The following is a 55252-nucleotide window of genomic DNA, read 5'->3' on the forward strand; positions in this document are numbered from 1 at the left end:
TCAAGATGCAGACCGTGCGCAGCGGCGTGGAAGTCGGTGACAGCCACGTGCAGGTGACCGAAGGCCTGAAGGGCGGCGAGCGGGTTGTCAGCGAGGGCCAGTTCCGGCTCAAGCCGGGCGCCAAGGTCAATGCGCTGAAGCCGGGCGAGACCCCGGCCGCGCCAACCGAAGCCGAACTGAAGGCGGCACAGCAGCAGAACGGCGGCGGCCGCCGCGGCGGTGGCCCGCGCTGAGCGCGGCGATCGCCTGAGTTACCGGCGACGGCACTTCTGCCGGCGCTGTCATGACGTTCCAGCAAGGATCCGCCCGTGGGCTTTTCGACCCTCTTCATCCGCCGCCCGATCGCCACCTCGCTGCTGATGGCGGGCCTGCTGCTGCTCGGCATCCTCGGCTACCGCCAGTTGCCGGTATCGGCGCTTCCGGAAATCGATGCCCCCAGCCTGGTGGTCACCACGCAGTATCCCGGTGCCAACGCCACCACCATGGCATCACTGGTGACCACGCCGCTGGAACGGCAGTTCGGGCAGATCTCCGGACTGGAGCTGATGACCTCCGACTCGTCGGCCGGACTGTCCACGATCATCCTGCAGTTCTCGATGGAACGGGACATCGACATCGCCGCGCAGGACGTGCAGGCGGCCATCCGCCAGGCCACCCTGCCCTCCTCGCTGCCCTACCAGCCGGTCTACAACCGGGTCAATCCGGCCGATGCGGCCATCGTCACCCTGAAGCTGACCTCCGATACGCGCCCGCTCCGCGAGGTCAACAACTACGCCGATTCCATCCTCGCCCAGCGCCTGTCGCAGGTGCAGGGCGTGGGGCTGGTGTCGATCGCCGGCAACGTGCGCCCCGCCGTGCGCATCCAGGTCAATCCGGCGCAGCTGTCCAACATGGGCCTGACCCTGGAAGACCTGCGCAGCGCGCTGACCCAGGCCAACGTCAGTGCGCCGAAAGGCTCGCTGAACGGCAAGACCCAGTCCTACAGCATCGGCACCAACGACCAGCTGACCAGTGCCGCCGAATACCGGGACACCATCATCAGCTACCGCAACGGCGCGCCGGTGCGCCTGTCCGACGTCGCCAACGTGGTGGACGGTGTGGAGAACGATCAGCTTGCCGCGTGGGCCGACGGCAAGCCGGCGGTGCTGCTGGAAGTGCGCCGCCAGCCCGGCGCCAACATCGTGCAGACCGTGGAGCGCGTGCGCGCGCTGCTGCCGCAGCTGCAGGGCGTGCTGCCCGCCGACGTGCACCTGGAGATCTTCTCCGACCGGACCGAAACCATCCGCGCCTCCGTGCATGAAGTGCAGTTCACCCTGATCCTGACCATCGGACTGGTGGTCGCGGTGATCTTCCTGTTCCTGCGCCGCCTGTGGGCCACCATCATTCCGTCGGTGGCGGTACCGCTGTCGCTGGCCGGCACCTTCGCGGTGATGGCCTTCGCCGGCATGTCGCTGGACAATCTTTCGCTGATGGCGCTGGTGGTGGCCACCGGCTTCGTGGTCGACGATGCGATCGTGATGATCGAGAACATCGTCCGTTACATCGAACAGGGCAAGAGCGGCAAGGAAGCAGCGGAGATCGGCGCCCGCCAGATCGGCTTCACCGTGCTGTCGCTGACCGTTTCGCTGGTGGCGGTGTTCCTGCCGCTGCTGCTGATGCCCGGTGTCACCGGCCGGCTGTTCCATGAATTCGCCTGGGTGCTGAGCATCGCGGTCACGCTGTCGATGCTGATCTCGCTGACCCTGACCCCGATGATGTGCGCCTACCTGCTCAAGCCGGATGAACTGCCGGAAGGCGAAGACGCGCATGAGCGCTCGGCGGCGGCCGGCAGGCAGAACCTGTGGAGCCGCACCGTCGGGCTGTACGAGCGCAGCCTGGACTGGGTGCTGGCCCACCAGCCGATCACCCTGGCGGTGGCCGGCGCTGCGCTGGTGCTGACCGTGGTGCTGTACCTGCTGATCCCCAAGGGCCTGCTGCCCGACCAGGACACCGGCATGATCACCGCCGTGGTCCAGGCCGACCAGAACGTCGCCTTCCCGCAGATGGAACAGCGCACCAAGGCCGTGGCCGAGGCACTGAGCAAGGATCCGGACGTGACCGGCGTGTCGGCGTTCATCGGCGCCGGCAGCATGAACCCGACGCTCAACCAGGGCCAGCTGTCGATCGTGCTGAAAGAGCGCGGCGAGCGCGACGGCATGGACGCGATCCTGCCGCGTCTGCAGGACGCCGTGCGTGACATCCCCGGCATCGCGCTGTACCTCAAGCCGGTGCAGGATGTCACCCTGGATACGCGCGTGGCGGCCACCGATTACCAGTTCGTGCTGTCCGACGTGCAGGCCGATGAAGTGGCCACCCATGCCACGCGCATGACCGAAGCGCTGCGCAAGCGCCCGGAGCTGGCCGACGTGGACAACAACCTGTCCACCCAGGGCCGCGCGTTGGAGCTGAACATCGACCGCGACAAGGCCAGCGTGCTCGGCGTGCCGATGCAGACCATCGACGACACGCTCTACGATGCGTTCGGCCAGCGGCAGATCTCCACCATCTTCACCGAACTCAACCAGTATCGCGTAGTCCTGGAAGTCGCGCCGGAGTTCCGCACCAGCACTGCCTTGATGGAGCAGCTGGCGGTGGCCTCCAACGGCACCGGCGCACTGACCGGTACCAACGCCACCAGCTTCGGCCAGGTGACCTCGTCCAACTCGTCCACGGCCACCGGCATCGGCAACCAGAACACCGGCATCACCGTGGGCGGCGGCGGCATCATCCCGTTGTCCGCGCTGGCCGACAGCAAGGTGACCAGCGCCCCGCTGGTGGTCAGCCACCAGCAGCAGCTGCCGGCGGTGACGATCTCCTTCAACGTGGCCCCGGGCTACTCGCTGTCCGCCGCGGTGAAGGCCATCGAAGAGACCCAGGCCGAGCTGCAGCTGCCCTCGCAGGTGCATGCACAGTTCATCGGCAAGGCCGCCGAGTTCACCGGCAGCCAGACCGACGTGGTGTGGCTGCTGCTGGCCTCGCTGGTGGTGATCTACATCGTGCTGGGCGTGCTGTATGAAAGCTACATCCACCCGATCACCATCATTTCCACCCTGCCGCCGGCCGGCGTCGGCGCGCTGCTGGCGCTGATGCTCAGCGGCCTGAGCCTTTCGGTGGACGGCATCGTCGGCATCGTGCTGCTGATCGGCATCGTCAAGAAGAACGGCATCATGATGGTCGACTTCGCCATCGAAGCACGGCGCACCGGCGCCAACGCGCACGAGGCGATCCGCCGTGCCTGCCTGCTGCGCTTCCGCCCGATCATGATGACCACCGCCGCGGCGATGCTGGGTGCGTTGCCGCTGGCGCTGGGTACCGGCATCGGCTCGGAACTGCGCCGCCCGCTGGGCATCGCCATCGTTGGCGGCCTGCTGCTGTCGCAGCTGGTGACGCTGTACACCACGCCGGTGATCTACCTGTACATGGAGCGGTTCTCCGAATGGCTGGCGCGACGCCGCGAACAGCGTGCGGCACGTCGCGGCGGAGGTCCGGCACAGGGACCGCAGGTGCAGGAGCCGCAGGCGTGAGCACGACCGACGTGCTGGGGGGAGCGTGGCATTGAACATCTCCGGCCCCTTCATCCGCCGCCCCATCGGCACCGCGCTGCTGGCGATCGGCCTGTTCATCATCGGCCTGATCTGCTACCTGAAACTGGGCGTCTCGGCGCTGCCGAACATCCAGATTCCGGTGATCTTCGTGCATGCCAACCAGTCCGGCGCCGATGCGTCGACCATGGCCTCCACGGTCACCGCGCCGCTGGAACGCCACCTGGGCCAGCTGCCGGGGATCGACCGCATGCGCTCGTCGAGCTCGGAAGGCAGCTCGCTGGTGTTCATGATCTTCCAGAGCGATGTCGACATCGATTCGGCCGCGCTGGACGTGCAGACGGCGATCAATTCGGCCCAGGCCGACCTGCCGTCCGGGCTGGGGTCGCCGATGTTCTCCAAGGCCAACCCCAACGATGACCCGGTCATCGCCATCGCGCTGACCTCTGAAACGCAGTCGGCCGACGACCTGTACAACGTCGCCGATTCACTGCTGGCCCAGCGCATCCGCCAGATCACCGGGGTGTCGTCGGTGGATATCGCCGGCGCCTCGACGCCGGCGGTGCGCGTGGACGTCAACCTGCGGCTGATGAATGCCCTGGGGCTGACCGCCGATGACCTGCGCAATGCGGTACGCGCGGCCAACGTCACCTCGCCCACCGGCTTCCTCAGCGATGGCAACACCACCACCGCGATCATCGCCAACGATTCGGTGGCACGCGCGGCGGACTTCGCCAACCTGATCATCAAAACCGGCGCGGACGGGCGCATCATCCGCCTGCAGGACATCGCCAACGTCTACGACGGCCAGCAGGATGCCTACCAGGCGGCGTGGTTCAACCACAAACCCGCGGTGGTGATGTATGTGTTCACCCGTGCCGGCGCGAACATCGTGGAGACCGTGGACCGGGTCAAGGAGCAGATCCCCACGCTGCGCGATTACCTGCAGCCGGGCACCACGCTGACCCCGTATTTCGACCGCACCCCGACCATCCGCGGCTCACTGCATGAAGTGCAGATCACGCTGCTGATCGCCCTGGCGATGGTGGTCCTGACCATGGCGCTGTTCCTGCGGCGGCTGGCGCCCACGCTGATCGCCGCCGTCACCGTACCGCTGTCGCTGGCCGGTGCGGCGCTGGTGATGTACGCGCTTGGCTTCACCCTGAACAACCTGAGCCTGCTGGCGCTGGTGATCGCCATCGGCTTCGTGGTCGACGATGCGATCGTGGTGATCGAAAACATCATGCGCCACCTGGACGAGGGCATGCCGCGCATGCAGGCGGCCTTCACCGGTGCGCGCGAGATCGGCTTCACCATCGTCTCGATCACCGCCTCGCTGGTGGCGGTGTTCATCCCGCTGCTGTTCGCCAAGGGGATGATGGGCGCGTTCTTCCGTGAGTTCACCGTCACCCTGGTGGCGGCCATCGTGGTGTCGATGATCATCTCGCTCACGCTGACCCCGGCGCTGTGCAGCCGCTTCCTGGACCCGCACGCCGATGCCGGCAAGCCGACCCGCTTCGGCCGTTGGCTGGACGCCGGGCACGACGGCATGCTGCGCGTGTATACCCGCCTGCTGGATTTCTCGCTGCGGCATGCGCTGCTGCTGTCGTTGACCCCGCTGATCCTGATCGGGGTGACCATCTTCCTGTTCGGCGCAGTCAAGAAGGGCGCATTCCCGCCGCAGGACACCGGCCTGATCTGGGGCCGTGCCAACTCCAGTGCGACGGTGTCCTTCGAAGACATGGTCAACCGCCAGCGCCGCATCACCGACATGCTGATGGCCGACCCGGCGGTGAAGACCGTCGGTGTGCGCCTGGGCAGTGGCCGACAAGGGTCCAGCGCGCAGTTCAACATCGAACTGAAAGCGCGCAAGGACGGCCGCCGCGAAACCACCGCGCAGGCGTTGTCGCGGCTGAGCGCCAAGGCCGACCGCTACCCCGACCTGCAGCTGCGCCTGCGCGCCATCCAGGACCTGCCCAGCAACGATGGCGGCGGCTCCAGCCAGGGCGCGCAGTACCGCGTATCCCTGCAGGGCAACGACCTGGCACAGCTGCAGGAGTGGTTGCCCAAGCTGCAGGCAGTGCTGAAGAAGAACCCGAAGCTGGCCGACGTGGGCACCGATGTCGACGATGCCGGACTGCGCCAGAACATCGTCATCGACCGCGCCAAGGCCGCACGCCTGGGGATCTCGATCGGCGCCATCGACGGTGCCCTGTACGGCGCGTTCGGCCAACGCCAGATCTCCACCATCTACTCGGACATCAACCAGTACAGCGTAGTGGTCAACGCGCTGCCCGAGCAGACCGCAACACCGGGTGCACTGGACCAGGTGTACGTGCGGGCGGGCAATGGCGAGATGGTGCCGCTCACCGCGGTGGCCGAGCAGGTCCCCGGGCTGGCGCCTTCGCAGATCACGCACGAAAACCAGTACACCACGATGGAGCTGAGCTACAACCTGGCACCCGGTACCAGCATGGGCGAGGCCAAGGCGATCATCGACAGCACCGTGGCCGGCATGCGCATGCCCGGCGACATCCGTTTGGCTGAAGGCGGTGGATTCGGTTTTGATTCGGACCCGATGGAAATGCTGGTGCTGGTGATGGCCGCGATCATGACCGTGTACCTGGTGCTGGGCATGCTGTACGAAAGCCTGATCCACCCGGTGACCATCCTGTCCACCCTGCCCGCTGCGGGCGTCGGTGCGCTGCTGGCGCTGTACGGCACCAACACCGAACTGTCGGTGATATCGATGATCGCGCTGGTGCTGCTGATCGGCATCGTCAAGAAGAACGCGATCATGATGATCGACTTCGCGGTGGTGGCCCAGCGCGAGCACGGCAAGAGTGCGCTGGAAGCCGCGCGCGAAGCCAGCATCGTGCGCTTCCGCCCGATCATGATGACCAGCATGGTGGCGATCCTCGCCGCGGTGCCGCTGGCGATCGGCATCGGTGAGGGCTCCGAACTGCGCCGCCCGCTGGGCATCGCGATGATTGGCGGCCTGCTGTTTTCGCAGAGCCTGACCCTGCTCAGCACCCCGGCGCTGTACGTGATCTTCTCCTGCCTGGCCCAGCACTGGCGCAGTTGGCGCAACCGCCGCCGCGAGAAGAAACAGCTCAGGCGCGCCGCCCGCGCCTGAGTTGCCAAAAAAGGGGACGGAGGGGATTAAGTCGCTTTCAGCTCGTAAAGGGCCATGAACGACTTAATCCCCTCCGTCCCCTTTTTGCTGAGATGCGCGCCAGCGTTACTCCCAGAGGTCCGGATCGGCAAGGTTGACGTAGCCGCCCGGGTAGCCGGGCCGTCCGCCGCTTACGATGCCACGCAGGACGAACGCACCGCTTTGCGGATCGCGGGTGAACAGGGGCCCGCCGCTGTCCCCCGCCCTGGAGCCCTTGCCGGGACTGCCGGCGCAGAGCCGGGGAAATTCACCCTGTTGCTTGCTGTGATGCTCATAGGGCACGTCGCACAGCTCCGGGGCGACAATCGGCAACTCGACGCTGTGCAAGCGGTCCGGAATGACCTCATTCTCGGTGAAACCCCAACCCGCCAGTGTCGCGACCAGACCGGCCGGCGGCGTCACGCCCACCGGGGGCAGACGTGCCGTGGCGGCGCCCTCGCGTGCGGCGTGCAGCCGGATGAACACAACATCCCGTCGCGGATGCGCCACCATGCTGAAGCCGGCGCCTTCTACCGCCTGGTCGGCAGGCTGCGAGCGGTCGGTGCGATCAAACACCAGTCGCCACTCCACACCCTCGTGGGGGAGACCGGTCTGCGGATTGAAGAAGCAGTGAGCCGCGCTGACGACCAGGTCGTCGGCGATCATCGACGCACCACAGCCATGCAGCCAAGCCTGAGAACCCAGGCTTCTGGCTTCTATATCGACAAGGAAAGGCAGTTCACCATCCGGCACCGGACGGCCTCCGTCGACAAACGGGATCATCGTACCCGCCGCGGACGGTCCTGCCACGACGAGCAGGGCAGCGGCGAGTACCATCTTCAGGCAACCTGCTTGGACGTGCATGGATTCATCCTCCTGTTGAGCCCCTGAGGGTACGTGGTTGCCAAGCGGCCAATGGCGGCGGACACGGCAGCGGACGGCGCAGGCGCACTTGATTTTCAACGTCAGTCGAGTCCTCGCACCGGAGCGGGAGGTGGTGGCGTCTCCGCTTGGAACGCGGCACTGACGCATTGACCGGATCATCAAGCCCCTCCGTCCCCTTTTTTCACACAGGTGCCGCAATAATGGGGACTGATGCTGTGAACGAGCCCGCATGTCTGCCCGCGAATCCCGTCTTAGCCGCCTGTGGGCGCACGAGAAGGCCAGTTATGGCCTGCGTGTTTTCATTGCCCTGAGTACGGCGATGGCCGTGTGCTGGCACTTCGACGCGCTGCCCGCACTGCCCGGCGTGTTCCTCGGCATCATCGCCAGCGCCATCGCCGAAACCGATGACAACGCCTGGGGTCGTACCAAGGCCGTAGTGCTTTCACTGCTGTGCTTCTGCATCGCCGCCGCTGCGGTGGTGTGGCTGTTCCCGCTGCCGTGGGTGTTCATCAGCGCGCTGGCGTTGTCCACCTTCTGCCTGACCCTGCTTGGCGGACTGGGTGAGCGCTACGCCTCCATTGCCCAGGCCACCGTGACCCTGGCCATCTACACCATGATCGGGCTGGAACAGCATGGCGCCGGTGACTGGCGTACGGCGCTGGACGCAGTCAGCCACCTGCTGGCAGGCGCGACCTGGTACGGCCTGCTGTCGATCCTGTGGACCGCGTTGTTCGCCAACCGCCCGGTGCGCGAACGGGTGGCCCGGCTGTATGTCGAACTGGGCCGCTACCTGCAGTTGAAGGCCACCCTGTTCGAACCGGTGCGCGAGGCCGACCTGCAACGCAGGCAGCTGGCGCTTGCCGAACAGAACCGCCGCGTGGTCGAGGCGCTGAACATCGCCAAGACCGCCATCCTGGCCCGCTTCGGCCGCTCTGGACGGCCGGCGGTGAACTCCGGGTTGTACCTGCGCCTGTATTACACCGCGCAGGATTTCCACGAGCGCGCCAGCTCCTCGCACTATCCGTACGGGGCGCTGGTGGATGCATTCTTCCACAGCGACGTGCTGTACCGCTGCCAGCGCCTGCTGGACCTGCAGGGCCAGGCGTGCGCCCGCCTGGGCGAGGCGATCCGCGTGCGTCGCCCCTTCGCATACGGCGACAGCAACCAGCAGGCGGCACGCGATCTGGTCGATTCGCTGGCCTTCCTGCGCGCGCAGGATCGTCCGCAGTGGCGCCGCCTGCTGGCCTCGCTGGACCTGCTGGTGCACAACCTGCAGAGCATCGGCCGCCGCCTGCTGGACGCCGAGAATTCGGACGCCACGCTGGACAACGTCGACACCCGGCTGCGCGACAACAATCCGCACACGCTGCGCGAGATGGCCACGCGCCTGCGGCAGCAGCTGACCCCGGGCTCGGTGCTGTTCCGCCATGGCCTGCGCATGGCCATCGCACTGGTCGTGGGCTTCGCCGCGATCTCGCTGTTCAATTTCCAGAACGGTTCGTGGGTCCTGCTGACCATCGTGTTCGTGTGCCGACCGAACTTCGGCGCTACCCGGCAACGGCTTGCGCAGCGGATCGCCGGCACGCTGGGTGGGCTGGTGCTGACCTGGGCGTTGCTGCAGCTGTTCCAGGACCTGCACAGCCAGTTGCTGATCGCGCTGCTGTCTGCGCTGCTGTTCTTCTTTACCCGTACCGACCGCTACCTGGTGGCCTCCGGCGCGATCACGGTGATGGCGCTGACCTGCTTCAACCTGATCGGCGATGGCTTCCTGCTGATCGTGCCGCGCATGGTGGACACCGTGCTCGGCTGTGCGATCGCCGCCGCTGCGGCCTTCCTGATCCTGCCGGACTGGCAGGGACGCCAGCTCAACAAGGTGCTGGCGCGCGTACTGGACAGTGCCGCGCGCTACCTGGAAGCGGTGCTGGGCCAGTACCGCAGCGGCATGCGCGATGACCTTGCCTACCGCATCGCCCGGCGTGACATGCACAACGCGGACGCAGCACTGTCCACGGCGTTGTCGAACATGCTGCGCGAGCCGGGCCATGTCCGCCGCAACCTCGATGCGAGCTTCCGCTTCCTGGCGTTGTCCAACACGCTACTGGGCCATCTGTCCGCACTGGGCGCGCATCGCGACCAGGTCGACAGCTTCGCCCAGGATCCGCTGGCGTTGTCCGCCGGCGAACGCGTGCAGCAGTCACTGAAGCAGCTGGCCACCGCGTTGGCCGAACGCCAGCCGATCGTAGAGGATGACGGCGAGGGTGACCGCGGCATTGCAGCGCAACTGGAGCAGTTTGAGGATGCGATGCCCCCGAAGCTGCAGTTGATCCGCACGCAGGTGGCGCTGGCATTGCGGTTGCTGCCGAAGCTGCGCAGGGCGGCCGATGAGGCGGTGCAGGGGCCGGTGCGGGAGCGGACTGCGAACGGGTGAGCCCCCCTCGCGGGTGGCTGGTTCAGAGCTGCAGCTGGTTGGGGCCGGGCGGTTGGGATCTGCAGGACACGCCGCAAGTACGTCCATGTAGGCTGCATCGCCGCATCCATGCGGCTCAGCGTCCTGCAGACCCCACCCGCCCGACCCCCTGACAGGTTCCGGTGGCCGCCACCCGCGTAGAAAAAAAGAAAAAAAGCGGTAGCGCCGAAGGCAGCGGCAGGAGCCGCTGCCAACGTCGCCTGCGACGGCCCGCAGGGTGCCCCGGTCAGGACGACCGGCATACCCATGGTCGGCGGAATCCATCAGACCCCATTCCCGCACCATCCGCCGACCATGGGTCGGCGCTACCAAGGGACCACCATGGACCTGTCGAAGGCGGGGCGGGGTGGGTTGGCGGGAACGCTCATCCGCATGGATGCGGATGGCGAGCCTCCATGGACGGATTCACGGCGATTCCCGCAAACCCACCCCGCCCCGCCAACAAGCAGCCCCGCAGCTTCTGACGTTGAACTTGACGTTGACCTTGCCTGAAGCCTGCCGCAGGCAAACACCCTCACCCGCGCGAATGCTAGGCTTCGCCGGTCCGAAGGGAGTTTCCATGTCAGGCCACAGCCAGTTCGCCCTGCTCCGCCAACGCCGCTTCCTGCCGTTCTTCATCGTGCAGTCGCTCGGCGCGTTCAATGACAACGTGTACCGCCAGGCCATCATCGGCCTGCTGTTCTACCTCGGTGTCTCCGATGAAGAACGCACGCTGTATACCAACCTGGCACCGGCCATCTTCATCCTTCCGTATTTCCTGTTCTCCGCACTGGCCGGGCAGATCGCCGACAAGCTGGAGAAATCGCGGCTGATCGTGATCACCACCACCATGGAGATCGTGATCATGACGCTGGCCGCAGCCGGCTTCCTCACCCAGAACATGACGCTACTGCTGATCGCGCTGTTCTGCACCGGACTGCAATCCACCCTCTTCGGCCCGGTGAAGTACTCGGTGCTGCCGTCGGTGCTCAGGCCGGAAGAGCTGACCGGCGGCAACGGCTTGGTGGAGATGGGCACCTCGATGTCCATCCTGACCGGCATGATCGTCGGTGGCCTGATCTTCACCCTGGCCGGCAGCCAGGGACCCACCGTCGCGGCCACCGCGGTGATCGCGCTGGCCGTGCTCGGCAATGTCTGCGCGCGGATGATCCCCAAGGTCGACGCCGGCGCGCCGGACCTGAAGATCAACTGGAATCCCCTGCCCGAATCGCTGGCCGTGCTGCGCATGGCGAAGAAACAGAAGGCGGTGCGCAACGCGATTCTCGGCGTCTCCTGGTTTTGGTTCGTCGGCACCATCCTGACGTCGCAGCTGCCGACCTATGCCATCACCAACCTGGGCGGCGAGCCCACGCTGTACATCTTCGCGCTGGCCCTGTTTTCGATCGGCACCGGCGTGGGTTCGCTGCTGTGCGAAAAGCTGTCCGGCCGCACGGTGGAAATCGGCCTGGTGCCGCTGGGTGCCTTCGGCATGACCGCCTTCCTGCTCGACCTGTACTTCGCCCGCGCCGGTGAAGCCACCGCGCAGGGGTTGTCCGTGACGGCCTTCGTGCAGCATGCCGGAAGCCTGCGCATCATCCTCGACCTGCTCGGCATCGGCCTGTTCACCGGCTTCTTCGTGGTACCGCTGTTCGCCTTGATACAGAGCCGCACGCCGAAGTCGGAGATGTCGCGCGTGTTCGCCGCATTGAACATCCAGAACTCCGGTTTCATCGTGGCCGCCGCAGGGATCGGGCTGGCTGCGCACGCGGCCGGGGTGACCATCCCGCAGCTGTTCCTGGGCCTGGCCATCGCCAACGCGCTCGTGGCGATCTATATCTTCACCATCGTGCCCGAGTTCCTGATGCGCTTCCTCAGCTGGCTGATGGTGCGCACGCTGTACCGCCTGCGCCCGCACGGCATCGAGGCCAACGTGCCCGATGAAGGCGCAGCGCTGATCGTCTGCAACCACGTCAGTTACCTGGACGCGCTGATCCTGTCGGCCAGCATCCCGCGTCCGGTGCGCTTCGTCATGTACTACCGCATCTTCAACATCCCGGTGATGAGCTGGATCTTCCGCACCGCCAAGACCATCCCGATCGCCGGTGCCAAGGAGGACCGTGCGTTGATGCTGCGCGCCTTCGATGAGATCGACGCGGCGCTGGCCGAGGGCGAGCTGGTATGCATCTTCCCGGAGGGCGCGCTGACCCGCGACGGGCAGATGGGCGCCTTCAAGAGCGGCGTGGAAAAGATCCTGGAACGGCGCCCGGTACCGGTGGTGCCGATGGCCCTGCGCGGCATGTGGAGCAGCATGTGGAGCCGGCGCGACAGCCGTCTCGGCCGCATGCGCGTGCCGCGCCGTTTCCGCGCCACCATCGACGTGGTGGCCGCGCCGCCGGTGGAGGGCAGCACCGCTACCGCCGAGTTGCTGGAAGCACGGGTGCGCACCTTGCGCGGCGAGCACGCCTGAGCTGACGAGTCCGTTTGGCGAGCCTGTAAGCGTTTCCAGCATTCGTGCCGAAACCGCATACAGATGACGCATGTTGCTGTAGATTACCCAGCCACAGGGGGGCGCACCGGCACGCCACGCAATCGCCGGCCACCAAGGAATGGAGTCTCGTACTTGAATCACCCACCGCCAATCGGCACCTCGTCGGTCTACATCCCCAACCATCTGGTCTGGGCGATCCTGTCGACGTTGTTCTGCTGCCTGCCGCTGGGTGTGGTGTCGATCGTCTATGCCGCCCAGGTTGATGGCCGCCGCGCTGCCGGTGACCTGGTGGGTGCGCACGAGGCATCGCGCAAGGCGGGGTGGTGGGCAGTGGCTTCGGCTGCTGCGCTGCCGGTCCTGTTGCTGTTGTGGTTCGGGCTGTTCGGCGGCATTGCCGCGCTGGGCGCGCTCTCCGGTAACTGAGTCACCACCATCCACCCGCAAGGAGCTTATGCAATGAATGCCACCACCCCGCAGATCCCGAACCACCTCGTGTGGGCCATCCTGAGCACGCTGTTCTGCTGCCTGCCGCTGGGCATCGTGTCGATCGTCTTCGCCGCGCAGGTCAACGGCAAGGTCGCTGCCGGCGATATCGCCGGCGCCCGCGAGGCCTCGGACAAAGCCAAGAAGTTCGCCATGTGGGCGGCAATCGCCGGCGTCGTGGTCATCGTGCTGTACGCGATCTTCGTCGTTGCCCTGGGTGGCATGGGCGCGCTGAGCAACAGCGGCTACTGAGTTGCCTGACGGGACCCGGCATCGCGCCGGGTCCCGTTTTTCCGCCATGCCCGTGCCCACCCTCCCGCCTTCGCTGCAACGCTGGTTGCCCTTGGCAACCGTGGCCACGCTCGCCGTGGGCGCCACGCTGGTCCTGCACAACGTCGATCCCTACGCCGCGGGCAATCCGCTGCCCTCCTGCCCGTTGTATGCGCTGACCGGGCTCTATTGCCCTGGCTGCGGCAGTACGCGCTGCCTTTATTCCCTCGTGCATTTCGACCTGCCCGGCGCGATGGCGATGAACCCGTTGCTGGTGCTCAGCCTTCCGTTGCTGCTGCTGATGCTGCTCAATGGCGCCGGCGTCCGTCCGCGCCTGTTCGACCCGCTGATGCGCGTATTGGCCAAGCCGATGTTCTGGTTGATCGTGCTGGTGGGCTATGCAGTGCTGCGCAACCTGCCGTGGGCGCCGTTCACCGGGTTGGCACCGGGCTGATTCCCCCGGTGGGTGACGACCGTTGGTCGTCACGCCTTTGCCGCCGCGCTACGTCACCCAGCCGGCAATCACCAGCAGCGCCAGCACCGCCAGCCACAGCAGCAGCATGCGCCAGACCAGGCTCATCGCATCGCGCAGTTCCGGCAGGCGCTGCCATACCGGCAGCAGGCCGGCTTCGGTGTAGTCGTGTGCTTCTTCGCGCAGTTCGGCATTCACGCTGGCCCGCGCCACCGCACCGAGGAAGCCGATGTCATGCCGCCAGCGTTCGCCATGGGCCTGCCGCCATGCCTTCCATGCGGCATCGAAATTGCCCACCAGCGCCATCGACAACGCCATCAACTGGGCCACTGGCCATTCCAGCCACCCCAGTACCCGCTGCGAAGCGAGCAGCGTTTCCGGCGCCACCCGCGCGCGCATCGGACTGATCGACATCAGGGCCAGCAGGCGGTAACCCAGCGCACCGGCCGGCCCCAGCAGCAGGAACCAGAACAGCACCGCGAACCAGCGCCGCAGCGCGTTGTAGACGGTGGCATCGACCAGCGAAGGCAGGTCATCACGCAGGCTGCCACCGGCCGCCTGCAGGGTGTGCAGGGCAGCGTGGCGCAGCGCCGGTTCGTCGGCGTCGATGACCGCTTCGACATCGCGGTCCAGGTCACGCGGACCCCAGCACCACGCCAGCACGGCAATGCCCAGCAACAGCGATGGCAGGCCGAACAGCGTGCCGCGCAGCAACCACGCCAGCAGCCCGAGCAGCAGCACCGGCGGCAGCACCGCCAGGACGACCCCGAGCGGACCGCGCCCGGACGGGCCGGCGTGCAAGTCCAGCCATCCCAGCCAGCGTCGGAAGCCATCGAATCGGCGCAGCGTTGCGGCAGCCGCTGGCGCAACATGGCCAAGGGCCAGGGCGACCAGCACGGCGACCAGCGTGGTGAACATCAGGCGCTCCCAGGCTGCTGCCGGTACCAGTGTTCGATCAGGCTGCGGGAGATGGAGATCGGCGGCGACAGTCGGATGCCTTCGCCGTCGTCGTGCACGTCGCGCGCGATCGCCGCGCCCACTTCTTCGGCGGTGAACCAGCGCGCGTCTTCCAGCTCACCGTCCACTTCCGGTTCGCCATCGTCGGCCTGGGCGCTGAAACCGACCATCAGGGCACCGGGGAACGGCCACGGCTGGGTGCCGAGGTACTGGCAGGCGCGGACGCGTACCTTGCTCTCCTCGAACACTTCGCGCACCACGGTCTGCTCGAGCATTTCGCCAGGTTCGACAAAGCCGGCCAGCACCGAATAACGCCGCGGGGCCCAGCTGGCCTGGCGGCCCAGCAGCAGGCGCCCGCGGTTTTCCACCGCCACGATCACCGCCGGATCCACGCGCGGGTAATGTTCCACCGCGCACTGCTGGCAGCGGCCGACGAAGCCGCCGCGTTCGAAGCGCACATCGCCGCCGCACACCCCGCAGAAACGGTTGCGCGAATGCCAGTACGACATTCCACGTGCGTAGCTGAAGGCGCTGGCATCGGCCACCGACCAGGACAGCGCGGCCTGGCGCAGGTCCATGCGCCCGGGCGCGGCCACGTCAAGCACGGAGGCTTCGACGGAGAACCACGCCTGATCGCCGCGCAGGCCGAGGAACACCGCGGTGCCGGGACCTCCACCGATATCGGCGCCGGTCAACGGCAATGGCTGGTCATCGGCGCCGGTGAACGCGGTGCCGTCGCGGTCCAGCACCAGCAGGCGGGCATCCGGCCACAGACGCGCAAGGGCATCGGCGTCGGCACGCAGGGCATCGGCGCGCTCGAGCGGCTCACCAACGAAGGAAAAACCGGACAGCGGCGAAAGAGGGGTAGACATGCGGCAAGCCTGCCCGGATGGACGGTTGCTGGCAAGCCTCGGCAGCACGCGAAGTGCTGCCGGAAGCCGTTTACATGCTGAAACTGCTACCGCAGCCGCAGGTCGTCTTGGCGTTCGGATTGCGGATCACGAACTGCGCACCGGTCAGGCTCTCGGTGTAATCCACCTCAGCGCCCATCAGATACTGCAGGCTCAACGGATCCACCAGCAGGGTGACCCCGCTGGTCTGCACGGCCAGATCGTCCTCGGCGCGGTTCTCGTCGAATTCGAAGCCGTACTGGAAGCCGGAACAGCCACCGCCCTCGATGTAGACGCGCAGCGCCAGTTCGGCATTGCCTTCATCCTGGATCAGCTCGCGCACCTTCGCCGCAGCGGACTCGGTGAAGTTCAACGGGCGGTCAAGGGACTGGTAGCCCGGCGCCGCTTCGGCGGTACCGGGTAGTGAAATCAGCGTGCTCATGCGGTCAGCATGGGGCCGCCCGCACCGGCTTTCAAGCCATGGCCTCGGCCAGCTTGCGGCGCGCGGCGGTATCGCCCTTGCCGGTGCCCGCCTCGTCGGCAGCACCTTCCGGCGGCGGAAGCGCGGCCATCGGAGCGCTGGCGTGGATCAACCGCCCATTCAGCTGCGCGCCGGCGGCCATTTCGACCACCTGGTAATGAACATTGCCGTTCACCCGCGCGCTAGGGGTAAGTTCAACCCGCTCGCTGGCGTGCACGTCGCCGTCCATGCGGCCACTGATGACCACCACCTGGGCGCGGATCTCGCCTTCCACCACGCCATTGTCGGCCAGGGTGATGTTGGCGTTGCTTGCACCTTCCTGGGCAATGACCTTGCCGTGGATACGGCCTTCGACGTACAGGCCACCGCTGAATTCGACGTCGCCGCGGATCACCACCTGGCTGCCGATCAATGCATCGACCACCAGCTGTCCGTCACGGCTGGACTTGCTGCTTCCAAACATCTGCCTACTCCCCGTTCGCGGCCGGTGCCCCGGCCTGTTTCCAGTCAAATACCTGCGTGGAACCCCCCGTCCCACTTCCCAGTGTCACCTTAACCCGCTGCGGGGTGAAGTCCGCCGGCAGGATCACGCTGCCGCCCAGCTGCTGGAAGTACCGGAAAGAATACTCCTGCCCCGGCACGTTGCTGCGCTGGTGCAGCTCATCCCAGCTGACCGTGGCCAGCCGGCCGTTCTTCACCCCTTCCACGGTGAAGCGCATCTGCCCTTGGCTGATGGCGCCGCGGTTGAGGTTCTGGGTCAGCACCACGCTGTACTGCCAGGTACCCGCCGTTTCAGGGCGGAACTCAATGGAATGGGTGTTGAGGCCCTTGCGCTGGCTGGTGGCGCCGACCAGCCGTTCATAGAACGCGACATCGGCACGCAGACCGGCGATCTCCTCATCACGCTCGGCCAGCGAGGCCTGCACCTCGTTGTTGGCTGCCCGGCTGATGCGGTCGGAGGCTTCCAGCGTGGCCTGCTTCTGGCGCAGTTCGACCAGCTGCTGCTGCAGGCTTTCGGCGCGCTGCTGCGCGCCTTCCAGGGTATCGCCTACTTCACCGCCCGGACGACCCAGCCAGAAGCCGAGCAGGCCGGCCAGCAGCAGCGCGATTATGGCGCCGGCAGCCAGCACCCAGAGACGGCGACGGTCATGCGGCCCCGCGGCCTGGCCGGGCATGCGGATCTGGACGCGCGAAGGCGGACGGTTGTTCATGGCAGGTCTCCGGAGCATCGGTCAGTGCGATGCAGGCTCGGCCTCGGCGGATCAGTCGGGCCATTGTAATTCAGGACGCAGGTGACACCGGCGGCCGTCCATGAGCGCAGCTGTGGCGTTCAGCCTCTCCATCGCCGATAGTGCAGCCTTCGAACGTGCCGTTCGTGCTGGCCGGCTACCCGCGGCAGGCATGTCCACCTCGCTGACCGGAGCCTTCGCCATGACCGACGCCCACCTGTTCGTGATCGGCATCCTGCTGGCCTGGCTGGCCGGCATCCGTGTCTACCTCACCGTGTTCGGCGTGGGTCTGGCCGGGCTGCTGGGCTGGGTCGACCTGCCACCGGCCCTGCAGGCCACCGAATCGTGGTGGGTGCTGGGCACCTCGGCGGTGCTGGCCGTCGCCGAATTCTTCGCCGACAAGATCCCCGGCGTGGATTCGGCATGGGACCTGCTGCAGACCCTGGCCCGCGTGCCGGCCGGCGCGTTCCTCGCCGCCGCTACCTTGTCGCCTGACGGGGACCTCGGCACCGGCACGCTGCTGGCCGGTGCGGGCGTCGCGCTGGCCAGCCACGGACTGAAATCCGGCACCCGCGCACTGCTCAATACCTCGCCCGAACCGGCCAGCAACTGGGTTGCCTCGGCGGCCGAAGATACCGTGGTGGTCGGCGGGCTTGCGTTGGCACTGGCCCATCCTTGGCTTGCGCTGGGCGTGGTGCTGGCCTGCAGCCTGGCCGGCGCGTTGACTGTCTGGCTGGTATGGCGCGCGCTCTGGAGAGGAATGCGCTGGCTGGCCGGTAACGATCGCGACGCGCCCCGCACCGGGCCTGCCGCATAATCCCCCTACTCCCCCTGCCGGCGACTCCGTGAACGATACCCACCCGCCACGCAACGCGCGTGCAGAAACCCCGCCCGCCGATCATTGGCAGCGTTGGGCCAGCGTGCCTTCGCAGGCGCCGTCCAGCGCTGCGACGACGGCTGCGGCAGACGACAATGTCATCGCGCTGCCCGGTGCGACCCCACCGCCGCTGCACACCGCCGCGGATGCACAGGACGATCTACCAACCGGCTTCCTCCCCAGCGACGCGCCGTATCGCATCCTGGTGGTGGAAGACGACCGGGCGCAGGCCCTGTTCGCACAGAGCGTGCTGCATGGCGCCGGCATGGAAGCGATCGTGGTGGGCGATGCGGAGAGCGTGCAGCCGGCCCTGAAGGAGCATGCGCCGGACCTGATCCTGATGGACCTGCACCTGCCCGGCCTGGATGGCATGCGGCTCACTGCGATGATCCGCCAGTTGCCCGGCCTGCAGATGCTGCCGATCGTGTTCCTCAGCGGTGATCCCGATCCGGAACGCCAGTTCGAAGTCCTCGACAGCGGCGCCGATGATTACCTGAGCAAGCCGATCCGCCCGCGCCACCTGATCGCGGCGGTCTCCAACCGCATCCGTCGCGCACGTGCGCAGGCGGCAGCGCAGACCGGTGACCGCGGCGGTCCGCTGCTCAACAACCCGGAAACCGGGCTGCCGACCCGCCACCACCTGCTGCAGCAGCTGTCTGCCGCGCTCGGCCACCGCGACCGCGGCGGTCTGTTCTTCATTGAAATCGCCAGCGCGCTGGGCCTGCGCGAGCGCTATGGCTATGCCGCCTTCGAGCGCCTGATGGTGCAGGCTGGGCAACGGTTGGCCGAAGCCGCACAGCCGCACCTGCTGGCGCGCCTGAACGACAACAGTTTCCTTGCCCTGGCACGCGGCGTCGACGAAGAGCAGCTGGACGCCACCGCGCAGTCGCTGCGCGAACAGTTGTCCAGCCGTGCCTTCGTGATCCGCGACGATGAATCGGTGCACCTGCGCGGGGTGATCGGTTTCGCGGCGCTGTCGCCGGGCTTCCCGGACGTCGGCAGCGCGCTGGAGGCGATCGAGCGCACCACGCTGCAGGCACGCCTGCTGACCGCCGGTGTAGCCGGGTTCGTGCCGCACGAAGAAACCAGCAGCGATGAACACCTGGCGATGCTGGACGGCCAGCTGGAACTGGCTTACCAGCCGATCGTCGCCGTGGCCGGTGGCGGCAACGCGCAGTACCAGGTCCTGCTGCGGCTGCGCCAGGCCGATGGCAGCGTGCTGACCGCCGGCCAGGTCATACCTGCCGCCGAGGCGGCTGGCCGCATCGCCGACCTCGATCAGCAGGTGATCGACCATGCGCTGGGCCTGCTCGACCATTACCGCCATGCCACTCCGCCACTGCATCTGTTCGTATCGCAGTCGCTGCGCACGCTGGCGCGCGATGCGTTCGCCGACTGGCTGATCGAATCGCTGCAGCAGCGGCAATTGGACGGCAGTGCACTGGTGGTCGACGTGCGCCTGCCCGATGCACTGATCCACACCGTCACCCTGCAGCAGTTCTGCACGCGGGTCAGTGCCTTGGGCGTGCGCTTCTGCCTGAGCCAGTTCGAACCCGGGCCGGAGGCCAATGCCCTGCTGACCCAGCTGCCGCTGTCGTTCGTGCGCATGGCAGGACGTTTCTCCAGCAGCCACGCCAACCCGCAGACGCGCGATGAAATGCGCGCTGCGATCGACGTGGCGCACCGCGCCAACCTGCTCATCATCGGCCAGCAGATCGAAGATCCCCAAGCCGCGGCGGCGATGTGGGTAGGCGGCGTGGATTTCATCCAGGGCAACATGGTGCAGTCGGCCGGCAGCGACCTGGATTTCGACTTCCTCAACGCGGTGCTCTGACCCGGTGACCCACGGACGGGGCCGATGGATCTATCGGGCCGGGCTGGCAGCGGCGGCCATCAGCGTTGGCTGCCTGCTGGCCGTAACCCTGCGCTGGAACGGCCCCTGGCCGTGGCTGGGGCTGGTAGCGGCCTGCGTGGCGCTGCTGCTGTGGCCGCTGGCGGCGCAGCAGCACGGTGCGCACGGGGCAGCCCCGGCCGAGGCCGAGCAGCGCCTGCGCCAGCTGCAGCAGGAACTGGAGCGCCTGCAACGGCTGCACGAGCAGCAGGGACAGCTGGAGCAGCAGTTGCTGCTGGCCAAGCAGGCCGCCGAAGCAGCGGTGCTGGCCAAGGGTGAGTTCCTGGCCACGATGAGCCATGAAATCCGCACGCCGCTCAACGGCATCATCCCGATGCTCGACCTGATCGGGCGCGGCAGCCTGGAGCCGGAGCAGCGGCAGATGCTGGGCACCGCGGTCACCAGCTCGCAGCAGTTGCTGCGCATCGTCGATGACATCCTCGATCACTCGCGGTTGGAAGCCAATGCACTGGTGTTGGAGACCACCACCTTCAACCTGCGCGAACTGCTGGAAGGCGTGGTGCAGCTGATGCAGCGTGCGGCCGAGGCCAAGGGCCTGCGCATCGTGCTGGAGCTGGACCCTGCCGTGCGCTTGTCGGTTCGCGGCGATCCGGTGCGGCTGCGCCAGGTACTCGGCAACCTGCTGGCCAACGCGATCAAGTTCACCGCCCGCGGCCAGGTCACGCTGAAGGTGCGCCGGCTGGGCGAGACCGCGTTCCGGCACGAACTGCGTCTGGAGGTCGTCGACACCGGCATCGGCATCGACCAGGAACAGCAGTCGCGCCTGTTCCAGTCCTTCAGCCAGGCCGACGCGTCCACCACGCGCATGTACGGTGGCACCGGCCTGGGGCTGGCGATCTGCCGCCGCATCATCGAGCTGATGCAGGGCCAGATCGGCGTGCATTCGGCGCCCGGCCAAGGCGCCACGTTCTGGTTCGAGATCCCGCTGTTGAAGGCGCTGGGAGACACCCGCAGCGGGCACGGCCCGGAACTGGGCAACCTGCTGCTGCTCAGCGACGACCCCTTGCTGCAGCAGCGCGTGCAGCGCGTCGGCGCGCAGCATGGCCTGCAGGTGCAGGCCGTGCAGACGCTGGCGCTGGCACTGGAGGCCGTCCGCGCGACGACCCGTGCACTGGCCTGGCTGGTGGTCGATGGACGCCTGCTGCGCAACGGCGATGCGTCCGTGCAGCGGGCGCTCGCAGAACGCGGTACGGAAGCACCCCAGGTGCTGTGGCTGCACCTGGGCAACGCACCCGCACGCAACGGCCAGCACTGGGTGGATGAACTGCAGGCCGACGCGGCGCTGCACGCGGTGCTGGTGCCGGCTGCAACGCGCTCGGCGCGGCCTGCGGCGCTGCTTGGCGATGCAACGCTGCCTCCCTCCCTTGCCACTACGCCGGACCGCCTGGACCTGCGGGTGCTGCTGGTGGAAGACAACATGGTCAACCTGATGGTGGCCGAGCGCGTGCTGGAAGTGATGGGCTGCACGGTGCGCACCGCGCACGATGGCGAACAGGCGCTGGGTGAACTGCACGCAGGGGGTATCGACGTGGTGCTGATGGACTGCCAGATGCCGGTGCTGGATGGCTACGCCGCCACCCGCCAATGGCGCGCGCAGGAAGCAACATCCACCCGCCCCCGGATGCCGATCATCGCCATGACCGCCAATGCCATGGCCGGTGACCGTGAGCGCTGCCTGCAGGCCGGCATGGATGACTATCTGTCCAAACCGGTTGAACTTTCGGCGTTGCGAAGCATGCTGAAGCGCTGGACCCTGGGCGCGCAGGACATTGGCAGCACCGAAGCGCAGCACCAGCTGGTGGCAGCGGACGAGGATGCGGAAGCTTCGCAGGCCGCACTGGACCCGACCGTGCTGGATGAACTGCACGAGGTGATCGGGGCGAGCACGCAGGCGATCATCGACGCGTTCCTGCATGACACACCGATCGCGGTGCAGCAGCTGCAGGTGGCGGCGCAGGAAGACGATCAGGAAAAGCTGCGCGCACTGGCGCACAGCCTTAAGTCATCCAGTGCGAATGTCGGCGCGATGGCCTTGTCCTCTGCTGCGCGGCGCATCGAACTGGAGGCGCGCAACGGCACGCTGCAGATGCCGGTAGTCGCCGCCGCGCGCGTGGTCGCCGAGTTCGCGCGTGCACGCATGGCACTGGCCGGCTGGCAGCGGCAGTAGTGCCGACCGTAGTGCCGACCTTGGTCGGCACCCATGCCCCCGCTCAGTCTTCCAGCTTGCTGAGCAGGTATTTCGGCTCGCCAAGGCGACCGATCAGTTCCAGCTGGGTTTCCAGCCAGTCAATGTGCTCTTCTTCGGAATCCAGGATCTTGGTGAACAGCTGGCGGCTGACGTAGTCGCCAACCGAATCGGCATGGGCCACCGCTTCGCGCAATACCTCGACCGCCTCGCTTTCCAGCGCCAGATCGCACTGCAGGATTTCCGACGGATTCTCGCCGATGCGCAGCTTGCCCAGCGCCTGGAAGTTCGGCAGCCCTTCAAGGAACAGGATGCGATCAGACAGCATGTCGGCATGCTTCATCTCTTCGATCGATTCCTTGTACTCGTGCTCGGCGAGTTCCTTGATGCCCCAGTTCTTCAGCATCTTGGCGTGCAGGAAGTACTGGTTGATCGCAGTCAGTTCGTTGTACAGCACCTTGTTGAGGTACTGGATGACTTTGGCGTCGCCTTTCATGAGGGGTGCTCCTGCACGCTGAAAACGCAGGCACTGTAGCGGCTTTGCGCCGGCGATGAAGGAACGCGAATCGTGCTCAGTTGCGCGTTGCGGCGCAGGCGCTCAGGCGGCCTGCAGGCCGCCGAGAACCGGTAGGGGCAGGTCGTGGGTGTTGCGTGCCTTGGCCAGCAGGTCGCCGGCCATGTCCAGGCAGGACCCGCAGGTAGCGCCGCAGCCGGTCCGCATCGTCAGTTCGGCCACCGTCATGCAGCCATCCACCGCGGCTTCGCGGATCTGGTGGTCGGTGACTCCGTTGCAGATGCAGACGTACACGAGGGCGGCCGGTGCTGGCAGGCCGATGCTGGCCTGCCGATATTCCACTTCAAACGCGAATGGTTGTCAATTGACAAGCTGAATCATTCTCGATGGAGTTCAGCCTGGGACGATCATCAGGTGGGATCGCCCTGCACCTTCTTGGGCCAGTAACCGCGCTTGGTCGGACGCTTGCGCGGCCGATCGTGGCCTGCCGCATGCCCCGGCATCCAGGCTTCCTGCGCACCCGTCGGCATCTGCGTCACCCCTGCGCCGGCAACGCCCCGCGCCATCGGTGCGAGGTGGCGCAACGCACGCGCGTACACACCGCGCTTGAACATCACCACGTGCTCGACCGGATACCAGAAATCGACCCAGCGCCAGTTGTCGAACTCGGGCGTCTCGGTCAGGTCCAGCTGCACGTGCGACTCGTCACCGGTCAGGCGCAGCAGGAACCAGACCTGCTTCTGGCCGATGCACACCTGTCGCTCATTGCGGCGGATCGCGCGCGCAGGGAGCTTGTAACGCAGCCAACCGGGGGTAGCACCGAGCACTTCAACGTGTTCGGGCAGCAGGCCGGTCTCTTCCTGCAGTTCACGATACATGGCCTCGACGGGCGTCTCATCGGTGTTCATGCCGCCCTGTGGGAACTGCCAGCCATCCCGGCGCACTCTACGTGCCCAGAACACCTGACCGTCCTGGCGCATCAACACGATGCCGACGTTCGGTCGATAGCCGTCCGGATCGATCACGATGCGGACTCCTAGAAATCTACTGACAGGGACTATCCCATGCCGTCTGTCGGCCCACAAGCAGCACACAAAACTATTGACATGTTTCGTACACATGCCCAGAATAGCCGGCTCACACAAGGCTATGTAGCTCAGCCGGTTAGAGCACAGCACTCATAATGCTGGGGTCGGTGGTTCGAGTCCACCCATAGCCACCATGTCGAGGTTGGTTTTCGACTTGGAAAGTGAGACAATTGCTTCACCTATTTTGCCCCGTCGCCAAGCGGTAAGGCACCTGACTCTGACTCAGGCATTCGGTGGTTCGAATCCATCCGGGGCAGCCAAATACTAAAAAAGGCCTGATCTTTGATCAGGCCTTTTTTAGTATTTGGGCGCGCATTTCACCTTATCCCCGCGCCGTTGGCGCGCCCCCCTTGAACAACAAGGGGGCTCTATTCCGGATGGGGTCCCGTAGTGTCGAGCTTGCTCGACACGCAGGGTCAATAACCCAAACAACGCGCAAACAAAAACCCGGCCGAAGCCGGGTTTTTGCTTTCCTCCCAGCAGGGCCCCGAAAGGCCCCACGCCAGGCGCGGCAAATCAGCGCTTGGAGAACTGGGTGGCGCGACGTGCCTTGTGCAGGCCGACCTTCTTACGCTCAACTTCACGGGCGTCACGGGTCATGAAGCCAGCCTTGCGCAGCTCGGACTTCAGGGTTTCGTCGTACTCGACCAGCGCGCGGGCGATGCCCAGGCGGATCGCACCGGCCTGGCCGGTGGTGCCGCCGCCAGCGGCGGTGACCAGGATGTCGAAGCTTTCGGTGTTCTTGGTCAGCTCGAGCGGCTGGCGCACGATCATGCGCGCAGTCTCACGACCGAAGAACTCGTCCAGCGGACGACCATTGACGGTGATCTTGCCAGAGCCCTTGCGCAGGAACACGCGGGCAGTGGAGGACTTGCGGCGGCCAGTGCCGTAGTTTTGAGTGATAGCCATGATTAGATATCCAGAACCTGCGGCTGCTGTGCGGCGTGCGGATGCTCAGTGCCTGCGTAGACCTTGAGCTTGCGGTACATCTGGCGACCCAGCGGACCCTTCGGCAGCATGCCCTTCACGGCGATCTCGATCACGCGCTCCGGGTGACGCTCAAGCGCCTGGGCCAGCGATTCGGTCTTCAGGTTGCCGATGTAGCCGGTGAAACGGTGATACATCTTGTCCTGCAGCTTCTTGCCGGTGACGACAATCTTTTCTGCATTGATGACGACCAGGTAGTCGCCGGTATCAACGTGCGGGGTGTAGACCGGCTTGTGCTTGCCACGCAGACGGCGGGCCAGCTCGGTGCAGAGACGGCCCAGGGTCTTGCCCTCGGCGTCAACGAGGTACCAGTCGCGCTGGACGGTCTCGTTCTTAGCGGTGAAAGTGCTCATGAAGAACTCTATGTAGGTCGTCGGGCTCATTGCGGCCAGGAGGGCCGGAACTCTGCCACGCGTTGTGAAGGTGAAACGCAAGAGGCGGGATTTTACCCAGCTTCGTCCCGCCGCGCAAGTTCGCCCATGCCGATGGGTTGGCAGGGGCGCGCCGGGCGGCGAGAATTAGGGATCCCCTGACGTCACCGGCCCCACCATGAGCGCGCTCCGCCAGACCACCCCGCTGGATCACCTGCTGACCGAGGCACAGCGTGCGTTGGACACGGTGTTCGGCAATCCGCCGGCAGAACGCCCCTACCCGGCCACCGACGCGGCCGAGCCCGGCATGAGCCCGGGCGAGCGACGGCATGCGGCCGGCCTGATGCGGATCAACCATGTCGGCGAGGTCTGTGCGCAGGGGCTGTACTTCGGCCAGGCGGCCGTCGCCCGGGATCCGGCAACCCGCGCCCACCTGCTGGAGGCGGCGCAGGAAGAAACCGACCACCTGGCCTGGTGCGCGATCCGCCTGGGGGAACTGGACAGCCGCCCCAGCCGGTTCAATCCGGTCTGGTACGCCGGCAGCTATGCGATCGGCACGCTGGCCGGGCTGCGCGGTGACGGCTGGAACCTCGGCTTCGTGGTGGAGACCGAACGCCAGGTGGAAGCCCACCTGGACGAGCACCTTGAGACGCTGCCGCCAGCCGACCTGCGCAGCCGCGAAGTGATCAAGGTGATGAAGGAAGACGAAGCCCGGCATGCCGAGCACGCTGAGCAGGCCGGTGCGCGCCGACTGCCGTTCCCGATTCCCGGCGCGATGGCGCTGGCATCGAAGGTGATGAAGACGATCGCGTACCGGTTGTGAGGCGGCGCCGAGCGTGGCTCCAATAAACCGGGGTCAGGGCGTGGAAACCAGCTTCAGGCCGATCACACCGGCCACGATCAGCGCCACGCAGCCCAGCCGGGCCGGCGAGGCGCTGTCGTTGAACAGGAAGATGCCCAGCACCGCAACGCCCAACGCGCCGATGCCGGTCCAGATGGCGTAGGCGGTACCGACCGGGATGGTTTTCATCGCCTGGCTCATCAGGAACAGGCTGATCAACGCGGCCACCACGGTGGCAACGGTCGGCAACGGCTTGCTGAAACCATCGGAATATTTCATGCCGATGGCGAAGCCGATTTCAAAGATGCCGGCCAGCAGCAGATAGATCCAAGGCATGGGGTGCTCCTCAACTTTCTAAACGAAAACAAAACGGCCCGGTGTCTTCACACCGGGCCGTGGGTCGGTCAACTGCCGTGAAACGCCGATCTGCGCAGATCGCGGTTCCACGGGGCGGGACGTCCCGCCTTCATAAGCACGGCCCCGGAGGACCCTGCCGGTATCACTCGGACAGGTTGCGCCCGTGGAACAGCTCTTCGATTTCACGGCGCAGCAGCGCCTCGATCTTCATGCGTTCCTTGAAGGACAGGTTCTTGGCCTTCTCTTCGAACAGGTACTGGTCCAGGTCGAAGTCCTTCAGGTGCATCTTCGTGTGGAAGATGTTTTCCTGATAGACGTTGACGTCGAACATCTCGTAACGCGACTTGATGTTCTTGGCCAGGAAGTTCTGGATCGAGTTGATCTTGTGATCGATGTAGTGCTTCTTGCCCTTCACATCACGGGTGAAGCCACGCACGCGGTAATCCATGATCACGATGTCCGATTCCAGACTCTCGATCAGGTAGTTCAGCGCCTTCAACGGCGAAATCACGCCGCAGGTGGCCACGTCGATGTCGGCGCGGAAGGTGGCGATGCCTTCCTGCGGGTGCGTTTCCGGATAGGTGTGCACGGTGATGTGCGACTTGTCCATGTGCGCGACCACGGCGTCGGAAATCAACTCCTTGCCGGCCTGCTTCTTGTCGATCACCGGCTCTTCGGAGATCAGGATCGTCACCGAGGCACCCTGCGGATCGTAATCCTGGCGCGCGATGTTGAGGATGTTCGCGCCGATGATCTCGGCGACGTCCGTGAGAATCTGAGTCAGCCTGTCGGCGTTGTACTCTTCATCGATGTAGTCGATGTAACGCTGACGCTCCTCTTCGGTGCGGGCGTAACAGACGTCATAGATGTTGAAGCTCAGCGCCTTGGTGAGGTTGTTGAAACCTTGCAACCTCAGGCGAGGCAACGGCTTGACCACGGGCGGCGATCCTGTAAGAGCGGGGAAAGGATCAATTATGAGGCAATTGTTCCCCGAGGGGGGACCTGAACGGGCTGCCGTGAACAGCTAATTGTTTGCTCTTAACATTTGCGCTCCGCTAAGCTGCTCTCCACCCCGTGAATCCGTTCATGCGCAGAGGGAGCGCCACCATCGTGTCAACCGTGCGCCTTGCTACCAGTCCTTTGGCTTTGGACATCGCTACCATCGACCGCTTCCTGGCCCACAGCCACCGGCGTCGCTACCCTGCCCGAACCGATGTGTTCCGCCCCGGTGATCCGGCCGGGACCCTGTACTACGTGATCAGTGGGTCGGTTTCAATAATTGCTGAAGAGGACGAGGAGCGCGAGCTGGTGCTCGGCTACTTCGGCACCGGCGAGTTCGTTGGTGAAATGGGCCTGTTCGTGGAATCGGACCGCCGCGAGGTCATCCTGCGCACCCGGACCGCCTGCGAGCTGGCCGAGATCAGCTACGAACGCCTGCACCAGCTGTTCCTGGGCCCGCTGTCCAATGATGCCCCGCGCCTGCTGTACGCGCTGGGCCAGCAGATATCCAAGCGATTGCTCGATACCAGCCGCAAGGCCAGCCGCCTGGCCTTCCTGGACGTGACCGACCGGATCGTGCGGACCCTGCATGACCTGGCCGAAGAACCAGAGGCCATGACCCACCCGCAGGGCAGCCAACTGCGGGTATCCCGGCAGGAACTGGCGCGCCTGGTCGGCTGCTCGCGCGAGATGGCCGGCCGGGTGCTGAAGAAGCTGCAGGTGGACGGCCTGCTGCATGCCCGCGGCAAGACCGTGGTGCTGTACGGCACGCGCTGAAGGTCTCCTGACGGGTGACGCCGCCCCTGGTGGGTGACGACCGTTGGTCGTCACTGCGTCACCCCCGCCGTCACCTGCCGGTGCACGGCAGTCCTGCAGGATGATGTGATGGAGCTGAGCAGCGAATTCTGGTGGTTCATCCTGATCGGCCTCGGCGCGCAGCTGGTCGACGGCGCGCTGGGCATGGCGTTCGGGCTGGTGTCGTCTTCGGTGCTGCTCAGCATGGGCCTGCCACCGGCACAGGTCAGCGCCAGCGTCCACACCGCCGAAGTCTTCACCACCGGCGCGTCGGGGGTTTCCCACCTGATGGCCGGCAACGTGGACCGCCGATTGTTCGTGCGCCTGGCCATACCCGGCGCGATCGGCGGGGCAGTCGGCGCATATGGACTCACCCAGCTGCCTGGCGACATCATCCGGCCATTGATTTATCTGTACCTGCTGGTGCTCGCCATCGTCATCCTGTTGCGCGCGGCCGGTCGGCTGATGCCCAAGGGCGACATCAAGCGCGTGCCGCTGTTGGGTGCCGTCGCAGGCTTCCTGGACGCCAGCGGCGGCGGCGGCTGGGGCCCGGTGGCCACCTCCACGCTGTTGGCGCGGGGCGGTGAGGCGCGGACCACCATCGGCACCGTCAATGCAGCCGAGTTCGTAGTGACGCTGACGGTCTCCGCGACCTTCCTGCTGTCGATGGGGCTGCACCACCTGCAGATCGTCGCCGGCCTGCTGATCGGCGGCATGATGGCCGCCCCGTTGGCCGCGGTGCTGGTGAAGCGGGTCAAGGAACGCTGGGTGCTGGTCGCCGTAGGCGTGCTGGTGCTGGCGATCAGCCTGTATCAGATCGGCCATACGGTGTTCGGCCTGCTGGAGCGGTAGCGCCGAAGGCAAGGGCTGACGGCCAGCGGCCGTCACTACCGGGCCCGCGGCCTCAGGCTTTTTCGCCGCCGCGGTCTTCGCAACCCCAGTTGAGGATGCGCGTACCTTCGGGCAACACGCGACGGAAGAAGTCCACGCTGCCACGCTTGGGATTGACCACCACCGGTGCCTTGGCCGCCACCAGCAGCGGCAGGTCGGCGGTGCTGTCGGAGTAGGCCACATCGATGTTGCCGTAGCCGCGCTCGCGCAGCATGCGCATCTTCTCTTCGTTGTGGCAGTGGCGGGTGGCGCCGACGGCACCGAAGCGCGGCCCGACTTCACTGCCGATCACCGGCACGTCCACGTGCGCGACGAAGGCCAGGATCGCCCGCGCCAGCTCCGGCGGCGCGCCGGTGGCCACCACCACGCGGTCGCCCTTGGCACGGTGCGCGGCGAACACCTCCAGCGCCTGCGGCAGCAGTTTCGCGCGCAGTGTCGGTTCGTGCTTCAGCACATAGGCATCGATGACGCGGTTGAACTCGCGTGCGCGGTGCATGCCGAAGGTCGCGATCCAAACGTAGATCGAAATGCCGGCGCGCCGCGTCGGCAGCATCGCCACCAGCGGGCCGGCGACCGGCGTCACCAGCAGCGCGGCCAGCAGCCGCAGGGGATTGCGCTTGATCAGGGTGGCAAACAGATGGCTGCCGGAATCGCCGTCATACAGGGTGTGGTCGAAATCGAACACCACCAGCGGCGCATCGTCCTGCGGGGTTGGATAGATCGTGCTCATGCCGCGAAGAATAGCTGACGCAGGCCCTCGCCTGGTTCCTCCACCCGCATGAACGCTTCGCCCACCAGGAACGCGTTGATCCCGGCATCACGCATCAGGCCGACATCCTGCGGACCCAGGATGCCGCTTTCGGTCACCAGCAGGCGATCCTTCGGCACCGCGTTGCGCATGTCCAGCGTGGTCTGCAGCGACACCTCGAAGGTGCGCAGGTTGCGGTTGTTGATGCCGATCATCGGCGCCGGCACCTGCAGCGCGCGCTCCAGTTCATCGATGTCGTGCACTTCCACCAGCACGTCCATGCCCAGGCTGATCGCCAGCTCGGACAGCTCCGCCAACTGGGTGTCTTCCAGCGCGGCGACGATCAACAGGATGCAGTCGGCGCCGAGCACGCGCGCTTCGACCACCTGGTACGGGTCGACCACGAAGTCCTTGCGCAGCACCGGCAGCGTGCAGGCCTCGCGTGCCTGCTGCAGGTAGGCATCGCTGCCCTGGAAGAAGTCCATGTCGGTCAGTACGGACAAGCAGCTGGCTCCGCCGAATTCATAGCTGACCGCAATATCGGCCGGATGGAAATCCGGACGGATCACGCCCTTGGAGGGACTGGCCTTCTTGACCTCGGCGATGACCGCCGGGTCGCCGTTGGCGATCGCTGCCTGCAATGCACGCACGAACCCGCGCACCGGCGGCGCATCGGCCAGCCGTGCCTGCAGCTGTTCCAGCGGCACGGCGGCGCGGCGCTGGGCCACTTCTTCGGCCTTGCGGGCCAGGATCGTCTGCAGGATGTCGCTCATGGTGTTCACACGAAAAAGGGGACGGAGGGAGTTAAGTCGTTTCCGGCGTTGCCGCCTCAGCCTGCCAGCACGCGGGTGATGTCGACGTACTGTTGCAGGCGCGCGCGGGCGCTGCCATCGGCGATCGCGGCGCGGGCACGTGCGAGGCCATCGGCGATGTCGCTGGCCACGTCGGCCACGTACAGGGCCGCACCCGCGTTCAGCGCCACGATGTCCAGCGCCGGGCCCGGCTCGTTGTCCAACACCGCACGCAGCATCGCGATGGACTGTTCCGGGCCATCCACGCGCAGGTTGCGGCTGGCCGACATGGCGATGCCGAAGTCCTCCGGGTGGATCTCGTACTCGCGGACCTTGCCGTCGCGCAGCTCACCCACCAAGGTGCCGGCGCCAAGCGAGATCTCGTCCATGTTGTCGCGGCCCCACACCACCATGGCACGCGCGGTATCCAGCTCGCGCAGCACGCGCGCCTGGATGCCGACCAGGTCCGGATGGAACACGCCCATCAGCACCGACGGTGCGCTGGCCGGGTTGGTCAGCGGGCCCAGGATGTTGAAGATGGTGCGCACGCCCATCTCCCGCCGGACCGGCGCCACGACCTTCATCGCCGGGTGGTGGATGGGCGCGAACATGAAGCCCACGCCGGTCTGTTCGATGGCCTGCGCCACCTGCGCCGGCTGCAGTTCGATCACCGCGCCCAGTGCTTCCACCGCATCGGCGCTTCCGGATTTGGACGACACGCTGCGGTTGCCATGCTTGGCCACGCGCGCACCGGCAGCGGCGGCCACGAACATCGAACAGGTGGAGATGTTGAAGGTGTGCGAGCCATCGCCGCCGGTGCCGACGATATCGACCATGTGGCGGGTATCGGTGACCGGTACCGGCAGCGCGAACTCGCGCATCACGGTCGCGGCGGCGGCGATCTCATCGACGGTTTCCTTCTTGACCCGCAGCCCGGTCAGGATCGCGGCGGTCATCATCGGCGACACATCGCCGCGCATGATCTGCCGCATCAGGTCGACCATCTCTTCGAAGAAGATCTCGCGGTGTTCGATGGTGCGTTGCAGGGCTTCCTGGGGGGAGAAGCGCATCGATGGACTCCTGGGGTCGGCGTGCAGCTCAGCGCTGCAGGAAGTTTCGCAGCAGCGCGTGGCCGTGCTCGGTAAGGATGGATTCGGGATGGAACTGCACACCTTCCACCGGATGCTCACGATGGCGCAGGCCCATGATTTCCTCCACCGTACCGTCCTCGTTCTCGGTCCAGGCGGTGACCTCCAGGCACGCCGGCAGCCGCGTCTTGTCCACCACCAGCGAGTGGTAGCGGGTGGCCTGGTAGCGATCCGGCAGGCCGGCGAACACGCCCTTGCCTTCATGGCGGATCGGCGAGGTCTTGCCGTGCATGATGTTGCCCGCACGGATCACCGTGCCGCCGTACACCTGGCCGATGCCCTGGTGGCCCAGGCAGACGCCGAGGATCGGCGTGGTCGGGCCGAGCCGCTGGATCAGTTCCAGCGAAATGCCGGCTTCGTTCGGCGTGCATGGGCCGGGCGAAATCACGATGCGTTCGGGCTTGTGCGCGGCGATCTCATCGACCGTCATCGCATCGTTGCGCACCACCTTGACCTCGGCACCCAGCGTCTGCAGGTACTGCACGAGGTTGTAGGTGAAGCTGTCGTAGTTGTCGATCATCCACAACATGGATCAGGTTCCAGACTTCGTAGGGGAGACGGGCGCGCAGGACGCGCGCCAGGAAAATGAAGCGCGTTACAGGCCCTTGGCCGCTTGGGCGACCGCGCGGAACAGCGCGCGGCCCTTGTTCATCGTCTCGTCCCATTCCTTCTGCGGGTCCGAGTCGTAGACGATGCCGGCGCCGGCCTGTACGTGCAGGCGGCCGTCCTTGATCACCGCGGTGCGGATCGCAATGGCGGTGTCCGCATCGCCATGCCAGCCGATGTAGCCGATGCTGCCGGCATACACGTTGCGCTTGATCGGCTCCAGTTCGCGGATCACTTCCAGCGCGCGGATCTTCGGCGCGCCACTGACCGTGCCGGCCGGGAACGTGGCGCGCAGCACGTCGGCATAGCTCAGGCCCGGCTGCAGTTGCCCGGTCACCTCGCTGACGATGTGCATCACATGGCTGTAGCGCTCGATCACGAACTGCTCGCCGACCTCCACCGTGCCAGCGCTGGAAACGCGGCCGGCATCGTTGCGGCCCAGGTCGATCAGCATCAGGTGTTCGGCCCGCTCCTTCGGATCAGCCAGCAGTTCGGCTTCCAGTGCGTTGTCCTCTTCCACCGTGGCGCCACGCGGCCGCGTGCCGGCGATCGGCCGCACGGTGACATGACCCACGCCGTCGGCGTCGTGCTGCAGGCGCACCAGGATCTCCGGCGACGAGCCCACCACCTGCATGTCACCGACATCCAGGAAATACATGTATGGCGAAGGATTGAGCGCCCGCAGCGCGCGGTAGACATCCACCGGCCGCGCCTTGAACGGCACGCTCAGGCGCTGGCTCAGCACCACCTGGAAGATGTCGCCGGAGCGGATGTAATCCTTGCTGCGTTCCACCGCGTCGATGAAACCCTCGCGGGTGAAGCCGGAGATGAAGTCACCCTCGTCCAGTACGTCGCTGTGCAGCGGCGCGGGATAGCCGGCGCCGGGCGCACGCAGCTTGCCGGCCAGCGCGTCCAGCCGCGCCTGCGCCTCGTCCCAGGCACCGGGCTGGCGCGGGTCGGCATGCACGATCAGGTACAGCCGGCCCTTGAGGTTGTCGAACACCGCCAGCTCTTCGGAATGCATCAGCAGGATGTCCGGCGTGCCCAGTTCATCGCGCCCGGCCGGCGGCGCCAGGCGGGGTTCGATGTAGCCGATGCATTCGAAGCCAAACCAGCCGACCAGCCCGCCGGTGAAGCCGGGCAACCCGTCCAGCTTGGGCACCGAATGCGCGCTGCGCAGCGCCTCGACTTCGGCGAAGGGGTCGGCTACTTCCCGGGTTTCCACGACCTGGCCGTGTTCGGCGATGGTCAGGGTGTGGCCGCGGAAGGTGTACACGCGGCGCGCCGGCAGGCCGATGATGGAATAGCGCCCGAAGCGCTCGCCGCCTTCGACCGATTCGAACAGATAGGTGTGCGGGCCGTCGGCCAGCTTCAGGTAGACCGAGAGCGGCGTGTCCAGGTCGGACAGCACTTCACGGACGACGGGGATGCGGGTGTGGCCTTCAGCGGCCTGCTGCTGGAACTGGGCGGGGGTGTTCAACACGACTTTCCTTCCGGGATACGGCGTTTTCTGGGCGGACGACGGCTACGGGCCACCATCGCCAGTTACGGCGTGCGGAAGAAACGGATCGCGGGGTCGTCAGGATGGACACCCGGTCACTGTACCGCATGGGCCGCCCCAGGCGGAAGCCGTCCGCCGCGCGCGTGACTGCCCCTCCCCCGGGGCTTGGACCACGCGCAGGCGGCTCACTGGTAGTAACGGCCGCTGGACGTCAGCCTCTGCTCGGGTGGGTGACGACGCTGGCCGTCATGGGCCCTGCCGCTGTGCTCGCCGAGCACGGCTCGGCGCTAATGTTCGCGTGCCCTGCCGCTCCTGTTCCCGCTGCTTTGGGGCGGCGACACCCCTCAACCTGCCGCAATCCGCGCTACACATTGCGCCATGGCAGCGCCGCCCTTTCCGGGACGGCGCCGCCACTACGCCGATCGCGGTGCGTTGATCAGCGCTGGAACGGGCTGGCCTTGATCGGCTCACCTTTCTTATTGCAGGCGGGTGGGTTGGTCATGCCCATCGAGAGCAGGTTGCCCCCATTGATGATGCAGACGAACTCCTTGCCGTCCGATGCCTTCAGATTGGCGTAGGTGTTAGTGCCTTCGGTGCGACGGCTGACAAGGGTCAACTGCGACGGCTCGTAGCCCAGGGCGCCGGCCGACTGCGATTTGATCTTGTCGTCATCCAAAACGTTCGTCTTCGCGGCGATCGTGCTGCAACCGGTCAATGCAACCAACAGGGTGATCGAAGCCAATGAGATGACAGCTGATTTCACGGCATGTACTCCTTGTGAGTGAGTTATGAAGCTGACCGCAGGGACGTGCTGCGCGGGTCAAATCCAGTATGCCAGACCTATCAGCTTGTCGACCGGGACAGCAGCGGGCAATCCGCAGGCAGATGCATGCGCACGCGGCGCGGCACGCATTCGATGCGGAAATGCCGTGCTTCCACGGGCTCACCGTCCAGGTTGAGGGTCAGCGGCTTTTCGGCGCGGATCTCCACCCGGGTCAAACGGGTGCGGGTTGCGACATGCTCCAGCGCCGCCTCTTTGCCGCCGGTCACCAGTTGGCCCAGCATCGCGCCGACTTCGCCGGTCAGTTCCGGAATGATGGTGACGTCCAGCTGGCCATCATCGATGACCGCCTGCGGGCACAGCGCCTGGCCACCACCGGCCTGGCGGCCGTTGCCGATGCCCAGCGCGATGAAGCCGCCTTCCCAGTCGAAGCCGGGGCCGTGCACGCGCGCCAGGATCGGCTCGATGCGGCCCAGCTTGGAGATGCCGGTCAGCACATAGGCCAGGCCGCCCAGTACCTTCTTCAGGCCTTCATCGGTTTCTACCGTCACCTGCGTGCCGAAGCCACCGCTGGCGACATTGGCGCACCACCAGACCTTGCCATCGGCTTCGATGCGCAGCAGGTCGATCGCGCGCGGGTCCTGTGCGGTGATCAGCGCCAGCACATCGGCGGGGGTCTCAGGGAAGCCCGCCGCGGTGGCGAAATCATTGGCGGTGCCCAGCGGCAAGAGCGCCAGGGAAGGCAGCGCATCGGCGGGCTCATCGCGGTGCGCCAGCGTTTCCGCCACCGCGCTCAGGGTGCCATCCCCGCCGCCGGCGATGATCACCTCCACCCCGTTGTCGATGGCTTCGGCCACGTAGCGCTCGGCATCGCCCGCCTCCCAGGTGACCCGCACTTCAAGGTTAATCCCGCGTTCGCGCCAAGCCGTGACCGCGTCGCGCACATCGACGTCCCCGGCGGATTTTCCGTTCAGGATCAAGCGCCAGCGCGAAAGGCTCATGGGGGGTTCCGGGGGTGGGGGCGGCACAGGCTAGCAGCCGTGCGTTCTTTGCTGGTGAATGTCATCAGCGTGTCACCGACAGCCCGGAACATGGGAGGCCATAGCAGGGAAGACGGATGGAGGCAGGATCAGCCTCCCACTATTCCAGCAGGGCCACGCCGGCAGCGGCGTGGCCTTTTTTTCAGGCGGCGGCGAAGGCGCGCAATGCATCGCCTTCCAGCCGGTACACCGTCCATTCGTCCTGTGGCCGCGCGCCGGCGGCGACGTAGAAATCGATCGCAGGCTGGTTCCAGTCCAGCACCGACCATTCGAAACGCCCGCAACCCTCGGCCACCGCCTGCCGCGCGATGTGCTTCAGCAACGCCTTGCCGGCGCCGGATCCCCGCTTTTCCGGGCTGATGTACAGGTCTTCCAGGTAGATGCCCTTGCGGCCCAGCCACGTGGAATAGTTATGGAAATAGACCGCATAGCCGATCGCTTCGCCGTCGGCTTCGCAGACCAGCGCCTGGGCACTGGCATCGGGCCCGAACAGGCTGGCGGCGATCCCCGCTTCGTCGGTCTGCACCGACGATTCGGCCTTCTCGTAGATCGCCAGTTCGCGGATGAAGCGCAGGATCAGTCCTGCATCGGCGACGGTGGCCGGACGGATGTTCATGGGCAGAAAAAGGGGACGGAGGGAATTAAACGAGTTTAATTCCCTCCGTCCCCTTTTTTCTCATCGCGCCGCGGCGACGTTGGCGCGCATCGCGCTGATCACCTGCTGGTAATCCGGGGCGTTGAAGATCGCCGAGCCGGCTACGAAGGCATCGGCGCCGGCTGCGGCGATCGCCCCGATGTTCTCGGCCTTCACCCCGCCGTCGATCTCCAGGCGGATGTCCTTGCCACTGGCATCGATCTTCTGCCGCACCACGCGCAGTTTGTCCAGCGCGGACGGAATGAAGGCCTGGCCGCCGAAGCCCGGGTTCACCGACATCAGCAGCACCAGGTCCAGGTCGTCCAGCACCCAGTCCAGGATGTCCACCGGCGTGCCGGGGTTGAGCACCAGGCCCGGCTTGCAGCCCAGCGAGCGGATCAGCTGGATGGTGCGGTGGGGGTGGCGGCTGGCCTCCGGATGGAAGCTGATATAGGTGGCACCGGCCTCGGCGAAATCCGGGATGATCCGGTCCACCGGCTCCACCATCAGGTGCACGTCGATCGGCGCGGTGACGCCGTGCTTGCGCAGCGCCTGGCAGACCAGCGGGCCGATGGTCAGGTTGGGCACGTAATGGTTGTCCATCACATCGAAATGGACCCAGTCCGCGCCGGCAGCGAGAACGTTGTCGACTTCTTCGCCGAGACGGGCGAAGTTGGCCGACAGGATGGACGGGGCGATGATGCAGTTGGACATGGCCAGGCCTTCGAAGCAGGAAGAAAGAGGGGCAGGACTCAGCGCTTGCGCAGGGTCTTGATGCGGTCGTAGGCGGCATTCACGCGGCGGCTCTTGGCCTCGGCCTGCTTGAGCAGTTCCGGCGCGGCGCCGACCAGCTTGTCAGGATGGTATTGCGACATCAGGCGGCGGTAGGCCAGGTCGATTTCCGACTCGGTCGCCGACGAGGTCAGTCCCAGCTCACGGTAGGGGTTTTCCTTGTTCAGGCGGAACCAGTCGGCGTCGAACGCATGGCCGATCAGCAGGCCCAGCACCGCGCCAAACAAGGGATTGGGCCGGAACAGTAGGGCCCCGGCGATGAAACCCAGCAGTTTTCCGTACCAGCGCATGGCGCTCCGGGCAGATTTGGCCAATTGGCTTTCCATTTTACGTCACAGCCGCCCCGGACGGCTTTACACTAGGCCGCCCGCTGGCCGGCGGGCCCTCCGGGTCCCTGGGCAGCTCGTATCGACGAAGCCCCCAGGAGTGCCCGTGCCGACCACGTTGTTGCAATCCGATCTTCCCGGCCTGCCCTTGCGCCATCGCGGCAAGGTGCGTGACGTTTTCGATATTCCGCGCGAGCGCCTGCCCGAAGGCACGCCGCCGGGGGACTACCTGCTGATGGTAGCCACCGATCGCCTTTCGGCCTTCGACGTGGTGCTGCCCGACCCGATCCCCGGCAAGGGCGAAATGCTCTGCCAGGTGTCCAACTTCTGGTTCGCCAAGACCGCGCACCTGATGCCCAACCACCTGACCGGCATCGACGTGGCCAGCGTGCTGCCCGACGGCGTGGACGCGGCGCTGTACGCCAAGCGCGCGGTGGTTACCCGGAAGCTGAAGCCGGTGCCGGTGGAAGCGATCGCCCGCGGTTACCTGATCGGCAGCGGCTGGAAGGATTACCAGCGCACCGGCAAGGTCAGCGGCATTGAACTGCCCGACGGCCTGCGCCAGGCCGAAAAGCTGCCCGAGCCGATCTTCACCCCGTCCACCAAGGCCGCCGTCGGCGACCACGACGAGAACATCGATTTCGATGCGATGGTCAAGGCGGTCGGCGTGGACCTGGCCGAACGCGTGCGCGATGCCACCCTGCGCATCTATGCCTTCGCCGCCGATTACGCGCGTGAGCGCGGCATCATCCTGGCCGACACCAAGTTCGAGTTCGGTACCGATGAAGACGGCCGCCTGTACATCATGGACGAGATGCTGACCCCGGATTCTTCGCGCTACTGGCCGGCCGACGAGTACGAAGTGGGCACCAGCCCGCCGAGCTACGACAAGCAGTTCGTGCGCGATTACCTGGAGACGCTGGACTGGGGCAAGACCGCACCGGGCCCGTCCATTCCGGCAGAAGTGATCGAGCGCACGCGTGCCAAGTACGCCGAAGCCCTGCAGCGACTGGCCGGCATCAGCGTCGATTGAGGCGGCGGCGGGCGCTGCCCGCCCTCCTCTGGAAAGCTCGCCGGCCACGTGCCGGCACGATCGGAGGCACCATGTCCAGCACCTCGCTTGCCCGCCCCGTAGACCGCTACTTCGCCAGCTATTCCGACGACCACCGCAACCTCATCAACCAGCGCATCCACGTGGTCGCGGTGCCGGCCATCCTGTGGTCGGTGGTGGCCCTGCTGTGGTGCCTGCCGCCGCTGATCACCTGGTTCCAGAACGGCATCTGGGCGGGCCTGGCGATGTTCGGCGCGTGGTGCTTCTACAACCGCCTGTCGCGCCCGTTGGGGCTGGGCATGCTGGCCGTGCTGTTCGTGATCGGCTGCACCTGCCGCCTGCTGGAAGCGGAAATAGGGTTGGGCAACCTGGCCCGCCTGGCCGGCGCGGTGTTCGTGCTGGCGTGGATCGCGCAGTTCCTCGGCCACAAGCTCGAAGGCCGCAAGCCCAGCTTCCTGACCGACCTCACCTACCTGCTGATCGGCCCGGCCTGGGTGCTGGCCAAGGTCTATCGCCGCCTCGATTGGCGTTACTGACCTCTTTTCCCTGAACGAGCGGACGAACCGTTTTCGACGCCCGTCGCGGCGACGCGCGATCCCCATCCACGCGCCATCGGGGCCCACAACACACCGCACCATCCCTTTGCAGCCCCTGCCGTACGGGCACCTTGGAGCTGCACGCGCCATTCGCGACAGATCCGGCAAAGTGGTTGCGCCGGTGAGGTCAACCCCTTCCGGCCCGGCATCGACAGGGCAAAAAAATGAATCAGCACACGTTCGGTGCAATTGGTGGCGTATTCGTGGGTATCGGCAGCAAATGTCGGCCTGTTAGACTGCATGACCTGCTCGTGAATCGCGTATTCCCTGCATGATCCCAAGCCTGATCCTGCTGCTCGCCCTGCCCTTCATCCTGGCCGTGGCGGTTGCCGCATTCTCCCGAAGTTCCCGCCGCACGGCCGCCTGGTTGGCCGCGGCCGCGCCGTTGGCTGGCCTGGCCATCCTCGCCACGCTCACCCCCGCCGTACTGGACGGAGAGGTGCTGCGCAGCAGTGGCCAATGGCTGCCGCAGATCGGCCTGGATTTCACCCTGCGCCTGGATGGCCTGGCGTGGATGTTCGCCGGCATGGTGCTGGGCATAGGCGCATTGGTGGTGCTGTACGCCCATTACTACCTGAGCCCGCAGGACAACGCGCACCGCTTCTTCTGCTACCTGCTGCTGTTCATGGGCGCCATGCTGGGCATGGTGCTGTCCGGTAACCTGCTGCTGCTGATGATCTTCTGGGAGCTGACCAGCATCAGTTCGTTCCTGTTGATCGGCTTCTGGTCGCACCGCCAGGACGCCCGCGAAGGTGCCCGCATGGCGCTGGTCATCACCGGCGGCGGCGGCCTGGCGCTGCTCGGCGGCGTGCTGCTGATCGGGCGCATCGTCGGCAGCTTCGACCTGGACGTGGTGCTGGCCGCCGGCGACCAGATCCGCGCCAGCGCGCTGTACCCATATGCGCTGTTCCTCGTGCTGGCCGGCATCTTCACCAAGAGCGCGCAGTTCCCGTTCCACTTCTGGCTGCCACAGGCCATGGCCGCGCCCACGCCGGTGTCGGCCTATCTGCATTCGGCCACCATGGTGAAGGCCGGTGTGTTCCTGCTGGCCCGCCTGCACCCGGCCCTGGCCGGCACCGACCTGTTCTTCTACACCGTCAGCGGCATCGGTGCACTGACCCTGCTGATCGGGGCCTGGAACGCAATCTTCCAGCACGACCTGAAGGGCCTGCTGGCGTACTCCACGATCTCCCACCTGGGCCTGATCACCATGCTGTTCGGCCTGTCCAAGCCGATGGCGGTGGTGGCCGGTGTGTTCCATATCCTCAACCACGCCACGTTCAAGGCGTCGTTGTTCATGGCCGCCGGCATCATCGACCATGAAACCGGCACGCGTGACATGCGCAAGCTGGGCGGCCTGCGGCGGCTGATGCCGTTCACCAGTGCGCTGGCGATCATCGCCTCGCTGGCGATGGCCGGCATTCCGCTGCTCAACGGCTTCCTGTCCAAGGAAATGCTGTTCGCCGAGGCACTCGATGCAGGCGGTCCGGCGCTGATGCAGATGGCCATGTCGATCGCCGCGTTGCTGGCGGGTGTCTTCGGCGTGGCCTACAGCCTGCGCTTCGTACACGACACCTTCTTCGGCAAGGGCCCGCATGACCTGGACCGCGTGCCGCATGAGCCGCCACGCTGGATGAAGGTGCCGGTGGAGATCCTGGTGGTGATCTGCGTGGCCGTGGGTATCGCCCCGGCGCTGACCATCGCCCCGGTGCTGCATGCCGGTGCGGCGTCCATCCTCGGCGCGCAGATGCCCGAGTACAGCCTGTCCATCTGGCATGGCTTCAACCTGCCGCTGGCGATGAGCGCGGCCGGCGTGCTGGGCGGCGTGGTGCTGTATTTCGGCCTGCGCCGGCTGATCGACCTGTATGCGGTGCGCAACACCACGCCGGGCCGCGATGCCTTCCATCTGCAGCTGGACCTGCTTTCCGCGCTGGCGCAGAAACTGACCGGGGCCATCGCCAACGGCAGCCTGCAGCGCATGCTGCTCGGCCTGGTGGTGGTGGCGGTGGTGGCTGCCGCAGCGCCCTGGCTGGCCGCCCCGGCGTGGCCGAACTGGCCCTCTCCGCAGCCGATGCCGCTGCTCGGCTGGGCGTTGTGGGCGGTGATGATGGCCTGCGCCATGGCCACCCTGCGCATGTACAAGCAGCGCCTGCTGGCGGTGCTGCTGGTGGGCGGGGTGGGCCTGATGGTGGCGATGACCTTCGTGTTCCTGTCCGCACCGGACCTGGCGCTGACCCAGCTGCTGGTGGAAATGGTCACCCTGGTGCTGATGCTGCTGGGCATGAATTACCTGCCCGCCCAGTCGGTGACCGAGCGCTCCAAGCTGCGCAAATACCGCGATGCCGCGATCGCGCTGGTCGCCGGCGTCGGCCTGGCCGCGCTGGCCTACACCGCGATGACCCTGCCCCCGAACACGATGGCCGGCGAGATGCTTGCCCGTTCCCTGCCGGAGGCCTACGGCAGCAACGTGGTCAATGTCATCCTGGTCGACTTCCGCGGCTTCGATACCTTCGGCGAGATCACCGTGTTCGGCATCGCCGCGCTGGTGGTGCATGCCATGCTGCGGCGTTCGCGCATGGCGCCGGAGCAGATCATGCCCGGCCCGCCGATCAAACTGCCGGTGCCGGCCGACCTGGCGCAGATCATGTTCCCACTGACCCTGACCGTGTCGATCTTCATGTTCCTGCGCGGCCACAACTCGCCGGGCGGCGGCTTCATCGCCGGCCTCATCCTGGCCGTACCGCTGTTGATCCAGTACGTCATCCAGGGCACCGCCTCGGTCGAGTCGCGCTTCGGCTTCGATTACGTCCGCTGCATCGGCATCGGCCTGCTGATCGCCGTGGCCAGTGGCTCGGCTTCGATGCTGTTCGGCGTGCCGTTCCTGACCAGCGGCCACCTGGACCTGCACCTGCCGATCATCGGCGAAGTGCCGCTGGCCAGTGCGATTGGTTTCGATACCGGCGTCTACCTGGTGGTGTTTGGCGGGGCGATGTTGATGCTGTCGATGATGGGCACGATCAAGCCGTCGCGGACACGGACCGCGCGTCGCGGCGAGATCGATCCACAGAAGCGTTCGGCACTGACCGGGGAGATGCACTGATGGAACTGGCCATTGCAAGCGCCATCGGCGTGCTGACCATGCTCGGCGTGTACCTGCTGCTGCGCGCGCGCAGCTTCGATGTGATCCTGGGCATGACCTTCCTGTCCTATGCCACCAACCTGCTGATCTTTGCCGGCGGACGACTGGTCGCCGGCAGGCCGCCGGTGCTGAAGGAAGGCCTGGACGCGAACCTGGGCAACTACACCGATCCACTGCCGCAGGCGCTGGTGCTCACCGCCATCGTGATCGCCTTCGCGATGACCGCGGTCACCATCGTGCTGGCCATCCGCAGCCGCAGCGACAACCACAGCGACCACGTCGACGCGCACGAGCCCGACGACGATGCTCCGCCGCGCCGTGACGAGGACCACGCATGAACCATCTGGTGATCCTGCCGATCCTGGTCCCGCTGCTAGGCGCATCGCTGTCGCTGTTCGTTGAACACCGCCGCTACGGTCCGCGCGTACAGCGCGCGGTGTCGTGGACGGCGATGGCCGCGCTGTTCGCTTCGGTGCTGCTGCTGTTCGCGCGCACTGCCGATGGCGCGGCGATGGTCTACCTGCTCGGCGACTGGCCGGCGCGGCTGGGCATCGCGCTGGTGGCCGACCGCCTTTCAGCATGGATGCTGCTGACCACCGTGCTGCTGGCGATCGGCTGCCTGATGCATGCCTGTTCCGGCTGGGACCGGCGGGCCCCGCATTTCCATGCACTGTTCCAGTTCCAGCTGGTCGGCCTGAACGGTGCGTTCCTGACCGGCGACATCTTCAACCTGTTCGTGTTCTTCGAAGTGATGCTGATCGCTTCGTATGGCCTGCTGCTCAGCGGCGGGCGTGGCCTGCGCATGCGCATCGGCCTGCATTACGTCGTGTTCAACGTGACCGCATCGACCTTGTTCCTGATCGCGCTGGGGCTGCTGTACGCCTCGCTGGGATCGTTGAACATGGCTGAACTGTCCCAGCGCATCGCCGAAGTACCGCCCTCGCACCTGGTACTGGTCAAGGCGACCATGGGCCTGCTGCTGCTTGTCTTCTGCGCGAAGGCGGCGCTGATGCCGCTGTACCTGTGGCTGCCCGAATCCTACGCGCGTGCCCCGGCGGCAGTGGCTGCGCTGTTCGCCATCATGACCAAGGTCGGCCTGTACGCCGTGCTGCGCATCCAGAGCCTGTGGTTCGGTGATGAGGCCGGTGCCATGGCCGGGTATGGCCGCGACTGGCTGTTGTGGGCCGGTATCGCCACGCTGGTACTGGGCGGGCTGGGCGTGCTCGCCGCCGTGCGCCTGCGCGTACTGATCTCGTACCTGGTCGTGGTGTCGGCCGCCACCTTGTTCATCGCCTTCTCGGTCGGCAACCAGCAGGTGCTGGCAGCCGGCCTGTACTACCTGCCGCACAGCACCTTCGTGGCGGCCGCCCTGTTCCTGATCGCCGACCTGATCCGTCGTCGCCGTGGCGGCGCCAGCGACCGCAAGGAAGTCATCGCGCCGATGCCGGGCAAGCAGACACCGGCGGTGCTGTTCCTGGTCGCCGCGATTTCCATCGCCGGCCTGCCGCCGCTGTCCGGTTTCCTGGCCAAGGCCGCGCTGTTGCAGGGCATGCCGCCGCAGCTGACCGCACCGGTGTGGACGGCGGTCCTGGGCAGCAGCCTGCTGGTCATCATGGGGCTGGCGCGGGGTGGCATCCGGCTGTTCTGGCGCGTGCCGCATGCTGAACCCGATGGTCCCCGGCCGCGCAAGGCGCCCACGCGCCGGGTGGAACTGCTGGCCGCCTGCCTGCTCCTTCTGTACGGCATCGGCATGACCGTCTTCGCGGCCCCGCTGCTGCGCCACGCCGATGCCATCGCCAGTGACCTGCTGCAGCCCTCCGGTTATGTGGACCAGGTGCGTGGCGAACAGCCGGAGATCCGTCACCCATGAACCAGAAACGCCCCCTGCTGCGCCGGATCTTTCCCTCGCTGCCGCTCACCGTCATGGTCATCGTGTTCTGGCTGCTGATGTCGGACAGCTTCAGCGTCGGCCTGCTCGCACTGGGCCTGCTGCTGGGCCTGGTGGTGCCGCTGTTTGCCGCGCGCCTGGACCGTGAGTTCGCCCGCATCGGGACGCTGCGGCCCGTACCGAAACTGCTGATGACCACCCTGTGGGACATCCTGGTATCCAACATCGAAGTGGCCGGCCAGGTGCTGGGCAAGGAAAGCAGGATCCATCCAGGCTTCGTCTGGATTCCGCTGGACATCGCCAATGTGCACGGCATCGCTGCGCTGACCAGCATGATCACACTGACACCGGGCACCGTGTCGGCTGCACTGAGCGATGACCGCAAATACCTGCTGGTCCACGTACTGAACCTGGACGACGAGCAGCACCTGATCACCGAAATCAAACGCCGCTACGAGGCCCCGCTGATGGAGATCTTCCCATGACCGGTTTCGATGTCATCCAGAACACCCTGGTGGTGTGCATGCACGTGGTCGGGCTGGCCATGCTGCTGTCGACCTGGCGCCTGCTGCGCGGCCCCACCGTGCCTGATCGCATCCTGGCGCTGGACACCCTGTCGGTGACCGCCATCGCGCAGTTGATGCTGTTCGGCATGTACCTCAATTCGGCGATCTACTTCGAGGCCGCGCTGATCATCGCCATGCTCGGCTTTGGCAGCACCGTGGTGCTGAGCAAGTTCGTGCTGCGCCGGGATATCGTCGAATGATCACCGCCATCCAGATCGTGCTGTCAGTGGTGCTGCTGTTCGGCTGCTTCTTCATCCTGGTGGGCGCGCTGGGCCTGGTGAAGCTGTCCACTTTCTTCAAGCGCCTGCACGCCCCGACCAAGGCCAGCACGCTGGGCGTTGGCTGCGTGCTGGTGTCCTCGGTGGCTTACCACATCTTCCTCGGCCAGGACCCGCAGCCGCGCGAACTGCTGATCACCATCTTCCTGTTCATCACCGCACCGATCAGTGCGCACCTGATGGCCAAGGCGGCGCTGTCGCTGCTGATGGAAACGCGCCCCACGCTGCCGGGCAACGAGCGCGCCGAAGCAGAACAGTTGCCGCCGCCTGAGCCGGTACGCGAGAAGGTCGTGGAAGCGACCGACGATGTGTATACCTCCAACGAGAGCAAGACGGACGAGCGCGAGCGCTGATTCCGCCGGCCGGGCGATGCGCCGGCCGATGCAGCGCCAAGCGTCCCCGGGGCGCCTGGATGTCGAGCACGCTCGACACTGCCCCGCTCAGGCCACCAGCAGTCCCAGCTCCAACCCCACCCACGCCACGAACGCGCCCAGCAGCACACCGCCTTCGGCGCGGCTGATGCGCAGGTCACCGCGCAGCATCGGGTACAGCACCAGCGCGAAGGCCAGCACGGCCGGCAGTTCAAGCCGTACGAACGACGCCGGCAGTGCCAGCGGCTGCACCAGCGCCATCACGCCGATCACCAGCAGCAGGTTGACCACGCTGGAACCCAGCACGTGGCCCACCACCATGTCGCCCTGCCCGCGTCGTGCGGCCATCACCGCAGCGGCGACTTCAGGCAGCGCGGTGCCGATTGCCACCGGCAACAGGCCGACCAGCAATGGCGTCCAGCCGAGCGCAGCGCCGAAGTCCGCCGCGGCCCCCACCACCAGCCGGGCGCCCCAGTACAACGTCAATGCGGCGATCACCATGCGCACCAGGTTCAAGGCCAGTCCCGGGCGTGACACCGCCGCGTCGGCGATCAGCGCCTGTACCGGCGGCACCTCATGCCGGCCACGGCGCAGCAGCAGCACGAAGAACAGGACGAAGGCCGCCAACAGCACGCCGCCTTCCCAGCGCAGCAGTTGTCCGTCCAGACCGAATACGATCAGCAGCAGCGCGGCCGCCAGCACGCCGAACCAGCTCGCCACGATCACCCGCGCGCGCATCAGCAAAGGCACGGCGAGTGCGGCCAGCGCGAGGGTCAAGCCCAAGTTGGCCAGCGTGCTGCCCACCGCATTGCCGAGCGCAAGCTCGGGCTGGCCAACGGCCAGCGCGCGCGCATTGACTGCCAGCTCCGGCACGGACGTCGCGATGCCCAGCAGCAACAGGCCGGCGGTGAAGGGCGATGCGCCGAAGCGCTGGGCCAGCCCGGAAGCGGCCTTGACGACGGTGTCGCCGCCGAGACCCAGCAGGATGATGCCGAGCACGAACCAGGCGATGGCGAGGGCGATCATCAGGCAGTCCTTGAGCGGGAGTCACGGCGATTCTACGGTGGATCCCCGTGTCCCGGTGGCTGACGCCCCGCCCCTGGTGGGTGAGGCCCCGCTTCTGGTGGGTGACGACCGTTGGTCGTCACAGGGCCACCTCACCCCTCACCCCTCAACCACACCCTTCCACGTAGTCCACCTGCGGCGGCAGGCCCACCCGCCACGCGCTGACCTTGCCATCGGCGCCAAGCGCGAAATCGATGATGCCGTGCCCTTCCTGCTCCGGACGCACGCGCAGATGCTGGGCCTGCGGATCGTACTTGTCCGGGCCCAGGTCGGCGCGTTCGGGATACAGCTGCTGCAGCTCGCCCAGGCTCATCCCCACGCGACCGCCGCCGGGGGCGACGATGCCCGGACCGCGCACGTCGTAGCGCACCAGCCGGTTGCCTTCGATCATCAGGAACGGGCCTTCGGCCGACTCCTTCTGCGGGCGGATGTAGTGGCATTCATCGTTCGGTACGTCGCCCTGCAGCGGCGCACCGAATCGACCGCGGACATCGTCCAGGCTCGCTCCCAGGTCCACCGCACCGAAGCCGTCCAGGCGCGCCGGGCTGTCACGCCGCGGATCGATCGGCGAGGCGTTGTTCAGGTCGGGATCGGCGGCGAGGTCGGCGTCCTTGGCAGGGTTGGTGGCTGCTTCGTTCATCGGAGAGGTCACCTCCGGGCTCGCTTCCGGGCCCTGGCTGCAGGCAGCAAGGGACAGGGCCAGCAGACCGGCTACGGGGAAGGCTTTCATTGGACATCTCCTGGAAGGCTGTGCGCGAACGCTACCGCGCCGGATGTGCACGCGCCGCATTGTCATCATGGTTTCACGGCAGGCATTCAGGCTCGGCCTGCACCGCCTTCTCTGCAGCCGCCCATGCTCCCGCGCAAGACCGACCAAGCCCGAACCGCGCTGCAGGCCCACCGCGCCCCGCTGGACATGCGCCAGCGCCGCCTGCTGATCCTCTGCGATGGCCAACGCGACCTCGTCGCGCTGACCACGATGATCGGTGCGGATGCCCCGGCGATGGTGATCCAGCTGGTCCAGGCCGGCTATCTGGTGACCACACCGGACGTGCTGGAAACGCCAGCTCCCACGCCGATGTCGCCTGCCCGCCCGGCCTCACCGATGGCGGCGCCCTCGGCGGCAGCTGCCCCGACCGCGCCATCCACTGAGCGTCGGCGTTCGATGGCCGCCGCCCGCATCTACCTGCTGGGCATCCTGGAAATGCAGCGTCATCCGCAGGCGGCCGCGGTGTTCCGCGAACTGCAGCAGGCCCGCCAGGAAGGCGACGTGGTGGACGCCATGCAGGGCGCCCTCGACGCCCTCACCGGCCTGACCTCGGCCGGCTACGCAGAACGCGTCCACGCCCGGCTGCTGGAAGTCATCCCGCATGACCACCTCAGCACGTTCAAAAAGGGGACGGAGGGAGTTAAGTCACTTCCGGCGGTGCCGGAAACGACTTAACTCCCTCCGTCCCCTTTTTGTCAGCGGAAGTTGTTGCGCAGGCCGTTCCAGCATTGCTGGTAGTCGCCCTGGCGATGGGCGGCCGACAGGGCCTGCGCGGTCGGGCGGATCACGCCGCGCGTTTCGAACATGAAGGCCATGGTGTCCTTGATCACGTCCGGCCGGGACAGGTCGGCCGCCGATGCCTTCTCGAAGGTCGGCGCATCCGGGCCGTGGCCGCTCATGCAGTTGTGCAGCGACGCACCGCCAGGCACGAAACCTTCGGCTTTCGCATCGTAGGCACCGTGCACCAGGCCCATGAATTCGCTGGCGATGTTGCGGTGGAACCACGGCGGCCGGAAGGTGTGCTGGGCCACCAGCCAACGCGGCGGGAAGATCGCGAAATCCATGTTGCTGGTGCCGGCGGTATCGCTCGGCGAATGCAGTACCAGGAAGATCGACGGGTCCGGGTGATCGAAGCTGATCGAACCGATCGTGTTGAAGCGGCGCAGGTCGTAGCGGTACGGCGCGTAGTTGCCGTGCCAGGCCACCACGTCCAGCGGCGAATGGTCTATGCGTGCGCGCCACAACTGGCCGTCGAATTTCGCCACCAGTTCGAACTCGCCGTCGAGGTCTTCGAACGCCGCATGCGGGGTCTCGAAATCGCGCGGATTGGCCAGGCCATTGGAGCCGATCGGCCCCAGGTCGGGCAGCTTCAGCAACGCACCGAAGTTCTCGCAGACATACCCGCGCGCCTGCCCGTCCGGCAGCTCCACGCGGAAACGCACGCCGCGCGGGATCACCGCGATCTGCTGCGGCTCGATCTCGACCACGCCCATTTCGGTGAGCAGGCGCAGGCGTCCCAGCTGCGGGACGATCAGCAGCTCGCCATCGGCGTTGTAGAAGTAACGCCCCTGCATGTCACGGTTGGCGGCGTACAGGTGGATGGCCACGCCGGCATGCGCATCCGGGCCGCCGTTGCCGCCCATCGTGTACAGGCCTTCGATGAAATCAGTCGGTGCCTCGGGCAGCGGCAGCGGGCTCCAGCGCAGCTGGTTCGGCGCCGCCGGCAGCCCATGGAAGCTGCCCTGCAGGCGATCCTGCGCGAACGCGGTGAACTCGCCATGGGTCACCGCCGGGCGGATCCGGTACAGCCAGCTGCGGCGGTTGCTGCCGCGCGGGGCGGTGAACGCCGTCCCGGACAACTGCTCGGCATACAGCCCGTGGGCCACGGTCTGCGGCGCGTTCTGCCCGATCGGCAGCGCACCGGCCCGCGCCTCACTGGCGAACTCGTTGCCGAACCCGGTCTGGTAGCCGCGTGCTTCGATGGTGCTGGTCATGTCTGGCATCCCGTCATGTGCCGGCGCGTGGCCGGCACCTACCTTACCCGAGCGATCTACCGCTTACAGTACGCCGCGGCGCATCTGGTCGCGCTCGATGCTCTCGAACAGCGCGGTGAAGTTGCCTTCGCCGAAGCCCTCGTTGCCCTTGCGCTGGATGATCTCGAAGAAAATCGGACCGATGCAGTTCAGGGTGAAGATCTGCAGCAGCTTGCGCTGGTGGGTTTCCGGATCAGCATCGATCAGGATCTTGTTACGGGCCAGCCGCGCCACGTCCTCGCCATGCCCCGGAACGCGCTGGTCGATCACGTCGAAGTAGGTTTCCGGCGTGTCCAGGAACTGCACGCCCTGCTCGCGCATGGCTTCCACGGTCTCGTAGATGTTCTCGGTGAAGCAGGCGATGTGCTGGATGCCTTCGCCCTTGTAGGCGTCCAGGTATTCGTTGATCTGGCTCTTCGGATCGGACGATTCATTGAGCGGGATGCGCACGATGCCGTCCGGGGCGGTCATCGCCTTGGACACCAGGCCGGTCTTCAGGCCCTTGATGTCGAAGTAGCGGATCTCGCGGAAGTTGAACAGCCGCTCGTAGTAGTCCGACCACTGCTGCATGTTGCCGAAGTACAGGTTGTGGGTCAGGTGGTCGATGAAGGTCAGACCGAAGCCCTTCGGGGCCTGGTCGGCGCCCTCGATGGCTTCGTAGTCATCGCCGTAGATGCTGCCGGCGTCGCCGTAGCGGTCCACCAGGTACAGCATGCAGTCGCCGATGCCCTTGATCACTGGCGCATCCACCGCCTTGGAGTCCGGCTTGAAGTCGACCGGCTCGGCCCCATTGCCCAGCGCGGTCTGGTAGACCTCGGCACCGGGCTTCTGGAAGCGGATGGCGAAGCCGCAGGCGCACGGACCGTGCTTTTCAGCGAAGTCGGCGGCGAACGAATCCGGGTCTTCGTTGACCAGGAAGTTGACGCCACCCTGCCGATATACGGTGATCGGGCGGGTGCTGTGCTTCAGCACGGCGGTAAAGCCCATGCTGCGGAAGTAGGCATGCAGCTCCTGGCCGCGCCCGGCAGGAGCGGCGAATTCGACGAACTCGAAGCCGTCGATGCCCATCGGGTTTTCGAACGTGGTCACCTGCATGCCCGGATTGGGATGCGAGGCGGTCTGGACGGTGGTATTCATGGCATAAGGCTCCGAATCTTTTCCGCATCAAACCAGGTGCGGGCGACAGAGGGACCCGCGACAATGCAGGGCTAGTACATCCCCTTTATAGTTACACCTGAAACCACCAGCAAGGTGCACCGCAGCATGAGCCCACCCGATCCCGCTTCCACCAGCGTGCGTGCCTCGCACGTCCTGCTCGACCTGGAACAGTTCCTGCCCTACCGGCTGAGCGTGCTCTCCAACCGGGTCAGTGGCAACATCGCCAAACTGTACGGTGACCGCTACGGCCTGGCGATTCCGGAATGGCGGGTGATCACCATCCTGGCGCTGTACCCGGGCTCGTCGGCCAGCGAAGTGTCCGAACGCACGGCGATGGACAAAGTCGCGGTCAGCCGCGCGGTGGCGCGCCTGCTGGAACGCGGTTTCATCAAGCGGGAAACCCATGGCGATGACCGCCGCCGCTCGGTGCTGGCGCTGTCGGCGGCCGGCTTCGAGGTGTACGAGACCATCGCCCCGCTGGTCATCGAGACCACCCGCAAGCTGATGTCCGTGCTCAGCGAAGACGAAGAACAGCTGCTGGAAAAGCTGATCCTGCGCCTGGCCGGTGAAGGCCTGCAGCGGATGGCCGAATAACCGAGCGAGCGCCCCGTAGAGCCGACTTCAGTCGGCTTCTCCTGGACGCCCGGTAGAGCCGACCCTCAGCTCAGGTGCTTGCGGCGGGCGTAGACCCAGGGCGCGGCCAGCGCGCCGATGGCACCGGCGGCGAAGCCCAGCGAGGCCGCCACCGTGGCCGCTTCGATCGCCCCCGGCAGCGCCAGGGCCGCGGTGATCAGCAGCAGCGAGGGCAGGCCGACGAAGATGGCCAGGAAGAACGGCCATCGCGGCACCCAGGTGCCCAGCTGCAGCAGGCTGACCGGCTGCCAGATGTCCCCGTTGGCGTCCTCCGCGATCTTCCGCACCACCATCGGCAGGCTGATCTCCGGCAGCGCGCGGCCCTGCCGTGCGGTGGCCAGCTCGCGCGCCACCGCCTCTATGGCGGGATAGCTGGACGGCCACGGCTGCGGCGGCTTCACTCCGTAGGCGACCAGCAGCGGCACGCTCAGCCAGGGCGCCGGCAGCGGTCGCAGGCGCCGCCGTCCGTGTACGCACCACACCTCGCGCTGGCCATGCGCGGTCACTTCGTACAGGGCCAGTTCTTCGGGCGGCGGATAGCCAAGCATGGTGGTCCGCGCGGCCAGGGTGTCCACGCCCATCGCGCGCAGGAAGCCCGGACGGCTGCGTCCTTCCTGCATCCACGCCAGCCCCAGCGCGCCGATCAGCAAGGCGTCGGCATGGTCGCGGCTGCCGACCGTTGCGCGATCATCGCTGGCCAGCAACCAGGCCAGCGACTGCGGCTCGGCGACATCGGCCACCGACCAGCGCCCGCTGTCGCCCAGCACATGCCGCAGCGGCAGGCGCATCGGTGCGGTTTCGCCCCGTTCGGCGACCTGCAGGAACGGCAGGACGCCCTGCACGAAGGCCGCCACATCCACCGCCCGCCCCCCCTGCCCCAGCCATTCCGGCGGCAGCAGGCCGGCCAGCTTCGGGTCACGGGCGAGCAGGTCCAGGCGTTCTTTCTGTTCGACCAGCTTCTGCACCGCAGCCGCCAACGCGGGGTTGTCCGGCAGCGCCACCACGGGCAGCTTGTGCGTGCCGGGCGGTATCGCCACCGCAGCCACCGCAGCGCCATCGTCCATCAGCACATCCACCGCGGGCAGTGCCACGGTGTCGGCAGGGGGATGGTCGATCAGCTCGCTGTGCATTGGACGCTCCAGGTCGTGCGCCACGGTCAGCGTGGCGTCGGTACCTTGGCGTTAGCGGCCGCAGCGCGGCGGAATTGAGCGCCGCCGCCCGGCATCGCGCCTCAGCGCGGCGCCCATTCCTTCATGAAGGCGAGGAACTTCGCGCGGTCGTAGGACTTGCCCTGTTCCAGCTCACCGGTGAACTGCGAATGCAGCAATCCCCCCTCGGCATCCAGCACGAACAGGTGCGGGTAGCCCTTCACTTCCGGGAACTGCGACAGGAACGCCTTGTTCTCGTTGTCTTCGCTGTAGTTGACCTTCATCCACACGTAGTTCGCATCGCGCAGGCGGCGCACTTCGGCATCGCCTTCGACGAATTTGTCCAGGATGTGGCACCACGGGCACCACTCACCGCCCACGTCCAGGATGATGCGCTTGTTGCCACGCTGCGCCTCCACCTTGGCCGTTTCCAGGTCCGCGGCCGGGTCGCGGGCCGGATCGAACGAGGCGTTGAGTGCCGCGATGGCCGCGATGTCCGCGGCCGCCGGGGTATTGCCGGAGGCCACCGGCACGCTGGGATCAGCGGCCGGTGCCTCGGTGGGACGCGTATCCAGCGGCTGCGCAGGCGCCTTGGCGGTATCGGGACCGGGTTGCGAGCACGCTGCCAGTGCAGCGGCCAGAACCCCCATGGACATCCAACCTGCGGTCTTGCGCATTCGCTCTTCCTCTTACTTGACGCCGTGCATCAGCTTGTTGATCAGCGGCGCCAGCAGGAACAGGATCACACCCGAACCGATCAACGCCCAGAAGCCGAAGGTATACCCTTTCAGCGCCGATTCCACGGTCATGCCGCCTTCACCGCTGACCACCCCGGCGAAGATGCCCGACAGGTTGTTGCCGATGCCGGTGGACAGGAACCAGCCACCCATGCCGAAGCCGACCAGGCGGACCGGGGCCAGCTTGGTGACCATTGACAGGCCGATCGGCGACAGGCACAGCTCACCGATGGACTGGATCACGTAGACCATGAACAGCGTCCAGAACGGGATCTTGCCGTCCACGACCAGCTGCGACAACGCGAACATCAGCAGGGCGAAGGCCGCGCCGTTGAACAGCAGGCCCAGGCCGAACTTGCGCGGAATGGACGGGTTGGCACGGCCCATCGCCACCCAGATCCACGCGATGATCGGGGCCAGGGTGATGATGGCCACCGAGTTCACCGACTGGAACCAGGCGGTCGGGAATTCCCAGCCGCCGAGGTTGCGGTTGACGATGTTGTCGGCGAGGAAGGTGAACGAGCTGCCGGCCTGTTCGAAGAACATCCAGAACATCACGTTGAAGGCGAAGATGATCAGCATGGCGATCACGCGGTCGCGCGCGACCTTGCCGTTGCGGACACCTTCCACCAGCAGCAGGACGGCCAGGGCGATGAACAGCACCAGCAGGATCCAGGCCAACGCGGTGGCGCCGGTGGAGAGCAGGAAGAACGCCACCGGAATGGCCACCAGCGACCCCACCGCGACCATCACGATGCGGCCGTAGCCTTCGGCGCCGGCCGGCGGTGCGCCGATGCCGTTCAGGCCCTTGCGGCCGATGTAGAACCACACCAGGCTGATCAGCATGCCCACGCCGGAGGCGATGAACACCACCTTGTAGGACGGCATGGCGCTGGTGCCGAACACCTTGCGTGCGAGGTATTCGGTCAGCACCGGGGCGATCATCGCGCCGATGTTGATACCCATGTAGAAGATGGTGAAACCGGAGTCGCGACGCGGATCGTTCAGGCCGTACAACTTGCCGACCATGGTCGAGATGTTCGGCTTGAACAGGCCGTTGCCCACGATGATCGTGGCCAGGCCCAGTTCGAACACCTGGTGGTTGGGCAGGGAAATCATGAACAGGCCCGCCGCCATGATCACCGCGCCGGTGAGGATCGAGCGCTGGTAGCCCAGCACGCGGTCAGCGATGTAGCCGCCGAAGATGGCCGCTGCGTACACCAGCGCCAGATAGGCGCCGTAGGTGCGGCTGGCCGCGGCTTCACCGCCGGCATCGCCGTTGAAGAACTGCGACACGATGTACAGCACCAGTGCCCAGCGGATGCCGTAGAACGCAAAACGTTCCCAGAACTCGGTCATGAACAACATCCACAGCGGACGTGGGTGGCCCAATGTGGTCTTGAATTCCGGCACGGCCGGTTCGGGGGTATTCGCAGTGGCGTTCAGGCTCATGCGGGATTCCTGGTTCGGTGGATGACAGGCACGTCCGCTGTGCCGAGCTAACGCGCGAGGATCACCGACTTCTGGCGTTCACGTCAAATACACACCGTTCGAAGCAGGTGACCGCCCGGTCGCGGAACTTGCATCTGCAACAATCTGAATGGGGGACGCCGGCCGCTCAGCCCTCCAGCGTGGTCCGCACCTGGAACAGTTCAGGGAAGAAGGTCAGCTCCAGCGCCTTGGCCAGGAAGCCCACCCCGGACGAGCCGCCGGTGCCGCGCTTGAAGCCGATCACCCGCATCACGGTGCGCATATGGCGGAACCGCCACAGCTGGAAGGCCGTCTCCAGATCGACCAGGTCCTCGCACAGCGCGTACTCGCGCCAGTAGCGGTCCGTGTTCTGGTAGATGCGCTCGAACACCGGGTGCAGTGCATCGTCGGCCACGTGCGGCTGGGACCAGTCGCGATCCAGGTACTGCGCCGGAATGTCGTGGCCGAAGCGCGACAGGTACTGCAGGAATTCCTCGTACAGGCTCGGCGCCTGAAGTGCCTGGCGCAGACGCTGCTGGCCCGCTTCGTCGTGCTCGAACACCTTGAGCATCTGCGCGTTCTTGTTGCCCAGCAGGAACTCGATGTAGCGGTACTGCAGCGACTGGAAGCCCGAGGAAGGGCCCAGCACATCGCGGAAACCCAAGTATTCGGACGGGGTCAACGTCTCCAGCACCGACCACTGCTCGGTCAGCTGCCGCAGCACCAGCTTGCTGCGGGCCAGCACCTTCTGGCACTGCCATACCTGGTCACGCTGCAGGAAGCCGATCGCCGCACCCAGTTCGTGCGCCAGCAGCTTCAGCCACAGCTCG

General features: G+C 66.3%; 55 protein-coding genes and 2 tRNA genes (2 of these 57 cut by a window edge). 26 read left to right on the top strand and 31 right to left on the bottom strand.

Annotated elements, in window-relative coordinates; genetic code table 11:
- The 3 genes from IFT63_RS16905 to IFT63_RS16915 all read left to right on the top strand — a co-directional run.
- On the top strand, positions 1-233 hold the end of the coding sequence (locus IFT63_RS16905) for an efflux RND transporter periplasmic adaptor subunit (RefSeq protein ID WP_042614917.1). Its footprint begins 1009 nt before the window's first position; 233 of the gene's 1242 nt are visible here — the last part of the coding sequence; its start codon lies beyond the left edge, outside the window; the stop codon is at positions 231-233.
- A gap of 75 nt (positions 234-308) precedes the next feature.
- Positions 309-3563, top strand: a complete 3255-nt coding sequence (locus tag IFT63_RS16910) for an efflux RND transporter permease subunit (RefSeq protein WP_192085190.1) — start codon at positions 309-311, stop codon at positions 3561-3563.
- Between the two features lie 31 nt (positions 3564-3594).
- Positions 3595-6717, top strand: a complete 3123-nt coding sequence (locus IFT63_RS16915) for an efflux RND transporter permease subunit (protein ID WP_042614915.1) — start codon at positions 3595-3597, stop codon at positions 6715-6717.
- 105 nt (positions 6718-6822) lie between these two features.
- On the opposite strand, the gene IFT63_RS16920 is transcribed toward IFT63_RS16915, so the two are convergent.
- Complete coding sequence (locus IFT63_RS16920; RefSeq protein WP_192085191.1) at positions 6823-7599, bottom strand: serine protease; 777 nt, start codon at positions 7597-7599, stop codon at positions 6823-6825.
- A gap of 250 nt (positions 7600-7849) precedes the next feature.
- On the opposite strand from IFT63_RS16920, the gene yccS reads away from it, so the two are divergent.
- The 5 genes from yccS to IFT63_RS16945 all read left to right on the top strand — a co-directional run bounded on the left by yccS (position 7850) and on the right by IFT63_RS16945 (position 13761).
- On the top strand, positions 7850-10048 hold the full coding sequence (gene yccS / locus IFT63_RS16925; protein ID WP_192085192.1) for a YccS family putative transporter: 2199 nt from the start codon (positions 7850-7852) through the stop codon (positions 10046-10048).
- Positions 10049-10646: 598 nt separating this feature from the next.
- Positions 10647-12533 (top strand): MFS transporter, encoded by a 1887-nt coding sequence (locus tag IFT63_RS16930; RefSeq protein WP_192085193.1) that lies wholly within the window; start codon positions 10647-10649, stop codon positions 12531-12533.
- 153 nt (positions 12534-12686) lie between these two features.
- Positions 12687-12977 carry a CD225/dispanin family protein gene (locus tag IFT63_RS16935; RefSeq protein ID WP_042614298.1) on the top strand — a complete coding sequence of 97 codons (291 nt, stop codon included), beginning with the start codon at positions 12687-12689 and terminating at the stop codon, positions 12975-12977.
- Between the two features lie 33 nt (positions 12978-13010).
- On the top strand, positions 13011-13289 hold the full coding sequence (locus tag IFT63_RS16940) for a CD225/dispanin family protein (RefSeq protein WP_042614297.1): 279 nt from the start codon (positions 13011-13013) through the stop codon (positions 13287-13289).
- Between the two features lie 46 nt (positions 13290-13335).
- A complete protein-coding gene (locus IFT63_RS16945) occupies positions 13336-13761 on the top strand; it encodes a DUF2752 domain-containing protein (RefSeq protein WP_042614296.1) in 426 nt (141 codons plus the stop codon).
- Positions 13762-13809: 48 nt separating this feature from the next.
- On the opposite strand, the gene ampE is transcribed toward IFT63_RS16945, so the two are convergent.
- From ampE to IFT63_RS16970, 5 genes are all read right to left on the bottom strand, one after another.
- Complete coding sequence (gene ampE / locus IFT63_RS16950) at positions 13810-14697, bottom strand: regulatory signaling modulator protein AmpE (protein WP_042614295.1); 888 nt, start codon at positions 14695-14697, stop codon at positions 13810-13812.
- Positions 14697-15608 carry an NAD(+) diphosphatase gene (gene nudC / locus IFT63_RS16955; RefSeq protein WP_042614294.1) on the bottom strand — a complete coding sequence of 304 codons (912 nt, stop codon included), beginning with the start codon at positions 15606-15608 and terminating at the stop codon, positions 14697-14699. Before nudC ends, ampE begins: the two co-directional genes overlap by 1 nt.
- 70 nt (positions 15609-15678) lie before the next feature.
- Complete coding sequence (erpA, locus tag IFT63_RS16960; protein WP_042614293.1) at positions 15679-16068, bottom strand: iron-sulfur cluster insertion protein ErpA; 390 nt, start codon at positions 16066-16068, stop codon at positions 15679-15681.
- Between the two features lie 31 nt (positions 16069-16099).
- Entirely contained in the window at positions 16100-16570 is a 471-nt protein-coding gene (locus tag IFT63_RS16965; RefSeq protein WP_042614292.1) for a polymer-forming cytoskeletal protein, read from the bottom strand.
- A gap of 4 nt (positions 16571-16574) precedes the next feature.
- Positions 16575-17318, bottom strand: coding sequence for a DUF6776 family protein (locus tag IFT63_RS16970; protein ID WP_192085194.1), 744 nt, complete (start codon positions 17316-17318; stop codon positions 16575-16577).
- A 220-nt stretch (positions 17319-17538) separates the two neighbouring features.
- Between IFT63_RS16970 and IFT63_RS16975 the strand changes: the two genes are divergently transcribed.
- The 3 genes from IFT63_RS16975 to IFT63_RS16985 are packed head-to-tail and all read left to right on the top strand — an operon-like array spanning position 17539 to position 22292.
- On the top strand, positions 17539-18153 hold the full coding sequence (locus IFT63_RS16975) for a DUF4126 domain-containing protein (protein WP_042614305.1): 615 nt from the start codon (positions 17539-17541) through the stop codon (positions 18151-18153).
- Between the two features lie 28 nt (positions 18154-18181).
- Entirely contained in the window at positions 18182-20047 is a 1866-nt protein-coding gene (locus IFT63_RS16980) for an EAL domain-containing response regulator (RefSeq protein ID WP_042614290.1), read from the top strand.
- Between the two features lie 58 nt (positions 20048-20105).
- Positions 20106-22292, top strand: a complete 2187-nt coding sequence (locus IFT63_RS16985; RefSeq protein WP_192085224.1) for an ATP-binding protein — start codon at positions 20106-20108, stop codon at positions 22290-22292.
- A 43-nt stretch (positions 22293-22335) separates the two neighbouring features.
- On the opposite strand, the gene bfr is transcribed toward IFT63_RS16985, so the two are convergent.
- The 3 genes from bfr to IFT63_RS17000 all read right to left on the bottom strand — a co-directional run bounded on the left by bfr (position 22336) and on the right by IFT63_RS17000 (position 23849).
- Positions 22336-22806, bottom strand: coding sequence for a bacterioferritin (gene bfr, locus IFT63_RS16990; RefSeq protein WP_042614289.1), 471 nt, complete (start codon positions 22804-22806; stop codon positions 22336-22338).
- Between the two features lie 102 nt (positions 22807-22908).
- Positions 22909-23118, bottom strand: coding sequence for a (2Fe-2S)-binding protein (locus tag IFT63_RS16995; RefSeq protein WP_042614303.1), 210 nt, complete (start codon positions 23116-23118; stop codon positions 22909-22911).
- A gap of 116 nt (positions 23119-23234) precedes the next feature.
- Entirely contained in the window at positions 23235-23849 is a 615-nt protein-coding gene (locus tag IFT63_RS17000; RefSeq protein ID WP_101099320.1) for an RNA pyrophosphohydrolase, read from the bottom strand.
- 120 nt (positions 23850-23969) lie between these two features.
- Between IFT63_RS17000 and IFT63_RS17005 the strand changes: the two genes are divergently transcribed.
- Positions 23970-24046 (top strand) — tRNA-Met (locus IFT63_RS17005).
- 51 nt (positions 24047-24097) lie between these two features.
- Positions 24098-24172: transfer RNA gene (locus IFT63_RS17010), tRNA-Gln, on the top strand.
- A gap of 256 nt (positions 24173-24428) precedes the next feature.
- Here IFT63_RS17010 and rpsI read toward each other — a convergent pair.
- Positions 24429-24821 carry a 30S ribosomal protein S9 gene (gene rpsI / locus IFT63_RS17015; RefSeq protein WP_042614287.1) on the bottom strand — a complete coding sequence of 131 codons (393 nt, stop codon included), beginning with the start codon at positions 24819-24821 and terminating at the stop codon, positions 24429-24431.
- Positions 24822-24823: 2 nt separating this feature from the next.
- On the bottom strand, positions 24824-25252 hold the full coding sequence (gene rplM / locus IFT63_RS17020) for a 50S ribosomal protein L13 (protein WP_042614286.1): 429 nt from the start codon (positions 25250-25252) through the stop codon (positions 24824-24826).
- Between the two features lie 196 nt (positions 25253-25448).
- Between rplM and coq7 the strand changes: the two genes are divergently transcribed.
- Positions 25449-26093, top strand: a complete 645-nt coding sequence (gene coq7 / locus IFT63_RS17025; RefSeq protein WP_042614285.1) for a 2-polyprenyl-3-methyl-6-methoxy-1,4-benzoquinone monooxygenase — start codon at positions 25449-25451, stop codon at positions 26091-26093.
- A gap of 33 nt (positions 26094-26126) precedes the next feature.
- On the opposite strand, the gene sugE is transcribed toward coq7, so the two are convergent.
- Together sugE and speD are read right to left on the bottom strand one after the other, a co-directional pair.
- On the bottom strand, positions 26127-26447 hold the full coding sequence (gene sugE / locus IFT63_RS17030) for a quaternary ammonium compound efflux SMR transporter SugE (RefSeq protein WP_042614284.1): 321 nt from the start codon (positions 26445-26447) through the stop codon (positions 26127-26129).
- 163 nt (positions 26448-26610) lie between these two features.
- Entirely contained in the window at positions 26611-27405 is a 795-nt protein-coding gene (gene speD, locus IFT63_RS17035; protein WP_042614283.1) for an adenosylmethionine decarboxylase, read from the bottom strand.
- Between the two features lie 149 nt (positions 27406-27554).
- Between speD and crp the strand changes: the two genes are divergently transcribed.
- Together crp and IFT63_RS17045 are read left to right on the top strand one after the other, a co-directional pair.
- Positions 27555-28244, top strand: coding sequence for a cAMP-activated global transcriptional regulator CRP (gene crp / locus IFT63_RS17040; RefSeq protein WP_042614302.1), 690 nt, complete (start codon positions 27555-27557; stop codon positions 28242-28244).
- A gap of 108 nt (positions 28245-28352) precedes the next feature.
- Positions 28353-29114, top strand: a complete 762-nt coding sequence (locus tag IFT63_RS17045) for a sulfite exporter TauE/SafE family protein (protein WP_042614282.1) — start codon at positions 28353-28355, stop codon at positions 29112-29114.
- Between the two features lie 52 nt (positions 29115-29166).
- On the opposite strand, the gene IFT63_RS17050 is transcribed toward IFT63_RS17045, so the two are convergent.
- From IFT63_RS17050 to IFT63_RS17095, 10 genes are all read right to left on the bottom strand, one after another.
- Positions 29167-29883 carry a haloacid dehalogenase-like hydrolase gene (locus tag IFT63_RS17050; protein WP_192085195.1) on the bottom strand — a complete coding sequence of 239 codons (717 nt, stop codon included), beginning with the start codon at positions 29881-29883 and terminating at the stop codon, positions 29167-29169.
- Positions 29880-30674: an indole-3-glycerol phosphate synthase TrpC gene (trpC, locus tag IFT63_RS17055; RefSeq protein ID WP_192085196.1), complete on the bottom strand. Its 795-nt coding sequence runs from the start codon at positions 30672-30674 to the stop codon at positions 29880-29882. Before trpC ends, IFT63_RS17050 begins: the two co-directional genes overlap by 4 nt.
- A gap of 56 nt (positions 30675-30730) precedes the next feature.
- Positions 30731-31762, bottom strand: coding sequence for an anthranilate phosphoribosyltransferase (gene trpD / locus IFT63_RS17060; protein ID WP_042614280.1), 1032 nt, complete (start codon positions 31760-31762; stop codon positions 30731-30733).
- Positions 31763-31790: 28 nt separating this feature from the next.
- A complete protein-coding gene (locus IFT63_RS17065; RefSeq protein ID WP_192085197.1) occupies positions 31791-32369 on the bottom strand; it encodes an aminodeoxychorismate/anthranilate synthase component II in 579 nt (192 codons plus the stop codon).
- A 66-nt stretch (positions 32370-32435) separates the two neighbouring features.
- Positions 32436-33926, bottom strand: coding sequence for an anthranilate synthase component I (trpE, locus tag IFT63_RS17070; RefSeq protein ID WP_042614278.1), 1491 nt, complete (start codon positions 33924-33926; stop codon positions 32436-32438).
- Positions 33927-34383: 457 nt separating this feature from the next.
- Positions 34384-34710, bottom strand: a complete 327-nt coding sequence (locus tag IFT63_RS17075) for a hypothetical protein (protein ID WP_042614277.1) — start codon at positions 34708-34710, stop codon at positions 34384-34386.
- 80 nt (positions 34711-34790) lie between these two features.
- Positions 34791-35729, bottom strand: a complete 939-nt coding sequence (yegS, locus tag IFT63_RS17080; protein WP_192085198.1) for a lipid kinase YegS — start codon at positions 35727-35729, stop codon at positions 34791-34793.
- Positions 35730-35910: 181 nt separating this feature from the next.
- Positions 35911-36384: a GNAT family N-acetyltransferase gene (locus tag IFT63_RS17085; RefSeq protein ID WP_042614275.1), complete on the bottom strand. Its 474-nt coding sequence runs from the start codon at positions 36382-36384 to the stop codon at positions 35911-35913.
- 60 nt (positions 36385-36444) lie between these two features.
- Positions 36445-37116, bottom strand: a complete 672-nt coding sequence (rpe, locus tag IFT63_RS17090) for a ribulose-phosphate 3-epimerase (RefSeq protein WP_042614274.1) — start codon at positions 37114-37116, stop codon at positions 36445-36447.
- A 38-nt stretch (positions 37117-37154) separates the two neighbouring features.
- Entirely contained in the window at positions 37155-37484 is a 330-nt protein-coding gene (locus IFT63_RS17095) for a DnaJ domain-containing protein (RefSeq protein WP_042614273.1), read from the bottom strand.
- 142 nt (positions 37485-37626) lie between these two features.
- On the opposite strand from IFT63_RS17095, the gene IFT63_RS17100 reads away from it, so the two are divergent.
- The 8 genes from IFT63_RS17100 (at position 37627) to IFT63_RS17135 (ending at position 45391) form a co-directional block, all read left to right on the top strand.
- Entirely contained in the window at positions 37627-38553 is a 927-nt protein-coding gene (locus tag IFT63_RS17100) for a phosphoribosylaminoimidazolesuccinocarboxamide synthase (RefSeq protein ID WP_042614272.1), read from the top strand.
- A gap of 71 nt (positions 38554-38624) precedes the next feature.
- On the top strand, positions 38625-39107 hold the full coding sequence (locus IFT63_RS17105) for an Mpo1-like protein (RefSeq protein ID WP_042614271.1): 483 nt from the start codon (positions 38625-38627) through the stop codon (positions 39105-39107).
- 331 nt (positions 39108-39438) lie between these two features.
- Positions 39439-42267, top strand: coding sequence for a monovalent cation/H+ antiporter subunit A (locus IFT63_RS17110; RefSeq protein ID WP_192085199.1), 2829 nt, complete (start codon positions 39439-39441; stop codon positions 42265-42267).
- Positions 42267-42644 (top strand): Na+/H+ antiporter subunit C, encoded by a 378-nt coding sequence (locus IFT63_RS17115; RefSeq protein WP_042614269.1) that lies wholly within the window; start codon positions 42267-42269, stop codon positions 42642-42644. The genes IFT63_RS17110 and IFT63_RS17115 overlap by 1 nt, the downstream gene beginning before the upstream one ends.
- Positions 42641-44176 carry a monovalent cation/H+ antiporter subunit D gene (locus tag IFT63_RS17120; RefSeq protein ID WP_192085200.1) on the top strand — a complete coding sequence of 512 codons (1536 nt, stop codon included), beginning with the start codon at positions 42641-42643 and terminating at the stop codon, positions 44174-44176. The genes IFT63_RS17115 and IFT63_RS17120 overlap by 4 nt, the downstream gene beginning before the upstream one ends.
- Positions 44173-44679: a Na+/H+ antiporter subunit E gene (locus tag IFT63_RS17125; RefSeq protein ID WP_042614267.1), complete on the top strand. Its 507-nt coding sequence runs from the start codon at positions 44173-44175 to the stop codon at positions 44677-44679. Before IFT63_RS17120 ends, IFT63_RS17125 begins: the two co-directional genes overlap by 4 nt.
- Complete coding sequence (locus IFT63_RS17130; RefSeq protein ID WP_042614266.1) at positions 44676-44960, top strand: K+/H+ antiporter subunit F; 285 nt, start codon at positions 44676-44678, stop codon at positions 44958-44960. Before IFT63_RS17125 ends, IFT63_RS17130 begins: the two co-directional genes overlap by 4 nt.
- Entirely contained in the window at positions 44957-45391 is a 435-nt protein-coding gene (locus IFT63_RS17135; RefSeq protein ID WP_101099303.1) for a Na+/H+ antiporter subunit G, read from the top strand. The genes IFT63_RS17130 and IFT63_RS17135 overlap by 4 nt, the downstream gene beginning before the upstream one ends.
- Positions 45392-45478: 87 nt before the next feature.
- Here IFT63_RS17135 and IFT63_RS17140 read toward each other — a convergent pair whose 3' ends face one another.
- Positions 45479-46435 (bottom strand): sodium:calcium antiporter, encoded by a 957-nt coding sequence (locus IFT63_RS17140; RefSeq protein WP_192085201.1) that lies wholly within the window; start codon positions 46433-46435, stop codon positions 45479-45481.
- Between the two features lie 145 nt (positions 46436-46580).
- Positions 46581-47204, bottom strand: a complete 624-nt coding sequence (locus IFT63_RS17145) for a hypothetical protein (RefSeq protein ID WP_192085202.1) — start codon at positions 47202-47204, stop codon at positions 46581-46583.
- Between the two features lie 123 nt (positions 47205-47327).
- On the opposite strand from IFT63_RS17145, the gene IFT63_RS17150 reads away from it, so the two are divergent.
- The gene (locus IFT63_RS17150) at positions 47328-47918 is read left to right on the top strand and encodes a hypothetical protein (RefSeq protein WP_249404517.1); all 591 of its coding nucleotides are present in this window, start codon (positions 47328-47330) and stop codon (positions 47916-47918) included.
- Positions 47919-47938: 20 nt separating this feature from the next.
- On the opposite strand, the gene hmgA is transcribed toward IFT63_RS17150, so the two are convergent.
- The gene (hmgA, locus tag IFT63_RS17155) at positions 47939-49237 is read right to left on the bottom strand and encodes a homogentisate 1,2-dioxygenase (RefSeq protein ID WP_192085203.1); all 1299 of its coding nucleotides are present in this window, start codon (positions 49235-49237) and stop codon (positions 47939-47941) included.
- A gap of 63 nt (positions 49238-49300) precedes the next feature.
- The gene (hppD, locus tag IFT63_RS17160; protein WP_042614261.1) at positions 49301-50413 is read right to left on the bottom strand and encodes a 4-hydroxyphenylpyruvate dioxygenase; all 1113 of its coding nucleotides are present in this window, start codon (positions 50411-50413) and stop codon (positions 49301-49303) included.
- A gap of 126 nt (positions 50414-50539) precedes the next feature.
- On the opposite strand from hppD, the gene IFT63_RS17165 reads away from it, so the two are divergent.
- On the top strand, positions 50540-51028 hold the full coding sequence (locus tag IFT63_RS17165) for a MarR family winged helix-turn-helix transcriptional regulator (protein ID WP_042614260.1): 489 nt from the start codon (positions 50540-50542) through the stop codon (positions 51026-51028).
- A 65-nt stretch (positions 51029-51093) separates the two neighbouring features.
- On the opposite strand, the gene IFT63_RS17170 is transcribed toward IFT63_RS17165, so the two are convergent.
- The 4 genes from IFT63_RS17170 to IFT63_RS17185 form a co-directional block, all read right to left on the bottom strand.
- On the bottom strand, positions 51094-52197 hold the full coding sequence (locus tag IFT63_RS17170; RefSeq protein ID WP_192085204.1) for a hypothetical protein: 1104 nt from the start codon (positions 52195-52197) through the stop codon (positions 51094-51096).
- 101 nt (positions 52198-52298) lie between these two features.
- The gene (locus IFT63_RS17175; RefSeq protein ID WP_042615241.1) at positions 52299-52892 is read right to left on the bottom strand and encodes a thioredoxin family protein; all 594 of its coding nucleotides are present in this window, start codon (positions 52890-52892) and stop codon (positions 52299-52301) included.
- Between the two features lie 12 nt (positions 52893-52904).
- Positions 52905-54404 carry a peptide MFS transporter gene (locus tag IFT63_RS17180; RefSeq protein WP_042615242.1) on the bottom strand — a complete coding sequence of 500 codons (1500 nt, stop codon included), beginning with the start codon at positions 54402-54404 and terminating at the stop codon, positions 52905-52907.
- Positions 54405-54570: 166 nt separating this feature from the next.
- Positions 54571-55252: the 3' portion of a tryptophan 2,3-dioxygenase family protein gene (locus tag IFT63_RS17185; protein ID WP_192085205.1), read on the bottom strand. Its footprint extends 173 nt past the window's final position; only the last 682 of its 855 coding nucleotides appear in the window; the start codon falls outside the window, past its right edge; it ends in the stop codon at positions 54571-54573.

Origin of the sequence: Stenotrophomonas sp. CFBP 13724, from assembly GCF_014841975.1 — a bacterium.
Lineage (GTDB): Bacteria > Pseudomonadota > Gammaproteobacteria > Xanthomonadales > Xanthomonadaceae > Stenotrophomonas > Stenotrophomonas lacuserhaii.

What these genes read in the sequence shown, in the direction of transcription:
- IFT63_RS16920 (WP_192085191.1), bottom strand. Translation starts at nt 7,599, where the DNA reads ATGCACGTCCAAGCAGGTTGCCTGAAGATGGTACTCGCCGCTGCCCTG.
- yccS (WP_192085192.1), top strand. Translation starts at nt 7,850, where the DNA reads ATGTCTGCCCGCGAATCCCGTCTTAGCCGCCTGTGGGCGCACGAGAAG.
- IFT63_RS16930 (WP_192085193.1), top strand. Translation starts at nt 10,647, where the DNA reads ATGTCAGGCCACAGCCAGTTCGCCCTGCTCCGCCAACGCCGCTTCCTG.
- IFT63_RS16940 (WP_042614297.1), top strand. Translation starts at nt 13,011, where the DNA reads ATGAATGCCACCACCCCGCAGATCCCGAACCACCTCGTGTGGGCCATC.
- IFT63_RS16945 (WP_042614296.1), top strand. Translation starts at nt 13,336, where the DNA reads ATGCCCGTGCCCACCCTCCCGCCTTCGCTGCAACGCTGGTTGCCCTTG.
- ampE (WP_042614295.1), bottom strand. Translation starts at nt 14,697, where the DNA reads ATGTTCACCACGCTGGTCGCCGTGCTGGTCGCCCTGGCCCTTGGCCAT.
- nudC (WP_042614294.1), bottom strand. Translation starts at nt 15,608, where the DNA reads ATGTCTACCCCTCTTTCGCCGCTGTCCGGTTTTTCCTTCGTTGGTGAG.
- erpA (WP_042614293.1), bottom strand. Translation starts at nt 16,068, where the DNA reads ATGAGCACGCTGATTTCACTACCCGGTACCGCCGAAGCGGCGCCGGGC.
- IFT63_RS16965 (WP_042614292.1), bottom strand. Translation starts at nt 16,570, where the DNA reads ATGTTTGGAAGCAGCAAGTCCAGCCGTGACGGACAGCTGGTGGTCGAT.
- IFT63_RS16970 (WP_192085194.1), bottom strand. Translation starts at nt 17,318, where the DNA reads ATGAACAACCGTCCGCCTTCGCGCGTCCAGATCCGCATGCCCGGCCAG.
- IFT63_RS16975 (WP_042614305.1), top strand. Translation starts at nt 17,539, where the DNA reads ATGACCGACGCCCACCTGTTCGTGATCGGCATCCTGCTGGCCTGGCTG.
- bfr (WP_042614289.1), bottom strand. Translation starts at nt 22,806, where the DNA reads ATGAAAGGCGACGCCAAAGTCATCCAGTACCTCAACAAGGTGCTGTAC.
- rpsI (WP_042614287.1), bottom strand. Translation starts at nt 24,821, where the DNA reads ATGGCTATCACTCAAAACTACGGCACTGGCCGCCGCAAGTCCTCCACT.
- rplM (WP_042614286.1), bottom strand. Translation starts at nt 25,252, where the DNA reads ATGAGCACTTTCACCGCTAAGAACGAGACCGTCCAGCGCGACTGGTAC.
- coq7 (WP_042614285.1), top strand. Translation starts at nt 25,449, where the DNA reads ATGAGCGCGCTCCGCCAGACCACCCCGCTGGATCACCTGCTGACCGAG.
- sugE (WP_042614284.1), bottom strand. Translation starts at nt 26,447, where the DNA reads ATGCCTTGGATCTATCTGCTGCTGGCCGGCATCTTTGAAATCGGCTTC.
- crp (WP_042614302.1), top strand. Translation starts at nt 27,555, where the DNA reads ATGCGCAGAGGGAGCGCCACCATCGTGTCAACCGTGCGCCTTGCTACC.
- IFT63_RS17045 (WP_042614282.1), top strand. Translation starts at nt 28,353, where the DNA reads ATGGAGCTGAGCAGCGAATTCTGGTGGTTCATCCTGATCGGCCTCGGC.
- IFT63_RS17050 (WP_192085195.1), bottom strand. Translation starts at nt 29,883, where the DNA reads ATGAGCACGATCTATCCAACCCCGCAGGACGATGCGCCGCTGGTGGTG.
- trpC (WP_192085196.1), bottom strand. Translation starts at nt 30,674, where the DNA reads ATGAGCGACATCCTGCAGACGATCCTGGCCCGCAAGGCCGAAGAAGTG.
- trpD (WP_042614280.1), bottom strand. Translation starts at nt 31,762, where the DNA reads ATGCGCTTCTCCCCCCAGGAAGCCCTGCAACGCACCATCGAACACCGC.
- IFT63_RS17065 (WP_192085197.1), bottom strand. Translation starts at nt 32,369, where the DNA reads ATGTTGTGGATGATCGACAACTACGACAGCTTCACCTACAACCTCGTG.
- yegS (WP_192085198.1), bottom strand. Translation starts at nt 35,729, where the DNA reads ATGAGCCTTTCGCGCTGGCGCTTGATCCTGAACGGAAAATCCGCCGGG.
- IFT63_RS17085 (WP_042614275.1), bottom strand. Translation starts at nt 36,384, where the DNA reads ATGAACATCCGTCCGGCCACCGTCGCCGATGCAGGACTGATCCTGCGC.
- rpe (WP_042614274.1), bottom strand. Translation starts at nt 37,116, where the DNA reads ATGTCCAACTGCATCATCGCCCCGTCCATCCTGTCGGCCAACTTCGCC.
- IFT63_RS17095 (WP_042614273.1), bottom strand. Translation starts at nt 37,484, where the DNA reads ATGCGCTGGTACGGAAAACTGCTGGGTTTCATCGCCGGGGCCCTACTG.
- IFT63_RS17105 (WP_042614271.1), top strand. Translation starts at nt 38,625, where the DNA reads ATGTCCAGCACCTCGCTTGCCCGCCCCGTAGACCGCTACTTCGCCAGC.
- IFT63_RS17110 (WP_192085199.1), top strand. Translation starts at nt 39,439, where the DNA reads ATGATCCCAAGCCTGATCCTGCTGCTCGCCCTGCCCTTCATCCTGGCC.
- IFT63_RS17115 (WP_042614269.1), top strand. Translation starts at nt 42,267, where the DNA reads ATGGAACTGGCCATTGCAAGCGCCATCGGCGTGCTGACCATGCTCGGC.
- IFT63_RS17120 (WP_192085200.1), top strand. Translation starts at nt 42,641, where the DNA reads ATGAACCATCTGGTGATCCTGCCGATCCTGGTCCCGCTGCTAGGCGCA.
- IFT63_RS17125 (WP_042614267.1), top strand. Translation starts at nt 44,173, where the DNA reads ATGAACCAGAAACGCCCCCTGCTGCGCCGGATCTTTCCCTCGCTGCCG.
- IFT63_RS17130 (WP_042614266.1), top strand. Translation starts at nt 44,676, where the DNA reads ATGACCGGTTTCGATGTCATCCAGAACACCCTGGTGGTGTGCATGCAC.
- IFT63_RS17135 (WP_101099303.1), top strand. Translation starts at nt 44,957, where the DNA reads ATGATCACCGCCATCCAGATCGTGCTGTCAGTGGTGCTGCTGTTCGGC.
- IFT63_RS17140 (WP_192085201.1), bottom strand. Translation starts at nt 46,435, where the DNA reads ATGATCGCCCTCGCCATCGCCTGGTTCGTGCTCGGCATCATCCTGCTG.
- IFT63_RS17145 (WP_192085202.1), bottom strand. Translation starts at nt 47,204, where the DNA reads ATGAAAGCCTTCCCCGTAGCCGGTCTGCTGGCCCTGTCCCTTGCTGCC.
- IFT63_RS17150 (WP_249404517.1), top strand. Translation starts at nt 47,328, where the DNA reads ATGCTCCCGCGCAAGACCGACCAAGCCCGAACCGCGCTGCAGGCCCAC.
- hmgA (WP_192085203.1), bottom strand. Translation starts at nt 49,237, where the DNA reads ATGACCAGCACCATCGAAGCACGCGGCTACCAGACCGGGTTCGGCAAC.
- hppD (WP_042614261.1), bottom strand. Translation starts at nt 50,413, where the DNA reads ATGAATACCACCGTCCAGACCGCCTCGCATCCCAATCCGGGCATGCAG.
- IFT63_RS17165 (WP_042614260.1), top strand. Translation starts at nt 50,540, where the DNA reads ATGAGCCCACCCGATCCCGCTTCCACCAGCGTGCGTGCCTCGCACGTC.
- IFT63_RS17170 (WP_192085204.1), bottom strand. Translation starts at nt 52,197, where the DNA reads ATGCACAGCGAGCTGATCGACCATCCCCCTGCCGACACCGTGGCACTG.
- IFT63_RS17175 (WP_042615241.1), bottom strand. Translation starts at nt 52,892, where the DNA reads ATGCGCAAGACCGCAGGTTGGATGTCCATGGGGGTTCTGGCCGCTGCA.
- IFT63_RS17180 (WP_042615242.1), bottom strand. Translation starts at nt 54,404, where the DNA reads ATGAGCCTGAACGCCACTGCGAATACCCCCGAACCGGCCGTGCCGGAA.